This window comes from Planosporangium spinosum, assembly GCF_049999945.1.
GTDB classification, from domain to species: domain Bacteria; phylum Actinomycetota; class Actinomycetes; order Mycobacteriales; family Micromonosporaceae; genus Planosporangium; species Planosporangium spinosum.
Genome location: NZ_JBLYUB010000002.1, coordinates 1 through 55,824, shown reverse-complemented (window position 1 = coordinate 55,824; position 55,824 = coordinate 1). Strand labels below are relative to the sequence as shown.

55 protein-coding genes and 1 rRNA gene (1 of these 56 only partly in view) are annotated in these 55,824 nt (G+C 72.9%); 26 read left to right on the top strand and 30 right to left on the bottom strand.

Going from position 1 to position 55,824, the window contains the following annotated elements; genetic code table 11:
* From ACNTMW_RS03070 to ACNTMW_RS03060, 3 genes are all read left to right on the top strand, one after another.
* Positions 1-743, top strand: partial view of a ferredoxin gene (locus ACNTMW_RS03070; RefSeq protein ID WP_426631785.1) — the 3' portion only. It extends 106 nt beyond the left edge of the window; the window shows 743 of its 849 coding nt (coding positions 107-849); the start codon falls outside the window, past its left edge; its stop codon occupies positions 741-743.
* Between the two features lie 3 nt (positions 744-746).
* Positions 747-2,042: an NAD(P)/FAD-dependent oxidoreductase gene (locus tag ACNTMW_RS03065; protein ID WP_426631784.1), complete on the top strand. Its 1,296-nt coding sequence runs from the start codon at positions 747-749 to the stop codon at positions 2,040-2,042.
* Between the two features lie 285 nt (positions 2,043-2,327).
* Positions 2,328-2,672 (top strand): STAS domain-containing protein, encoded by a 345-nt coding sequence (locus ACNTMW_RS03060; protein WP_426631783.1) that lies wholly within the window; start codon positions 2,328-2,330, stop codon positions 2,670-2,672.
* A 161-nt stretch (positions 2,673-2,833) separates the two neighbouring features.
* Here the strand turns inward: ACNTMW_RS03060 and ACNTMW_RS03055 are convergent, their stop codons facing one another.
* From ACNTMW_RS03055 to ACNTMW_RS03040, 4 genes are all read right to left on the bottom strand, one after another.
* Entirely contained in the window at positions 2,834-3,784 is a 951-nt protein-coding gene (locus ACNTMW_RS03055; RefSeq protein ID WP_426631782.1) for a ferredoxin, read from the bottom strand.
* A 127-nt stretch (positions 3,785-3,911) separates the two neighbouring features.
* Complete coding sequence (locus ACNTMW_RS03050) at positions 3,912-4,568, bottom strand: class I SAM-dependent methyltransferase family protein (RefSeq protein ID WP_426631781.1); 657 nt, start codon at positions 4,566-4,568, stop codon at positions 3,912-3,914.
* A gap of 154 nt (positions 4,569-4,722) precedes the next feature.
* Positions 4,723-6,300, bottom strand: a complete 1,578-nt coding sequence (locus tag ACNTMW_RS03045) for a glycerol-3-phosphate dehydrogenase/oxidase (RefSeq protein WP_426631780.1) — start codon at positions 6,298-6,300, stop codon at positions 4,723-4,725.
* A complete protein-coding gene (locus tag ACNTMW_RS03040; protein WP_426631779.1) occupies positions 6,297-6,911 on the bottom strand; it encodes a TetR/AcrR family transcriptional regulator in 615 nt (204 codons plus the stop codon). The genes ACNTMW_RS03045 and ACNTMW_RS03040 overlap by 4 nt, the downstream gene beginning before the upstream one ends.
* 17 nt (positions 6,912-6,928) lie before the next feature.
* Here ACNTMW_RS03040 and ACNTMW_RS03035 point away from each other — a divergent pair, with 17 nt between their 5' ends.
* Complete coding sequence (locus ACNTMW_RS03035) at positions 6,929-8,494, top strand: FAD-binding oxidoreductase (protein WP_426631778.1); 1,566 nt, start codon at positions 6,929-6,931, stop codon at positions 8,492-8,494.
* A 442-nt stretch (positions 8,495-8,936) separates the two neighbouring features.
* Here ACNTMW_RS03035 and ACNTMW_RS03030 read toward each other — a convergent pair whose 3' ends face one another.
* The 3 genes from ACNTMW_RS03030 to ACNTMW_RS03020 all read right to left on the bottom strand — a co-directional run bounded on the left by ACNTMW_RS03030 (position 8,937) and on the right by ACNTMW_RS03020 (position 12,835).
* Positions 8,937-10,187: a hypothetical protein gene (locus ACNTMW_RS03030; protein WP_426631777.1), complete on the bottom strand. Its 1,251-nt coding sequence runs from the start codon at positions 10,185-10,187 to the stop codon at positions 8,937-8,939.
* 100 nt (positions 10,188-10,287) lie between these two features.
* Positions 10,288-11,748, bottom strand: a complete 1,461-nt coding sequence (locus ACNTMW_RS03025; RefSeq protein WP_426631776.1) for a glycoside hydrolase family 28 protein — start codon at positions 11,746-11,748, stop codon at positions 10,288-10,290.
* A 214-nt stretch (positions 11,749-11,962) separates the two neighbouring features.
* Positions 11,963-12,835, bottom strand: coding sequence for a DUF4253 domain-containing protein (locus ACNTMW_RS03020; protein WP_426631775.1), 873 nt, complete (start codon positions 12,833-12,835; stop codon positions 11,963-11,965).
* Between the two features lie 249 nt (positions 12,836-13,084).
* Here ACNTMW_RS03020 and ACNTMW_RS03015 point away from each other — a divergent pair, with 249 nt between their 5' ends.
* A complete protein-coding gene (locus ACNTMW_RS03015) occupies positions 13,085-14,017 on the top strand; it encodes an NAD-dependent epimerase/dehydratase family protein (RefSeq protein ID WP_426631774.1) in 933 nt (310 codons plus the stop codon).
* Positions 13,996-14,499 (top strand): GNAT family N-acetyltransferase, encoded by a 504-nt coding sequence (locus ACNTMW_RS03010; protein WP_426631773.1) that lies wholly within the window; start codon positions 13,996-13,998, stop codon positions 14,497-14,499. Before ACNTMW_RS03015 ends, ACNTMW_RS03010 begins: the two co-directional genes overlap by 22 nt.
* A gap of 154 nt (positions 14,500-14,653) precedes the next feature.
* Here the strand turns inward: ACNTMW_RS03010 and ACNTMW_RS03005 are convergent, their stop codons facing one another.
* Positions 14,654-15,130 carry a GNAT family N-acetyltransferase gene (locus ACNTMW_RS03005; protein ID WP_426631772.1) on the bottom strand — a complete coding sequence of 159 codons (477 nt, stop codon included), beginning with the start codon at positions 15,128-15,130 and terminating at the stop codon, positions 14,654-14,656.
* Positions 15,131-15,285: 155 nt separating this feature from the next.
* Here ACNTMW_RS03005 and ACNTMW_RS03000 point away from each other — a divergent pair, with 155 nt between their 5' ends.
* Complete coding sequence (locus ACNTMW_RS03000; protein WP_426631771.1) at positions 15,286-16,494, top strand: RNA-guided endonuclease InsQ/TnpB family protein; 1,209 nt, start codon at positions 15,286-15,288, stop codon at positions 16,492-16,494.
* 130 nt (positions 16,495-16,624) lie between these two features.
* Entirely contained in the window at positions 16,625-17,341 is a 717-nt protein-coding gene (locus tag ACNTMW_RS02995; RefSeq protein ID WP_426631770.1) for an alpha/beta fold hydrolase, read from the top strand.
* 55 nt (positions 17,342-17,396) lie between these two features.
* Here ACNTMW_RS02995 and ACNTMW_RS02990 read toward each other — a convergent pair whose 3' ends face one another.
* The 3 genes from ACNTMW_RS02990 to ACNTMW_RS02980 all read right to left on the bottom strand — a co-directional run bounded on the left by ACNTMW_RS02990 (position 17,397) and on the right by ACNTMW_RS02980 (position 20,600).
* Positions 17,397-18,422: a serine hydrolase domain-containing protein gene (locus ACNTMW_RS02990; protein WP_426631769.1), complete on the bottom strand. Its 1,026-nt coding sequence runs from the start codon at positions 18,420-18,422 to the stop codon at positions 17,397-17,399.
* Between the two features lie 45 nt (positions 18,423-18,467).
* Entirely contained in the window at positions 18,468-19,403 is a 936-nt protein-coding gene (locus ACNTMW_RS02985) for an MBL fold metallo-hydrolase (RefSeq protein WP_426631768.1), read from the bottom strand.
* 123 nt (positions 19,404-19,526) lie between these two features.
* Positions 19,527-20,600, bottom strand: a complete 1,074-nt coding sequence (locus tag ACNTMW_RS02980; protein ID WP_426631767.1) for a hypothetical protein — start codon at positions 20,598-20,600, stop codon at positions 19,527-19,529.
* 86 nt (positions 20,601-20,686) lie between these two features.
* On the opposite strand from ACNTMW_RS02980, the gene ACNTMW_RS02975 reads away from it, so the two are divergent.
* Entirely contained in the window at positions 20,687-21,352 is a 666-nt protein-coding gene (locus ACNTMW_RS02975) for a TetR/AcrR family transcriptional regulator (protein WP_426631766.1), read from the top strand.
* A gap of 78 nt (positions 21,353-21,430) precedes the next feature.
* Here the strand turns inward: ACNTMW_RS02975 and ACNTMW_RS02970 are convergent, their stop codons facing one another.
* On the bottom strand, positions 21,431-21,808 hold the full coding sequence (locus ACNTMW_RS02970) for a DUF2203 domain-containing protein (protein ID WP_426631765.1): 378 nt from the start codon (positions 21,806-21,808) through the stop codon (positions 21,431-21,433).
* Positions 21,809-21,924: 116 nt separating this feature from the next.
* Here ACNTMW_RS02970 and cynS point away from each other — a divergent pair, with 116 nt between their 5' ends.
* Both cynS and ACNTMW_RS02960 read left to right on the top strand, forming a co-directional pair.
* The gene (gene cynS / locus ACNTMW_RS02965; protein ID WP_426631764.1) at positions 21,925-22,374 is read left to right on the top strand and encodes a cyanase; all 450 of its coding nucleotides are present in this window, start codon (positions 21,925-21,927) and stop codon (positions 22,372-22,374) included.
* A 65-nt stretch (positions 22,375-22,439) separates the two neighbouring features.
* Positions 22,440-22,703: a hypothetical protein gene (locus ACNTMW_RS02960; protein ID WP_426631763.1), complete on the top strand. Its 264-nt coding sequence runs from the start codon at positions 22,440-22,442 to the stop codon at positions 22,701-22,703.
* Between the two features lie 96 nt (positions 22,704-22,799).
* On the opposite strand, the gene ACNTMW_RS02955 is transcribed toward ACNTMW_RS02960, so the two are convergent.
* The gene (locus ACNTMW_RS02955) at positions 22,800-23,714 is read right to left on the bottom strand and encodes an alpha/beta hydrolase (RefSeq protein ID WP_426631762.1); all 915 of its coding nucleotides are present in this window, start codon (positions 23,712-23,714) and stop codon (positions 22,800-22,802) included.
* A 190-nt stretch (positions 23,715-23,904) separates the two neighbouring features.
* Between ACNTMW_RS02955 and ACNTMW_RS02950 the strand changes: the two genes are divergently transcribed.
* The 7 genes from ACNTMW_RS02950 (at position 23,905) to ACNTMW_RS02920 (ending at position 29,755) form a co-directional block, all read left to right on the top strand.
* Entirely contained in the window at positions 23,905-24,975 is a 1,071-nt protein-coding gene (locus tag ACNTMW_RS02950) for a GGDEF domain-containing protein (protein ID WP_426631761.1), read from the top strand.
* Between the two features lie 96 nt (positions 24,976-25,071).
* Positions 25,072-26,241 carry a hypothetical protein gene (locus ACNTMW_RS02945; RefSeq protein ID WP_426631760.1) on the top strand — a complete coding sequence of 390 codons (1,170 nt, stop codon included), beginning with the start codon at positions 25,072-25,074 and terminating at the stop codon, positions 26,239-26,241.
* Positions 26,242-26,259: 18 nt separating this feature from the next.
* Complete coding sequence (locus ACNTMW_RS02940) at positions 26,260-26,721, top strand: SRPBCC family protein (protein ID WP_426631759.1); 462 nt, start codon at positions 26,260-26,262, stop codon at positions 26,719-26,721.
* Positions 26,722-26,882: 161 nt separating this feature from the next.
* On the top strand, positions 26,883-27,851 hold the full coding sequence (locus ACNTMW_RS02935) for an ABC transporter ATP-binding protein (RefSeq protein ID WP_426631758.1): 969 nt from the start codon (positions 26,883-26,885) through the stop codon (positions 27,849-27,851).
* Between the two features lie 32 nt (positions 27,852-27,883).
* Positions 27,884-28,741 (top strand): ABC transporter permease, encoded by an 858-nt coding sequence (locus ACNTMW_RS02930; RefSeq protein WP_426632130.1) that lies wholly within the window; start codon positions 27,884-27,886, stop codon positions 28,739-28,741.
* A gap of 12 nt (positions 28,742-28,753) precedes the next feature.
* On the top strand, positions 28,754-29,008 hold the full coding sequence (locus ACNTMW_RS02925) for a helix-turn-helix transcriptional regulator (protein ID WP_426631757.1): 255 nt from the start codon (positions 28,754-28,756) through the stop codon (positions 29,006-29,008).
* 54 nt (positions 29,009-29,062) lie between these two features.
* Positions 29,063-29,755: a GntR family transcriptional regulator gene (locus ACNTMW_RS02920; protein ID WP_426631756.1), complete on the top strand. Its 693-nt coding sequence runs from the start codon at positions 29,063-29,065 to the stop codon at positions 29,753-29,755.
* On the opposite strand, the gene ACNTMW_RS02915 is transcribed toward ACNTMW_RS02920, so the two are convergent.
* Together ACNTMW_RS02915 and ACNTMW_RS02910 are read right to left on the bottom strand one after the other, a co-directional pair.
* Positions 29,730-30,389: a response regulator transcription factor gene (locus ACNTMW_RS02915; protein WP_426631755.1), complete on the bottom strand. Its 660-nt coding sequence runs from the start codon at positions 30,387-30,389 to the stop codon at positions 29,730-29,732. The two genes, ACNTMW_RS02920 and ACNTMW_RS02915, sit on opposite strands and share 26 nt — an antisense overlap.
* Complete coding sequence (locus ACNTMW_RS02910; RefSeq protein WP_426631754.1) at positions 30,377-31,693, bottom strand: sensor histidine kinase; 1,317 nt, start codon at positions 31,691-31,693, stop codon at positions 30,377-30,379. The genes ACNTMW_RS02915 and ACNTMW_RS02910 overlap by 13 nt, the downstream gene beginning before the upstream one ends.
* Positions 31,694-31,827: 134 nt before the next feature.
* Here ACNTMW_RS02910 and ACNTMW_RS02905 point away from each other — a divergent pair, with 134 nt between their 5' ends.
* Both ACNTMW_RS02905 and ACNTMW_RS02900 read left to right on the top strand, forming a co-directional pair.
* Positions 31,828-32,541, top strand: coding sequence for a DUF998 domain-containing protein (locus ACNTMW_RS02905; RefSeq protein WP_426631753.1), 714 nt, complete (start codon positions 31,828-31,830; stop codon positions 32,539-32,541).
* 56 nt (positions 32,542-32,597) lie between these two features.
* Positions 32,598-33,026: a YciI family protein gene (locus tag ACNTMW_RS02900; protein ID WP_426631752.1), complete on the top strand. Its 429-nt coding sequence runs from the start codon at positions 32,598-32,600 to the stop codon at positions 33,024-33,026.
* A 39-nt stretch (positions 33,027-33,065) separates the two neighbouring features.
* Here the strand turns inward: ACNTMW_RS02900 and ACNTMW_RS02895 are convergent, their stop codons facing one another.
* The 13 genes from ACNTMW_RS02895 to ACNTMW_RS02835 all read right to left on the bottom strand — a co-directional run bounded on the left by ACNTMW_RS02895 (position 33,066) and on the right by ACNTMW_RS02835 (position 49,045).
* On the bottom strand, positions 33,066-34,331 hold the full coding sequence (locus tag ACNTMW_RS02895; protein ID WP_426631751.1) for an MFS transporter: 1,266 nt from the start codon (positions 34,329-34,331) through the stop codon (positions 33,066-33,068).
* Between the two features lie 45 nt (positions 34,332-34,376).
* Complete coding sequence (locus tag ACNTMW_RS02890) at positions 34,377-35,291, bottom strand: NAD-dependent epimerase/dehydratase family protein (protein ID WP_426631750.1); 915 nt, start codon at positions 35,289-35,291, stop codon at positions 34,377-34,379.
* Positions 35,276-36,367, bottom strand: a complete 1,092-nt coding sequence (locus ACNTMW_RS02885; protein ID WP_426631749.1) for a cytochrome P450 — start codon at positions 36,365-36,367, stop codon at positions 35,276-35,278. The genes ACNTMW_RS02890 and ACNTMW_RS02885 overlap by 16 nt, the downstream gene beginning before the upstream one ends.
* Positions 36,364-37,998 carry a YhjD/YihY/BrkB family envelope integrity protein gene (locus ACNTMW_RS02880; RefSeq protein ID WP_426631748.1) on the bottom strand — a complete coding sequence of 545 codons (1,635 nt, stop codon included), beginning with the start codon at positions 37,996-37,998 and terminating at the stop codon, positions 36,364-36,366. Before ACNTMW_RS02880 ends, ACNTMW_RS02885 begins: the two co-directional genes overlap by 4 nt.
* Complete coding sequence (locus ACNTMW_RS02875) at positions 37,991-39,451, bottom strand: class I adenylate-forming enzyme family protein (RefSeq protein WP_426631747.1); 1,461 nt, start codon at positions 39,449-39,451, stop codon at positions 37,991-37,993. Before ACNTMW_RS02875 ends, ACNTMW_RS02880 begins: the two co-directional genes overlap by 8 nt.
* 22 nt (positions 39,452-39,473) lie before the next feature.
* Positions 39,474-40,211 (bottom strand): glycosyltransferase family A protein, encoded by a 738-nt coding sequence (locus tag ACNTMW_RS02870; protein WP_426631746.1) that lies wholly within the window; start codon positions 40,209-40,211, stop codon positions 39,474-39,476.
* Positions 40,208-41,227, bottom strand: a complete 1,020-nt coding sequence (locus tag ACNTMW_RS02865; protein WP_426631745.1) for a 3-oxoacyl-ACP synthase III family protein — start codon at positions 41,225-41,227, stop codon at positions 40,208-40,210. Before ACNTMW_RS02865 ends, ACNTMW_RS02870 begins: the two co-directional genes overlap by 4 nt.
* Positions 41,228-41,411: 184 nt before the next feature.
* Complete coding sequence (locus ACNTMW_RS02860) at positions 41,412-42,860, bottom strand: NAD-dependent succinate-semialdehyde dehydrogenase (RefSeq protein ID WP_426631744.1); 1,449 nt, start codon at positions 42,858-42,860, stop codon at positions 41,412-41,414.
* A complete protein-coding gene (gene gabT, locus ACNTMW_RS02855) occupies positions 42,857-44,194 on the bottom strand; it encodes a 4-aminobutyrate--2-oxoglutarate transaminase (protein ID WP_426631743.1) in 1,338 nt (445 codons plus the stop codon). Before gabT ends, ACNTMW_RS02860 begins: the two co-directional genes overlap by 4 nt.
* A gap of 47 nt (positions 44,195-44,241) precedes the next feature.
* Entirely contained in the window at positions 44,242-45,672 is a 1,431-nt protein-coding gene (locus tag ACNTMW_RS02850) for a gamma-aminobutyraldehyde dehydrogenase (protein WP_426631742.1), read from the bottom strand.
* On the bottom strand, positions 45,669-46,784 hold the full coding sequence (locus tag ACNTMW_RS02845; RefSeq protein WP_426631741.1) for an alcohol dehydrogenase catalytic domain-containing protein: 1,116 nt from the start codon (positions 46,782-46,784) through the stop codon (positions 45,669-45,671). Before ACNTMW_RS02845 ends, ACNTMW_RS02850 begins: the two co-directional genes overlap by 4 nt.
* Positions 46,781-48,268 carry a purine-cytosine permease family protein gene (locus ACNTMW_RS02840; RefSeq protein ID WP_426631740.1) on the bottom strand — a complete coding sequence of 496 codons (1,488 nt, stop codon included), beginning with the start codon at positions 48,266-48,268 and terminating at the stop codon, positions 46,781-46,783. The genes ACNTMW_RS02845 and ACNTMW_RS02840 overlap by 4 nt, the downstream gene beginning before the upstream one ends.
* Before the next feature lie 189 nt (positions 48,269-48,457).
* Positions 48,458-49,045, bottom strand: coding sequence for a helix-turn-helix domain-containing protein (locus ACNTMW_RS02835; RefSeq protein ID WP_426631739.1), 588 nt, complete (start codon positions 49,043-49,045; stop codon positions 48,458-48,460).
* Between the two features lie 168 nt (positions 49,046-49,213).
* Here ACNTMW_RS02835 and ACNTMW_RS02830 point away from each other — a divergent pair, with 168 nt between their 5' ends.
* Genes ACNTMW_RS02830 through speB form a run of 3 tightly spaced genes read left to right on the top strand, consistent with a single transcriptional unit; the run spans position 49,214 to position 51,484 of the window.
* The gene (locus ACNTMW_RS02830; RefSeq protein WP_426631738.1) at positions 49,214-49,630 is read left to right on the top strand and encodes a YybH family protein; all 417 of its coding nucleotides are present in this window, start codon (positions 49,214-49,216) and stop codon (positions 49,628-49,630) included.
* Between the two features lie 4 nt (positions 49,631-49,634).
* Positions 49,635-50,510, top strand: a complete 876-nt coding sequence (locus ACNTMW_RS02825) for a nitrilase-related carbon-nitrogen hydrolase (RefSeq protein ID WP_426631737.1) — start codon at positions 49,635-49,637, stop codon at positions 50,508-50,510.
* Positions 50,507-51,484, top strand: coding sequence for an agmatinase (gene speB / locus ACNTMW_RS02820; RefSeq protein ID WP_426631736.1), 978 nt, complete (start codon positions 50,507-50,509; stop codon positions 51,482-51,484). The genes ACNTMW_RS02825 and speB overlap by 4 nt, the downstream gene beginning before the upstream one ends.
* Positions 51,485-51,628: 144 nt before the next feature.
* Here the strand turns inward: speB and ACNTMW_RS02815 are convergent, their stop codons facing one another.
* Positions 51,629-51,808: a PspC domain-containing protein gene (locus tag ACNTMW_RS02815; RefSeq protein ID WP_426631735.1), complete on the bottom strand. Its 180-nt coding sequence runs from the start codon at positions 51,806-51,808 to the stop codon at positions 51,629-51,631.
* A 422-nt stretch (positions 51,809-52,230) separates the two neighbouring features.
* Here ACNTMW_RS02815 and ACNTMW_RS02810 point away from each other — a divergent pair, with 422 nt between their 5' ends.
* Both ACNTMW_RS02810 and ACNTMW_RS02805 read left to right on the top strand, forming a co-directional pair.
* The gene (locus ACNTMW_RS02810) at positions 52,231-52,875 is read left to right on the top strand and encodes a DUF998 domain-containing protein (RefSeq protein WP_426631734.1); all 645 of its coding nucleotides are present in this window, start codon (positions 52,231-52,233) and stop codon (positions 52,873-52,875) included.
* Positions 52,876-53,018: 143 nt separating this feature from the next.
* Positions 53,019-54,365: an FUSC family protein gene (locus ACNTMW_RS02805; RefSeq protein ID WP_426631733.1), complete on the top strand. Its 1,347-nt coding sequence runs from the start codon at positions 53,019-53,021 to the stop codon at positions 54,363-54,365.
* A gap of 105 nt (positions 54,366-54,470) precedes the next feature.
* Here ACNTMW_RS02805 and ACNTMW_RS02800 read toward each other — a convergent pair whose 3' ends face one another.
* On the bottom strand, positions 54,471-54,668 hold the full coding sequence (locus ACNTMW_RS02800; protein ID WP_426631732.1) for a hypothetical protein: 198 nt from the start codon (positions 54,666-54,668) through the stop codon (positions 54,471-54,473).
* A gap of 1,091 nt (positions 54,669-55,759) precedes the next feature.
* On the opposite strand from ACNTMW_RS02800, the gene ACNTMW_RS02795 reads away from it, so the two are divergent.
* A 16S ribosomal RNA gene (locus ACNTMW_RS02795) occupies positions 55,760-55,824 on the top strand; the annotation flags it as partial.

Here is a 55,824-nt window from a genome sequence, read left to right as displayed (position 1 = left end):
ACCTGTACGCCACGCACATGACCCTGGCGTTGATCGCCATGACGCTCGGCTGGGGCCACGCGTTCATCCAGTTGGCGAACCCGATCGGCACCGTGCACCTGATCGACGAGTTCGTGCCGTTCGCCAACGGCCGGGACCCGATCGGTATCGGCGTCGGCGTGATCGCGACGGAGATCATGACCGCGCTGCTGATCTCCATCCCGTTGCAGAAGAAGCTGGGCTACAGCCGGTGGCGCGCCCTGCACTCGCTGGCGTACGCGTCGTTCACCCTGCTGGCCGGGCACGTCCTGCTGTCCGGATCGCACGTCGGCCCGCTGTTCGTCAAGGTCCCCGTCCTGCTGATGTGGCTGAGCACGGTGGTGCTGTGGCTGGGGGTGTCCAATTGGGCGCTCAAGCAGAAGCGCGAGGTGACCGACCGGGCCATCAACCGGCTGCGGGGCCAGACCGCCGAGGTCGCCGTCGACGCCGCCAAGTGCGCCCGGTTCGGGTTCTGTGAACAGGAGGCGCCAGCGATCTTCGAACTCCGCGCCGACGGCCGGCTGGGCTACAAGTCGACGATCCCGCCGGAGGACATCGAGGCGGTGTCCCGGGCGGTCAAGGTCTGCCCGGCGCGGGCTATCCGGATGAACCGGGCCGGGTCCCGGGTGTACATGCCGAAGAACGAAATCGTGGAGACGTCCGGCGAGCGGCCGCAGGAGACGCTGGCCAACGTGACCGGGCTTCACCGCCGTGGAGGTAAGTGACGCATGCGTCGCGCAAGGCAATCGATGGCGTACGGCTGGTCGGACCGCATCCTGGTCATTGGCGGTGGGCCGGCAGGGATGGCGGCCACCGAGGAGCTGCGCCGGCAGGGCTTCAGCGGCAACATCACGCTGCTGTGCGACGAGCCGGACGCCCCGTACGACCGGCCGGCGTGCTCCAAGAGCCTGCTGACCGGGCACGCCCGGCCGCAGGACGTGCGGATGCCGATCGACGGCGAGCTCGAGGTGCAGTGGATGCACGGGCGCCGGGCCGTCGAGGTGGACATGCGCCGCCGGTCGGTACTGACCCAGACCGACGAGGAGTTCGCGTTCGACGGTCTGGTGATCGCGAGCGGTAGCTACGCCTCACTGCCCAAGGGCTGGCCCGACGGCCCCGGCATGCACGTCCTGCACACCGTCGACGAAGCCTGGCAGCTGCGCCAGGACCTGCGACACGCCGAGCGGGTCGCGATCGTCGGCGGCGGTATCACCGGCTGCGAGACCGCCTGCGCGGTGCGCGAGTTGGCACGCGAGGCCGTACTCATCGACCCGAAGCCGTACGTGATGGGCCGCGCCGTCGGGGAGCCGATCGGATACCTGATCGCGGAGGAGCACCGCCGCGCCGGCGTCGAGATGCGCCTGGGGCGCCGGGTTAAGGAGGTGGAGCGGCTGCGCGGACGCTGGCGGCTCAGCCTCGACGACGGCTCGCAGGTCACCGCCGACGTCGTGGTCGCGACGCTCGGGGAGAAGCCCGACACCGACTTCCTCGAAGGTACCGGCATCGACACCTCCCGGGGCATTCTCTGCGACGAGACCCTGCGCGTCGTCGGTGCCGAGGGTGTCGTCGCCGCGGGCGCCGCGGTGCGCTGGCCCAACCTCCTCTACAGCGCCGAGCCGATGATGGTCGGGCAGTGGATCGCCGCCGTCGAGATGGGGCACGCCGCCGCACGGGCGCTGCTCGCCGGCGACCGCGAGGTACCCCCGGTCGGCATCGTGCCGCGGTACTGGACGCTGCAGAACGGCCTGCGCGTCATGGTCGCCGGGGACTTCAAGCCGACCGACCACATCGTGATGACCGAGATGCGCCCGGGCCGCAAGGACACCGCCCGGGCCGGGGTCATGGCCAGCTACTACCGCGACGACGAGCTGGTCGGACTGATCGCGGTGAACGCCGCCCGCGCGTTCACCGAGACCACCCGGGCCATGCTCATCGACACCCCGGTCCGGGTCCAGCCGCAGCCGCAGAGCGAGACGGAGCGCACCGGTACCCGGTCGCAGCGCCGCCTGGCAGCGGTCAGCTGACCCGGGGGCGCCGCCAACCGGCGGCGACGGGCTGAACACACAGACGACAGGCGCCGCGGACCATGCAGGTTCGCGGCGCCTGTCGGTACCGGTTTCCGGTTCGCGGCGCCTGTCGGTACCGGTTTCCGGTTCGCGGCGCCGATCGGTACCGGTCTCCGGTCCGCCTGTCGGCGACACGTCGGCCGTCCGGCTTGTGACCGGGCGACGAAAAGCGAGCGGTCGGGGCACAATCGATGGAAGCGTGGCTGAGCGCCGCCCGCGTCACCGGCTGGAAGGCTGACCATCATGACGTTCACGCACCGGATCGGCGCGGAGGGACCCGAACTCGTCATCGCCCTGTACGGGGAGATGGATCTGCGGGTGTCAGAGGCCTTCGAGGCGACGGTGCACCGGATCCTCGCCGAGCGCCGGCCGCGCGTACTCCAGCTCGACCTGGCCGGCCTGGACTTCCTCGACTCCACCGGGGTCAGTGTGATCGTCCGGCTGTGGCGGCTGTCCCGCCGAGAACACTGCTCGCTGCGGCTGGTCAACTCCAACGGGATGGTGCGTCACGTTCTGGAGGTCACGGGCGCGCTCACCCTGGTGGGGGAGGTGCCGTCCGCGGAGGCGGCGCCGGGCGTGACCTCGTGACCACTCCCATTCCCCCATGATCGTGGAGGATCCTCCGTGCAGGGCCGCGGAGAATCCTCCACGATCATGGGGAAGTGCGGCTGACCGGGCCAGGGGGCGGGTGACCCGGCCAGCCGCGGTCTTCTGACCGGCGGTGGCCTTCCAGCCGGCCGCACGTCCGGTCAGCGGCGGACCGGACGCCGGGTGGCGTCGTCAACCGGCGGCTGCGGCAGGACCGGCTTCGAACCCGGCAGCTTGATCTTGATCGCGCGGGCCGGGCAGACCTTCACCGCCATGATCGCCGCGTCTACGTGCTCGGCTGGCACCGACGGCTTGTAGTCGATCCGGTCCCCGACGAGCTTGAAGACCTCCGGTGCTTCCTGCTCGCAGAAGGCGAAGCGCATGCACTTACCTGGGTTGACCTCGACCTCGGCCTTGTCCGGACGGGTCACGCCGGGGAACGGGCGGCGCGGCTTGGCGGCCGCGCGGGACAGTTCCTCGTCGTCGAGGTCGTCGGCGGTGCGCAGCCGCCGGGCCTTGCGCGGCGGCTGGACCTCCTCCGGCTCCGGCAGCAGGTCGTCGTCGCGGAGCCGGCGGTCCTCACGTGGCAGGTCGTCGTCGCGGAGCCGGCGGGGCTCGCGTGGCAGGTCGTCGTCGCGGAGCCGGCGGTCGTCGGCGATGCGGCCGTTGTCGCGGGGGAGGTCGTCGTCGAGCCGGTCGTCGTCGCGCAGTCGGCGGGGGCCGCGGGTGAGATCCTCGCGGGGCAGGTCGTCGTCGCGGGGCAGGTCGTCGTCGCGCAGTCGGCGGGGCTCGCGTGGCGGGTCGTCGTCGCGTAGCCGGGCGGCACGGCGGGGCCGTTCGTCGTCGTTCCAGCGCACGTCGTCGTCCCAGCGTGCGGGGCGAGCGTCTTCGCGTGGGCCGGCCGTGCGCCGTGCCGGACGACGGTCGTAGTCGTCGTCGTAGCGGTCGTCGTACCCGTCGTCGTAACGGTCATCGTCCCAGTCCGGTCGGTCCGCCTGGTTGCGGCGCCACAGCTTCCAGCCGATGACGGCCAGCCACAGGACGACGGTGATGAGCGTCAGCGAGACGATCGGGTCTGACAGCACGGTGGGATCGGCCTCCCGTCTGGACATGCGCGGTACGCGGGCGCAGCGGCCACGGCCGGGCGGCCGGATCCACGCTGGACAAAGGTACGTCGGCGGGGTCGGCGCCGAGAAGGTACTTAAGACGGACTTACGGCGGTTTTCATCGGCTGCCCGTTCACCGGGGTTCGCGGGGGACGAACGTGAACATCCGGGCGCCCGACTCCAGTGGCCGGGGATGATCGGTGAACCGGTGCACCCCCACGCCGAAACCCTCGTCCGGACCCGACAGCCACTCCCGCGCGAAGCCGTGTTCGGCGAACCAGTCACAGAGGCGCGGTACGAGGTCCGGCGGCCGGCGGTGCCGGGTCCAGATCACGGTGCCGCCGGTGGCACAGAGTTGGCTGGCGTACCCGACGGTCGCCCGGATGTCCGCGTCGCTGATGTTGCCGAAGATTCCGCACATCAGCACCAGGTCCGCGGGCACCGCGTCGGCGTACTGGTCGGTGAGGGACGCGTCACCCACCCGGATCTCGACCGACCGGAGTCCGGCCGCCTCGGCGGTCCGCCGGGCGATCGCGGCGTTGCGCGGATCGAGTTCGACCAGTAGCGCGGTCACGTCGTCGCGGCGGGGATGGCCGGCCAGGACGTCGAGGAGGTCACGGCCCTGACCGGCGCACAGACTGACCACCCGCAGCGGGCCGGGCGGGCTGGTGTCCAGGGCCTCGGCGATGCGGGCACGGACCGCGGCGAGCCGGCGCGCCAGGGTGGAGCCGGGTGTGTCGTAGCCGTCGTGCCAGCCGTACCAGTCCCGTTTCCCGGTTGCCTCGGTCACGACGGCAGCCTAGTACGGCGGTGTGACAACCACGGCCTCCTCAGACCTTTCCGTACGGTCTGACCGGCGGCCACAGGGTTCGCCGGCGCGTACCCCGCTTCCACCGGAGTACCGGTCATCGGCGGTCGCCGTGAAACGGTGCCAGGAACCCTGGTCAGCACGTCGGACGCCGGCCGGGCGGCTCCACCCCGTCGTTCCCGGCGGCGAGCAGCGCGCGGACGACCGGCAGCGCGCGCTCCCGGTCGGCGGGTACGAGCCCGATCCGGGTCCGGCGGTCGAGCAGGTCATCGGAGTCGAGGGCGCCCTCGTGGCGCACCGCCCACAGCAGTTCCGCGCCGGTCACCGGTACGCCGTCGGCGATCGGCCGCAGCAACGCCGGATCGGCGTCGGCGAGGGCGGCGACCGCGCCGGCCTCGGCGCCGTACCGGGCCACCAGCAGGGACCGTACACCGGCCGGCAGCGCGTCGCCGGCCGGTACACCGGTCGCCGTACCGGCGCCGACCAACGGCAGGTGCGCGGTCCGGCAGGGCCCGGCCCGCAACCGGCCCACGGCCACCGCGGCGTCGACGGCGTCGCGTGCCATCCGCCGGTACGTGGTCAGCTTCCCGCCCACCACCGTGACCAGGCCGTCGGGCGAGACGCGTACGGTGTGCCGGCGGGACAGGTCGGCGGTGCGCGTGGCCGGACCGGCCAGCAACGGGCGCAGCCCGGCGAAGGCGCCGATGACGTCGTCGGGGCCGACCGGGCTGTCCAGGGCCGTGCCGAGGACGTCGAGCAGGAACTCGACGTCGGCGGGCGGGGGTTCGGGCACGTCCGGAACTCCGCCGGTGATCGGTTCGTCGGTGAGCCCGACGTACACCCGGCCGTCGGGCTGGGGCAGGACCAGCGCGAACCGGCTGCGGGCGCCCGGGATCGGTACGGTCAGCGCCGCGGCCGGGTGGCCGAGCCGGTGCGCGGGAAGGACAAGGTGGGTACCGCGGGAGGGGCGCAGCGTCACCGAGGGGTCGAGCTGGTCGGCCCACACGCCGGTCGCGTTGACCACGGTCCGGGCCCGGATCGTGAAGCGCCGGCCGGTGCGGGTGTCGACCGCGTCGACCGTGCCGGGCAGGGGGCGCAGGATCCGGCAGCGGGTGAGGATGGTGGCACCGTGGCCGGCCGCGGTGCGGGCCAGCGCGACGACGAGCCGCGCGTCGTCGACGAGCTGGCCGTCCCAGTGCAGCAGGCCGCCGCGCAGGTCGCGGGTGCGTACGGCGGGGAACAGCCGCCGTGTCTCGGCGCCGCTGATGCGCCGGCTCGGCGGCAGGGCGGCCCGGGGCGTACCGGCGGCGGCGCGCAGCGCGTCACCGGCGGCCAGGCCGAGCCGGGTGAGGGCCGCGTCGGCGCGGCCGAGTTCGCCGGTCAGCGGCAGCACGATGGGCAGTGGCCGGACCAGGTGCGGTGCGGTCCGTTCGAGCAGGATGCCGCGTTCGACCGCGCTCTCGTAGGCCAGCCCCACCGCGCCCGAGGCCAGGTAGCGCAGGCCACCGTGGACCAGCTTGGAACTCCACCGGGACGTGCCGTACGCCAGGTCGTGCGCGTCGACCGCGGCGACCGACAGGCCGCGGCTGGCGGCGTCGAGCGCCACCCCGGCTCCGGTCACGCCGAGACCGATCACGAGAACGTCCACCGGGTGCCCGTCGGCCAGTTCAGCCAGCTCACGGGCGCGGCGCCGGGCCGACAGCGAGGTGTTCACGGTGCCAGGTACCGGTCGAGGAGCAGGTGGAGCTGACCGTCGAGGTCGGTCTCGTCGTACCCGTCGGTCATCGTCTGTGCCGAGAGCACGAAGCCCTGTGCCGTGAGGAGCATGCCGCGGGCGAGCAGTCCGGGGTCGCCGGGCCGGATCGAGCCGTCGGCGGTTCCGTGGCCGATCGCGGCGGTCAGCATCTCGAGCATCTGGTCCTGGCTGCGCCCGCGCCGGTCGACCAGGTAGGGCAGGAGGATCTCGGGATCGAGCTCGACGATGCGGCGGAACACGGGGTGGTGCCGCAGCGTGCCGGCGGCCGCGACGAACGCGGCGACGAGCGGCTGCCGCGCGGTGCCGCCAACCGGCTCGGCGCTCCCGGCCTCGGCGGCGGCGAGCGCGGCGCGGGTGATCGCCCCCCATTCCCGGGTCATCAGGTCGGCGACCAGCGCGGTCATGTCCGGCCAGCGCCGGTAGATCGTCATGCGCGACACGCCGGCGCGGCGGGCGACGTCGGTGAGAGTGGTGCGGCGCAGGCCGACGGCCAGGATCACCGCCCGTGCCGCGTCGAGCAGGGTGTCCTCCTCGGTGCGGCTTGCCGCGTTGTTACGACTGGACGTCATGTGTCACAGTGTAACCTATGGATGGATCGAATGCGGTGTACCGCTGGGGCGATCCGGGCCGCGCGGTCACGTTGCCCGACGGCGTCCGGGCCCTACTGGCGTCGGTGCTGGGGGTGCGCGCGCCGCGCCCACCGGTACCGGTCGTCACGCCGCCGCCGAGCCGGCTGCCTGACGCGGCCCGGGCGGCGCTCGACGCGGTCTGCGGCCGGGTGCGTACCGACGACGCGGTTCGCGTCGGCCACGCCGCCGGGATGTCCACCGTGGACCTGCTGCGGCTGCGGGCCGGTGACGCGGCGGACGCCCCCGACGCGGTGGTGGAGCCGGCCGACCACGACGAGGTCGTCGCCGTGCTGAGGGCCTGTGCGGCCAACCGGATCGCCGTCGTCGTGTACGGAGGCGGTACGTCGGTGGTGGGTGGCCTGCGGGCGCGCCGGGAGGGGTACGCCGGTCTGGTCGCCGTCGACCTGCGGCGGCTCGACCGGCTCGTCGCCGTCGACCCGGTCTCCCGGACCGCCACCTTCGACGCCGGGGTACGGGCGCCACGCGCGGAGGAGCTGCTCGCCGCGCACGGCTTCACGCTCGGGCACTTCCCGCAGTCGTACGAGTACGCGACGATCGGCGGGTTCGCGGCCACCCGGTCGAGCGGGCAGGCGTCGGCCGGCTACGGCCGCTTCGACCAGATGGTCGTGGCCTTGAGGGTCGCCACCGCCGGCGGCACACTGCACCTGGGCCGGGCCCCGCACGCCGCGGCCGGCCCGGACCTGCGCCAGCTCTTCCTGGGCTCGGAGGGTGCCTTCGGCGTCATCACCGAGGTGACCGTGCAGGTCCGGCCGGTCCCGCCGGTCCGGCGGTACCTGGGCTGGCGGCTGCCGGACTTCGCCGCCGCGGGTGACGCGATGCGCATCCTGGCCCAGGACGGCCCGCTGCCCGCCGTGCTCCGCTGCTCCGACGAGGCCGAGACGGCGATCGGTGCGGCCGCCGCGGGTGGCGAGGGGCCCGGCGGGTGTCTCATGATCACCGGCCTTGAAGGTGCGGCCGGCCGGGTCGCCGCGACCGAGTCCGCGCTCGCCGACCGGCTGGCCGAGCTGGGTGGGCAGCCGTTGGGAGCCGGTCCCGGGCGGGCCTGGTCGGGTGACCGGTTCGGCGCGCCGTACCTGCGCGACGCGCTGCTCGACGCCGGCGCCCTGGTCGAGACGGTGGAGACGGCGACGTTCTGGAGCGCGCTGCCCGCCACCTACGCGGCGGTACGGGACGCGCTCACCGCCGCGCTCGCCGACCAGGGCACGCCGCCGCTGGTCATGTGCCACATCTCGCACGTGTACCCGAGCGGGGCGTCGCTGTACTTCACGGTCGTCGCCGCGCAGTCGGGCGACCCGGTGGCGCAGTGGACGGCCGCGAAGGCGGCGGCCGGCGCCGCCATCGCGGCAGCGGGGGCCACGATCAGCCACCACCACGGGATCGGCCGCGACCATCTGCCGTGGTACGGCGAGGAGATCGGCCCGTGGGCGACGGCGGCGCTGCGCGGCGTCAAGCGCGTGCTCGATCCGGAGCACATCCTCAACCCGGGCATCCTGCTCGACTGACGGCGTTCATCGCTCATGGCAGGTGTCGCCGGCTCCCTCCGTCACGTCGGCACCTGAGCAGGCACTGATGAAGACCGCCTGAAACCTGGCATAAGAAACCCTTAGGTCCGCGCCGCGCGCTGGAGCGACCGGGGCGGATCTGCTTCAGTGTGGTCACGGAGCGCTTCTGCCAACTATCGCGTTCCGGAACCAACCGGGCGGCTATCGGCGACCGCCCTCGCCGGTACGCCCCCGGTGCCTGTCGGCAGCGGGCGTTGGTGGTCGACGCCCGCCGCACCAGCGGTGAGTGCGGCAGGCGCCGCCCGGCGTGGATCCCGTTCACGCCCGGTACCGGCGCTGCTCCCCGCAGTCGCCTGACCGCGCAGGCACGCCCCTGCCCCGGGGAACCGGGCGCGCACGCGACCGAAGGTGACTCGGGTCCTTCGGCCGCGTGCGCGCCCCGTCAGCGTCCCTGCCGGACCTCGACCGGGATGCCGAGAGCCCGCAGCCGCGGTGCCACCTCGGTCATCATCACCGTCATGTCGTCGACGACCGCGTCGTTGTCGTGGTTGAAGAAGTCGAACCAGAGCATGAGCCGGTCGTGCGGGTCGAACCGGTCGGCGATCTGTTCGGCCACGTCGGCGGGGTTGCCGACGAGGGCGTTGTCGGCGGCGTCGGCGACCTTCGCCGGGTCGACGGTGCCGGTCATCGCCCGCCAGTACGCCTCCAGCGTCGCGCGCGCCCGCTCCCGGGCCTCGGCGCGCTGCCGCTCGGGCACGAGCCCCGGCCGGCCGTCGACGAACACGAACGTGGTGCGGGGCAGGTACTCGCGCCGCCACGGGCCGCCGGCCGGATGGTACGCCGCGCGCATCCGCTCGTGCGTGCGCTCGATGACCTCGGCCGGCGTGATGCTCAGGTTGAACACCCGCACCGGAGCGAACCGATTGAGGTGCGCCTGGAGGTCCGGGTCGTGCGAGCCGAGGACGAGCTGTAGCAGCTCCCGGCGCGGCTGCGTCGGCACGATCCGGGTGACCTCGAACTCCCAACGGCGCGGCACGGTCAGCGCGTCGGCGCCGGGAACGCCGGCCACGTCGCGTACCCGGTCCCACTGATCCGGCTGCCGGAAGTGCTCCGGGCGCAGTACGAACTCCGGCACGTCGGCGCTGCTGAGTTCCTCGCCGGCGAGCAGGCGGACGAAGACCTCCGCCGCCTCCCACATGACCGCGTTCTTGACCTGTGGCCACGCGAGCCGCTCCCACTCCGTACGGGGGCCGACGCCGGTGAGCTGGTTGACGTAGTCGAAGCGGCCGGCGGCGAATCCGATGTGGAGGGCGCGTCGCTCCGCCGGGTCGAGCCCGTGCCAGCTCAGCGCCGTGGCGACCCGCTCGGCGGCGGCGAGCGGCCCACCGTTGCAGATGATGTTCATGATCGCCGAGCCGACGTCGAGCTGGCGGGTCCGCGCGAACACCCGGGGGGCGAGCTGGCAGATGTCGGCGTTGAGGCCGATCTCGCCCTCCCAGTGCGGCAGCACGGGCCGGTGGTGCCGCTTCTGGGACTCGATGCTGTAGTGGCTCTCGGCCACCCACACCGTGCCGTACCCGAGCGCGTCGGCCGCCTCGCACTGGACGAGAAAGTTGCGCAGCAGGGTGGCTTCGGGCGGGAGGACTCCCCGTGCCGGGGTCGGCGCGATGCTGCAGAAGAGGTCGAACTGCACGGTCGGCTCCTCGAGCGGCGAGGCAACCATGATAGTGGTCGCTTCGCGGCCGCGTGGCCCCGTCGCGTCGGGGTGGGCGTCACCTCGGACGGCGCGGGCGTCAGGCCGCCGGTGCCGGCGACGGGAGCGGAGCGCCGTTCTCCACCACGTTGTCGAAGACCAGATGGTCGACGTACTCGACGACGTCGGGCGCGGTGGTCGTACCGAAGTTGACGTCGCGGAGCGTGACCCGGTCGATGTGGTCGTCGGCGTACCCGCGGAGGTTGAGCCCCTGGGCGGCCGACTCGACGATCAGGTTGCTGACGTTGAGGTCGCTGACCACCGGGTTGAACCCGTGGCCGGGGCCCTCCTCGTAGTAGAAGTTGACGTCGATGACCGCCTTGCCGACCACGCCGACCACGATGTCGCGGGCGTGGAAGCCGGTGATGAACCCGCCGCGTACCGAGTTGGTCTTGAAGCGCAGGGCGATGTCGAGGTTCGGGCTGGACATGTGGCAGTTGCGCACGAACACGTTGCGGATGCCGCCGGACATCTCGCTGCCGAGCGTCACGCCGCCGTGGCCGTCGCGCATCTGGCAGTTCTCGATCAGCAGGTCCTCGCTCGGTACGTTCACCCGCCGGCCGTCGGCGTTGCGTCCGGACTTGATCGCGATGCAGTCGTCGCCGGTGTCGAACGTGCAGCCCCGGATGACCACCAACCGGCAACTCTCCGGGTCGCACCCGTCGTTGTTGGGGCCGTGGGAGTTGACCGTGACGTCCTGGACCAGGACGTTCTCGCACAGCGTCGGGTGGATCTCCCACATTGGAGAGTTGACGATGGTGACGCCCTCGACGAGGACGTTCCGGCAGCGGTACGGCTGGATGAACGACGACCGCAGGTAGCCGCCGTCGCCGAAGACCCGCTGCTCCACCGGTACGCCCTGCTCGGCCATCGCGAGCAGGCGGGCCCGCGCGTCGTTCTGGTTCGGGTCGCCGGGCTTCCAGCCGTAGGCGGCGTTGCCCTTCCACGGCCACCAGTGCTGGTTGTCGGCCTGCCCGTCGAGGATGCCGGTGCCGGTGACGGCGATGTTCTCCTGGTCGAGCGCGTAGACCAGCGGGGAGTAGTTGTACAGTTCGACGCCCTCGAAGCGGGTGAGCACCGCCGGAAGGTAGCGGCCCGGGTCGGTGCTGAAGCGCAGTCGGGCCTTGTCGGTGAGGTGCAGGTCGACGTGGCTGAGCAGGTGTATCGGGCCGGTCAGGAAGTCGCCGGTGGGTACGAGCACGTGCCCACCGCCGGCGTCGTGGCAGGTCCGGACCGCGCGCCGGATGGCCTCCGTGCAGTCGGTGACCCCGTCGCCGACCGCGCCGAACCGGGTGATGTCGAAGTACCGGTTGGGAAAGTACGGCCGGCGCACCCGCGCCTTGATGTATCCCGCCCGTAGCCAGGCGTGGTCGGGCGTGGCCGGCGGGTGGCCCGGACCGGCCGGTGACGCCTGGGCGTCCAGCTCGGCGGCCAGTTGGGTCGCCGTGATGCCGGCGCCGACCGTACCGGTGAGCCTCAGGAAGTCCCGCCGTGAGCGCACCGCGATCACCTTTCGCGCTGGATACGGCGCCGGGGTGGCGCACGAGTGCGTCCCGGATCCTACGGAAGCGCTTCCATGAATTCAACTTTAGCGATGTCTTGCGGTTCCGCGGATCTGGTCGAGGACGGTCAGTGCGTGGGTCGTGCTGCCGGCGGTCCCCGGGCTGCTGCGGGTACGCCGCGTCGAGGTCGGTTGACCGGGGAGGAACCGGCGGTCAGTCCCACCAGAAGTACCACCGGTGGGTGGGTACCTGGTGCTGCGCGACGCGGTGCGGCTCTCCGACGAACTGGTCGAGGTCGTCGCAGTACGCGAACTGCTCGACCGCCACCCGGGCGACGTCATGCGGGTCGGTCGGAGGCGTGGCGACGACCAGCCCGAGCGCCACGACCCCCAGGTAGCGGACGTCCGCCCCGAAGCGCTGCTGCCAGCTCCGCAGTACCCCGACGTGGTCGGTGACGGTGAGCCGGTCGTGCTCCTTCGACGCGTACCAGTCGTTGACGTGCGGGGCGCCCAGCAGGGCCGGTAGTTCGTAGCCGGCGCGGGCGGGCACCAGGCACAACCAGTCCGGATCGGCGCTGGTGCCGGCGATCTCACCGTACGGGCGCCACGGCGCCGACGGCGGATCGGAGGTGAGCAGCGTCAGCGTCCGGTCGACGTCGAACAGGCCCAGCCGGTACGCGGTCAGCTCCCCGTCCGGCGGCTCGTACCGTGAAGCCCCGGCGCGGTGGGCGGCGATCAGCTCGTCGACCACCTCGGACGGTGGTACGGCGAGGGCGCTGCTCAACCGCTGCGGAGCGCCGGGCGCCCCGGCGCTCCGCAACGCCCACTGCTCGGGGCTTTCCTTGCTGAAGAACGGCCACAATCCGGTACGGGGATGCTGAGCGCGCATCATTTCCCAGGTTCGTGGCTGAGCGGCGTCGACGCGGGCGCCGAACACCGGCACCCCGTCCACGGTGGCGGCCGTGGTCAGGCTGGCCGGGGCCAGTCCGACCGAGACCAGCAGGTCGCGGGCACGTGCCGTGATGGCGCGGCCGGCGGCGCCGAGGACAGCGGCTTGCTTCCGGGTGTTGTCGGGAACGGCAGACATGGCACGACGGTAGGTGACACGGCCCCGGTAACCGCAACGTAACCACGTACGCTAGGCCGGTGGCCAGGACCGATGTGCCGTTACCGCCGTTCGGTCCGGTCTGTCCGATGAGCGCGTTCCGGCCTGTCCGATGAGCGCGTTCCCGATCCAGATAGGCGGCACGTGGACCGCGATGATCACGTTGTGCCGTGCGGGTGGCCCGCGGTGGTTCGGCGTCCTGCCGCGTCACCCGCGTCCGATCAGCGCGAAGTGCTGGTCACCGGCGGGCTTGGATTCCTGGGCCGCGCCGTCACCCTCGATCTCCTCGCCGCCGGCCACCGGGTCACGGTCCTCACCCGGGGGCGCCCGGACGCCGTGCCGGCCGGGGGCTCCACCGCCATCGACGGCGACCTCCGCGACCCGGCCCGCATCCGTGACATCGTCGCCGAGGGCGGCTTCGACGCGGTCGTCCACCTCGCCGCGCTCATCCAGCCCCGGGAGTCGTTCGCCGATCCGCTCACGTACTACGACGTCAACGTCGCCGGTACGCTCAATCTGCTGCGGGCGCTCGACGAGGCCCGGACCTCGGTCCCCGCGCCACGGCTGGTGTTCGCCTCGACGTACCTCGTCTACGGCACCGGGCGCGTCGGCACGCTGAGCGAGGACATGCCGCCCCGTCCGGAGAGCCCGTACGCCGCGTCGAAGATCTGCGCCGAGCAGGTGATCGCCGCGTACGCCGCCACCGGCGCGATCGGCGCGGTGACGTTGCGGTGCTTCAACGTCGCCGGTGCGGTGGACGGGATCGCCGACACCGATTCCACCCGCATCATCCCGAACGTCTTCCGCGCGCTCACCGGGGAGCAGCCGTACGTCACGCTGAACGGCGACGGTACGACGGTCCGCGACTTCGTCCACGTCCTGGACGTGGCGGAGGCGGTGCGGTCGGCGTTGACCACCGTGACGGCGGGGGAGTACCGCGTCTACAACGTCGGCAGCGGCGCCGGTACCAGCATGGCGGAGATCGTGGCGGCGGCCGAGGCGGTGACGGGTCGTCGCGTCGAGGTCCGGAAGGCACCCGCGCGGCCGGAGCCGCCGGTGCTCACGGCCGACACCAACCGCATACGGGCGGATCTCGGCTGGCGGCCGGGCCGGTCGTCCCTCCAGCAGATCATGGGCGACGTGTGGAGCGTGTGGCCGCACTGAACCCCGAGTCCGCAGGAATCGCGCGCCGACTACTACCGCCACCACCAGGGTCGCCGATCCGGCCGGTCGGGGTCACGGCCTACTGGGATCCGCGGTTGTGGCCGGGCAGGGACGAGCTGTGCGCGATCGAGGTCGGATTCATGTGGCTCGCGACGTCGGCCCAAGGTACGGGGCTGAATGTCGAGTCCAAGTTCCTGCTGTTCCGTCATGCGTTCGACGTGTGGGGTGTGGCCCGGGTCGATCTGAAGACGGACGCGCGGAACAGCCACTCGCGTGCGGCGATCGAGGGTCTCGGCGCGCGGTGTGAAGGCGTGCTGCGAAACTGGTCGCAGTCCTGGGTACCTGGAGAGGACGGCCGGCTCCGTTACTCCGCGATGTACTCGATCATCGCCACGGAGTGGCCGGACTGCCGGGTCAGGCTGGAGGAGCGGTTGGCCTCCATATGGGAGAGCCATGGGGTGGGCGCGGGACTGTCCCCGTGACGCCGCGACGACCACCGTCCCGGCGGTCGTCGTCTGTCTGGTCATTGACGGGATGCGCGTCATCGACGGGATGCGCCCGGAGAGCCAACGGCACGGCGGTCATTATCAGGACCCGCCCGGTCGATTTGCGCCCATATTCGGCAGTCGCGAGCGGTCAGACGAGGTCGCGGTGGTAGTAGAACATCGGCTCGGCCGCTCCCGGCTCGGTGTTGGTGAAGCCGTGCGCCTCGTAGAAGCGGCGGGCGTCGGTGTCCTCGCCGTCGACGTTGATCTCCAGTGTCTCGGCGCCACGCTCCCGGGCCAGGCGACATGCGGCTTCCAGCATGGCGTGCCCGAACCGCTGTCCACGCAGGTCCGGCCGCACGTAGAGCTCGTCCAGAGCCGCGACCGGGCCCTCGTACCAGACGTTGGACCGGAACGACATGACTGCGACGCCGACGGCCGGCTCACCGGCGAGCAGGGCCACGAGGTGGTCTCCGGCGAGCAGCCGCCGGAGACGTACCGTGAGCACCGCCGGCCCCGGTGACGGCCAGTCGAACTCGCGGTTGAAGGCGTCCAGCAGGTCGGCCACGACGGCCGCGTCGGCGACCGTCGCCCGCCGTACCGGATGGTCGTGTTCAGGGGTGGTCATCAGGTTCCTTCCGTGGATACTCCGGCCTTCAGGCCGGATAGGAAACGCCCACTCCTGCGGAGCAGGGCAGGGAAAGCCGATCCGCCGCCAGGGCGGATCGGCGTCCACCCGCGTGGGGCCGCGAGGGTCATCGTTGGCTTGCTAGGTTGTGGGCCATGGCCAGGACGGTGAAGCGGGCGTTCAGGTTCCGCTTCTACCCGACCGACGCGCAGGCCGCGGAGCTGGCGCGTACGTTCGGCTGCGTCCGCAAGGTCTACAACCTGGCCCTGGCCGCCCGCACCGAGGCATGGACGCGGCGGCGGGAGCGGGTCAACTACCACGCCACCTCGGCGATGCTGACCGCGTGGAAGAAGACCGAGGAACTGGCGTTCCTGGGCGACGTCTCCGCCGTCCCTCTGCAGCAGACGCTGCGCCACCTTCAGGTGGCGTTTGCGAACTTCTTCGCCGGCCGGGCTCGGTATCCTCGGTTCAAGTCGAGGAAGAAGTCGCGCCGCTCGGCGGAGTACACCACCAGCGCGTTCCGCTTCCGCGACGGCACGCTCACCCTGGCCAAGATGGCCGAACCCCTGGCGATCGTGTGGTCGCGTCCGCTGCCCGAGGGTGCGACCCCGTCCACGGTGACCGTGTCGCAGGACGCGGCCGGGCGCTGGTTCGTGTCGCTGAGGTGCGAGGACACCGTCGCGTCGGCCCCGGCCACCACGGCGGCGGTCGGTATCGACGCCGGCCTGGACAGGCTGCTGACCCTGTCGTCCGGGGAGAAGATCGCCAACCCGCGGCACGAACGCGCCGACCGGGCCCGACTCGCCCGCGCCCAGCGGGAGCTGGCCCGCAAGGACAAGGGCTCGGCCAACCGGGCCAAGGCCCGGCGCACGGTCGCCCGGATCCACGCCCGGATCACCGACCGGCGCCGCGACCTGCTGCACAAGCTGACCACTCGACTCGTGCGTGACAACCAAACGCTCGTGATCGAGGACCTGACCGTGCGCAACATGGTCAAAAACCACCGCCTCGCCCGCGCCATCAGCGACGCGGCCTGGCGACAGTTCCGCGAGTTGCTGGAGTACAAGGCCGACTGGTACGGCCGCACCCTGGTCGTGATCGACCGGTGGTACCCGTCCAGCAAGCTCTGCTCCGCCTGCGGAGCACTCGCGGAGACGATGCCGCTGGGCGTGCGGGAATGGACGTGCCCATGCGGCACCGTCCACGATCGCGACGTCAACGCGGCCCGCAACATCCTGGCCGCCGGGCTGGCGGTGACGGCCTGGGGAGCCGGTGTAAGACCTCAACGGGAGTCCTCCCGGACGGGGCGGTCGGCGGTGAAGCAGGAAAACCCGAGGGCGACCACGGGAATCCCCGCTCCTTAGGGCGGGGAGGATGTCAAGGACCGCACTCTAGGCCGAGCCATTCGCCATCGACGACCGGTTTGCGAACGCCTCGACACCGCGTGATCCGGTCACGGCCCGCCACTCGCCTGCGGGTACTACTGCGCGCGGCATGCCGACGGTCCGAGTCGACGACATCACCATGTACTACGAGATCCACGGAGCGGGGGCGCCGCTCGTCCTGATCGGCGGCCTGGGCGCGGACCTCACTCTGCTCACCCCGATCACCGACGAGTTGGCCCGGCACCGTCGGGTGATCGTGTTCGACAACCGTGGAGCCGGACGTACCGACCAACCGGACCGCCCGTATTCGATCGAGTTGATGACCCGGGACACGGTAGGTCTGATGGATGCCCTGTCCATTGATCGGGCGGACATCCTCGGGATCTCCATGGGTGGGCGGATCGCGCTGGAACTCACCCTCACCCACCCCTCCCGAGTGCGCAGGCTTGTCCTGGTCAGCACCTCCGCGGCGGGCCGGGGGAAGGTACACATGTCCTGGCCAATGCGCCTGATGTGGCTGTTGCAGTGGATCCCCGGGATGCACGGCAGGTACCCGCAGCCCGGGTACGCGCATCGCCGCCAGCGCGAAGCGGCCGTCCGGTACGACGCCACGGCGCGACTGGACCAGATCAACGTCCCCACGCTGATCCTGCACGGGCGGCGCGACAGGTCTCTCCCCCTGTCCATGGCCGAACAGCTGCACAACGGCATCGCCGGCTCGCGGCTACAGGTGTTCCGAGGCGGACACATGTTCTGCTCCCTGACCGAGCGGCACGTCTTCCTCACGCGGGTCGACGAGTTCCTGACCGGGACGACCAGGAACTGATCGACGCCGAGGAGCCGCTGCGGCTGCTCCAGGCCCTCCTCGATGCCGCGGGCGGTCAGGCCGAGAGGGCGGCCTGAACGAAGGGCGCGTCGGTGGTGAGCGGGTCGTGTGCGTCGAGGCCGTTCTGCCAGAGCACGATGCACCGGCCCGCCGTGGTGCGCATCGCGACCGTCGAGTAGCCCGGCATGCCGCCGGGGTGGCCGTACGCGACCGGGCCGTTGCCGAAGTCGTACCGCACGATGCCCAGTCCCCGTGACCGGTGCTCGTCGACGACCTCCTCGCAGTCGATCATTCGGGCGAGGTCGTCGGCGGCCAGCAGGGTACCGCCGAGCAGCCCGTCCAGGAAGGCGGTGAGGTCCCCGGCGGTCGCCACGATCGCCCCGGCGGTCCAGGACTCGGACGGTGAGATCGTCGTGCACTCCACGTAGGGCGAGGTGGCGCCGTCCCGCAGGTACCCGGTCGCGTGCGGGCCGCGCAGGTACGGATCCACGGTGGGGAACGTGGTGTCGTGGAGGCCCAGCGGCTTGACGATCCGTTGCCACAGTTGCGCCTCCACCCGCTGCCCGGTCGCCTTCTCGACGATCATTCCGAGCAGCACGTAGTCGGTGTTGCTGTACCGGAACCCGGTGTCCGGGGCGAGGCGGTCGGGGCTCGTCAACGCCGCGGCGACGAGCTGTTCGGGCGACCAGTAGCGGTCCAGCGCCCGCAGGTCCCGTGGGTCACCGAAGACCGCATCCACGTAGTCCGGCAGGCCGGAGCGCATGCGCAGCAGCATCTCCACGGTGATGGCCGCGCCGTCGGGTACGGCGTCGGGGAGCCAGCGCTGTACCGGGTCGGCCAGCGAGACAGCGCCCTCGGCGACCAGTTGGAGCACGACCGTGGCCAGGTAGACCTTGGTCACGCTACCCACCCGGAAGCGGTCCCGAGCCTCGATCGGCCGGGGACGCCGGAGGTCGGCCACGCCGACCGACCCCTCGAACACCACCCGACCGCCCTCGGTGATCAGACCGAAGAGCCCTGGACCGTGGTCCTGTCCGGTACGGGCGAGGGCCTCCCGGAGGGCCGCGCCATCCACTGCCATCCCGGCAATCTAGCGGACGTGATCAATGCACGTCCGGTCGCGCGCCTACGCCAGGCAGCGGATCGGGCCGCCGTGGAAGGCGACCATCTCACCCCACACCGTGGCCAGGTCCAGCGTCGCGCCGACCGGCTGGCCGTCGAGTTCGCGGTACGCCCGGTGCAGGTTGCCGATCAGCCGTTCCCGCTCCTGCCAGCCGTCGAACCGGCTCGCCCCGGCCCGGCGGGCCGCCTCCAGCGGGCCCAGTCCGGCCGCGTGCCCGTCCCGGGCGAGCCGGTCGACGTACGCGGCGTACCCGTCGAGGTCGTCGAGTAGCCGGACCACCTCGTCACCGCGGCAGACCGGCCCGTGGCCGGGCACCAGGATCTCGGGTTGCAGGGCACGTACCGCGGCGAGGGCCTTCGGGTAGCCGGACACGCTTCCTTCGGCGAGGAACGGCTGCCCGCCGGCGAACGCGATGTCCCCGGCGAACAGGATCCGCTGCTCGGGTAGCCAGACCACGACGTCGCTGCGGGTGTGCGCCGGTCCGACGTGGTGCAGTTCGACGGTCCGCCCACCCAGGTGCAGGGTCATCGAGGTGGTGAACGTGACGTCGGGCGGGCGCAGCTCGATGCGGCCGTAGTCCGGGCCGGCGAACAGGTGCGCGGCGAGCAGGCCGGCGGTGAGGACGTCCTCGCGGCAGGTGACGTGCCCGATGATCGGGGTCTGCGCGGGCATCAGCCAGTTGCCGAAGGTGTGGTCGCCGTGGTGGTGGGTGTTCACCAGCGCCCGCGGGGTGGCGGTGCTGACCCGCGCGACGTGGGAGAGCAGGGCCCGGTTGCGGGCTTCGGTGGAGGTGGTGTCGACGAGGACGAGGTCGCCATCGTCACCGGTCACGATCCCGGTGTTGTTGAGCATCCAGGACCCGTCGGGCTGGACGTAGGCGTAGACGCCGGTGGCGAGCTCGACCAGTTCGGGTGCGGCCACCCGGGGCTCGGCGGGCATCGGTTGTCCTCTCGGTCGCGGGCGGGCCCGTCCCGGCGGCCGGTGCAGCGGCCCCGGCTCGGCGCACCCCCTGAGATTCTGCCCGCCGACGCATCCCGGCGTCAGGCCCTTCCGGTGCGGTCCTCAGTCGGTTACGGCCCGCCCCTGCCGCCGGTGGCGCAGCACCGAGGCGGCCAGCGCGACGGCGGTACCGACCACCGCGTAGACCGTGATCACCGCGACCGGCCGGGTGATGTCGTGGCCGCCGAAGTAGACCACCCGGCGTACCGCCTCGGTGCCCGCTCCGTTGGGCAGGCCCGAGCTGATCACCCGCCAGAACGTCGGCAGCATGGCCGGCTGGTACGCGCCGCCGGCGCTGGGGTTGCCGAGGACGACGAACAGCAGGACGGTCAGGCCGATCCCGATGACGCCGAACAGGGACTGGAACGCCATCGTGACGGTGGCCGCCGCCAGGACCAGGAGCGTGCCGATGCCCCACAGGGCGAGCAGGTGTCCGTCGAGCGCGCCGAGCACCGGGCCGACGATCACGGCGCCGCCCAGGCCGGACACCACCGCGTACGGGACCACGGCGGCCAGCCGGATCACGGCCCGGTGCAGGTTCGCCGGCCGGGCGCCCTTGGCCACACCGAGCAGGGCGGCGACCAGGTACCCGCCCACGATCCAGCCGATGACCAGATAGAACCCGGTCAGGCCACGCCCGTCGCCGGTCTGAAGGGGTACCACGTCGGTGACCGTGACGGTGCGGTGCTGGCCGGCGTCGACCGCGGTGACGACCTGTTCGACGGCGCCGGCGATTGACGTGCCGGCGCCGGTCGCGACCAGCAGCGTGTCCGTGCTACCACGGGGGTCGACGACCAACGCGGCCGCCGTCGTGCCCTCCTGGATCCGGCGGCGGGCGGTGTCGGCGTCGGACACGGCGACCGCGTGGACCGGTTGGCCGTCGATGGCGTTGAGCCGGTCGACCGTCGTGCCGGTGACCTGGGCGGGCGCCACGACCGCGAGGTCGATGCGGTGCGGCTTCGGGTGATGGAAGGCCCCGACGTACGACAGGATGAAGCCCAGTTGCAGCAGCAGGACGCCGACGACGATCCCCACGGTGCGCAGCGGTACCGCGTCCCGCAGTTCGTCGACGAACCGCGGGGCGGCTGCCGGCTCGCTCGGTGCCTCGTGTCGGCCGTGGTGGTGATCCAGGGTCATCGTTGCTCCATCCGCGCTGGTGAGCTGCCTCAACCCACGATACGATTATGTATCGAATACAAAAACGTATCGAGATGGAGATCACGATGACGGTCAGTGGAACATCCGGTGACCACGAGTCCCGTCCGGCGCGGGTGACCCGCCGCCGCGCCGAGACCCGGCAGCGGCTGCTCGACGCGGCCTTCGAGGTCTTCGCCGCGCGCGGCTTCGGCCGCGCCACGGTCGAGGAGGTGTGCGAGGCGGCCGGCTACAGCCGGGGCGCCTTCTACTCCAACTTCGACACCATGGACGAGCTGTTCTTCGCGCTGTACGAGCAGCGCACCGCCGCGGTGGTAGCCGTGATCGAACAGACCCTCGGCGATCCGGGAATGGCCACCGGCGCGGGGGACCTGGCCGGGGCGGTCGACCGGATCCTCGCCACCCTGGGCGCCGACAGCCGGTGGTACGCGGTGAACGCCGAGTTCACCGCGCACGCGCTGCGCCACCCCGAGGTCGCCGCCGCGCTGGCCCGGCACCGCCGCGCGGTCCGCGAGGCGCTGGTACCGATCCTGACCGCCGCGGCGGCGGGCCTGGACCTGCCACCCGCCGCCGCCACGCCGGACCTGCTGGCGCGCACCATCGTCGCCGTCCACGACGGTTCGCTCGCGCAGGTCCTCATCGAGCCCGACGCGGCCGACCTGCGCACCTGGCAGCGTGACCTGTTGCTGGGTGCGGTCCTCGGCGACCCGTCCCAGGTCCGACCGGGGGCCTAGCCGCGGAGCGCGGCCATGCGGGGTGGCGCGCCGCGGGAGTGGCCGCCCGCCGACGGCCCGCTCCCGGCCACCCGTCGGTCAGGTCACCGGGTCGGCCGGCAGTCGGCGTCGCCCGGCGATCCCGAGGTCCGGCCGGTGGTACCAGGCCAGCTCCGCATCACCCTCCAGCCAGCACAGCAGGACCGGCTCGCCGTCGAGGTCGGCCGGGAAGTCGACCAGCAACGGCGCCAGTCCCTTCAGCTCCGCGCCGGTCTGCTGCACCGCCGTCATCAGCTCGTCGAGCCGCGCCTCGGCGGCCTTCCATTCCGGCAGGCCGCCCAGCCGGGTCGGTGGGCCGCCGACGGCCAGCGCCGCGGCCAGCTCGGCGGCGTCGGCGCGCACGGCGACCAGCTCGTCGAGTACCGGCCGCAGCCGGGCCAGCTCCTGCCGCGCCTCGGCCAGCGTGAACAACCCCATGGCGACAGCCTGCCACTGGCGCGGTCGCGGTCGGCGGGCGGTGGGTTTCAACCGTCCGTCACCGGTCAGGTCGGGTGCGGGCGCCGGAGAGAGCGGTAGTTGGACGGGAGGTCGTCATGACACGGGACGAGGTCACGCGGGCCGTGGTCGCCGCCAGGCTGGAACGGGGGCTGGCCTGGCAGGCGCTCGCGGGCGCGATCGGCAAGCCGGTGGTGTGGACGGTGGCGGCGCTGCTCGGCCAGCACCCTCTCGATCCGGCGGACGCCGAGATCATCGTGACGACGCTGGGGCTGCCGGCGCAGGCCGTACCGGTGCTGACGGCGGTACCGATGCGCGGTGCGCTGCCGACGGCCGTGCCGACCGACCCCACGATCTACCGCCTGTACGAGGTGCTCCAGGTCTACGGACCCGCCCTCAAGGAGATCATCCACGAGCGGTTCGGCGACGGCATCATGAGTGCGATCAACTTCGGCGTCTCGGTCGACCGGCGCGAGGATCCGGCCGGCGACCGCGTCGTGATCACATTGGACGGCAAGTTCCTGCGGTACGAGTGGCCGTCGCGGTGACCGGGGGTGCCCCGCCACGCATTGGTGTGTACCGCTCGGTCGGCGGGGTGCGGCATGATGAGCCGGTGACGAAATGGGAGTACGCGCGACTGGAGTACAAGGCGACCGGGGAGTTCGGCACCGACCGGTTCATGGACTGGGACGCCATCTTCCACTACCCGGGCGGCGCCCAGCGATGGGGCACCGACGAGCGCTTCGACGACCTGCGCCATCTCAACCGGGCCGGCGCCGCCGGCTGGCAGGCGTACGATCGCGCGGCGCTGATGGTCGGTCAGCCGCTGCGCCTGCACGCGGTCACCTACTCGCTGCGGCGGCCGGTGGCGGAGTAGCGTCCGGACGGCCCCGCCGCGGCGGGGTACGCGGACGCCGGCGCCATCCCGACCGCGCCGGTCAGCCTGTTCCGTCAGCGGGACTTCGCTGCGCAGCTAGTGGGAGCCCACATAGCCGTTGAGCCATGCCTTGATGTCATCAAGGGCTGCCTGCGCCATGGGGGTCGGGTGAGCGGTGAAGCCGTGAGGCGAGCCGGGGTAGCAGCGGAGATCGACTTCGACTCCGGCCGCTGACAGCCGCGCGGCCATGGCCAGGTTGTCCTGGAGCAGGATGTCGGCATCTCCGACAACGATGAGGACAGGAGGCAGGTCCGCAAGGTCGGCGTAGATCGGGGACAGGTCGGGATGCGTGCGGTCGGACGCGGCCCCGGCGTAGGCATCGAGGAAATACTCGTCGGCGATCAGGCGGCCCGCGGGTGTCTGTGCGCTCAGGTCGTAGGTTCCGAACTGCAGCACGGCGGCATCGACTGCGGAGATCCCCCGATCGCGCAGGCGGAGAAGCGTGGTGACCGCGAGCGTCGCGCCGGCCGAGAAGCCCACGATGGCGAGCTTGGTTGCGCCGAACCGGGCCGCTGCCTTGTCGGCGAGCCAGACAGCCGCGGTTTCGCAGTCCTCGGGTGCGGCCGGCCACGGGTGCTCAGGGGCCAGCCGGTAGTCCACGCTCGCGATCGCAATGCCGAGCGCGTCCGCAAGCTCCCGGTTGCGGATGTCGCTGGAAGCGGCCGATCCCAGGTAGAAGCCGCCGCCGTGGATCTCGAGGAGGACGCCCGTTGCTGGCCTGCCCACAGGGGCGTGGATCCGCAGCGGGACGCTACGGCCGTCGACGCTGACGAGCTCCTCCACGGCCGGCGGTTGCGACGGGGCGGCCTCGATGAGATCGGCTCGGACAGCGCGAAGCTCCTCCCAGCTGCTGGGGCCACGCCCGGCCGGGCGATTCGCGTAGAAGGCGCGGGAACCTTCGACAAGAGGCAGCAGGCGCGGGTCGATCAGCTGGGTGAGTCCGAGTTTCATCCAGACGGACATTACGAGCAGGGCGAGGGTGGACCGTACCGGGGAGCTGGCGGCACCGACCGTGTGACCGGGCCGACGCGGTCGATACCTCAGGTCGGGGGCCCGGCCGTCGATGGTGGAGCGTCGACCGCCCGTAGGACGGCCGTCGGAGTGGTGACGTTGCTGGCCGGGCAGGGAGGACGTGGGGGCGGTGAACGGGTCGGGCGACGGGCTGGACCGGGCCGAGCGACGGAGGACGCTCGCCGCGGCGACCGCGGACGCGATCGTCCCGTGCGCGTTCGGCCTGTCGGTGCTGTTCGCCTTCGGCGCCGTCATCTGGCTGGGCTACGCGGCGCTGCCCTGGGCCTCCGTCGACGCGTCGGTGAACGCCGTGGCGAGTCTGCTGTTCCTGGGCCTCGCGGTGTGGTGCCGCCGGAACCCGATGCCCGAGCGTTGGGCGCACCCGGTCGCCGCCGGCAGCTACGTCGTCGTCCTCGGGATCGCCGCGCTGCCGCTGCTCCAGCAGCGCCGTGCCCTCGACACCGTGAACATCATCCTGGCGGTGATCGGCGCGGGCGTGTTCATCCGGTCCCTGCCGTGGCTGCTCGTCCTGGTCCTGGGGTCGGCCGCGGGGTGGGTCGCGGTGGCCGTGCAGGCACCCGCCAGCGCCGGCTTCGCCGACTTCGGGTACGGGATGCTGATGGCCTGCGTCACCTCCGTGGTGGTCAACGTCGTCCTCCGGCGCACCACCCTGCGCCTGGAGGCGGCACGCGCCGAGCTGCGCCGGCTGGCCGACCTGGACCCGGTGACCGAGCTGTACAACCGGCGCGGCTTTCTCGCCGTCGCCGAGCGCCTGCGCGACCGGGCCGACCGTACCGGCCGGCCGCTCGTCGTGCTGTGCGTGGACGTCGACCGCATGAAACTCATCAACGACCGGTTCGGCCACGCCGCCGGGGACGCCGCGATCCGCGAGACGGCTGCGCTGCTGCGCCAGGCCCTGCGCCACGGCGACCCGATCGGGCGGATGGGCGGCGACGAGTTCAGCGCGGTCCTGCCCGACCTCGACGACCCCGCGCCCGTCGTGGCCCGGCTGCGCGAACTGCTCCGGCGGGCCGGCCGTACCCGGACCGGCGGCCACGACCTGACGCTCAGCATCGGATTCGTCGGCTACGACCCGCGCCGACCCTGCTCGCTCGACGAGCTGCTGCACCGGGCGGACCTCGCGATGTACGCCGAGAAGTCCGTCCACCGCGACCACGGCAGCCGGCCCCTCTTGCCCTGATCCAGTAGGAAACGCCGGGTGGTAGCCCTCCTCTTCCTTCATGATCATGGCGCGACACCGGTACCCGCCGCGGGCGGGGTACTAGTGTCGGGGCCCATGGTGACCCGTCGATACCGCCCGCCGTGGCGCACGCCCGGTGCGCCACGGCGCCCGGTCGGAACCCCGCGCCGGTCCATGGTCGCCACGCCGCGCCGGCGCCTGGTCGCCGGGCTGGTCGCGGCGGCCGTCGCGGTGGCCGCCGCCACGGTGGTGGGCGTGGTCGCCGGGGGGACCGGCGCGGACCGGCACGTCGCGCGCTTCGCCACGCCGGCGCCGTCGGACCAACCGAACAGCTCGGCCCTGGCCGTACCGGCGTCGCCGTCGGTGACCCCGCCCGCGCGCGACGGCCTGCTCATCGGCATCGGCGACGAGGCCGACCGGGCGAGCGGGTTCGCGCTGACCCGGCAGGCCCCGGTGCGGATGCTCACCAGCTGGTACAACCGGCCGGAGGATCTCGGCGACTTCATGGCGGGCTGGCGCACCACCTGGGTGCCGAGGCTGTACGCACAGGGGTACGCGCTGCACCTGGTGGTGTGGTCGGGTGACGCCGAGGGGCCGGTGAGCACGAAGTACGGGGCGGCTTGCGGGCGGCGGTACCCGCTGTCGACCGGGTTCCTCGACGACATCCGCCGGGTCGCGCAGGTCTTCGCCGGTCCGCGGACCGGGCCGCCGCTGTACGTCACGCTGTTCACCGAGTTCTCCACGTACCCCTGTGTGGACAACGAGTGGTCCGGTGACCCGCGGGCGACCGCCTACTACCTGGCGCTGAAGGACCAGTACCGCGCGGCATACGACATCTTCCACCGGGTGGCCGCGAACGCGCGGGTCTCCCTGGGGTTCGGCGGCTGGCTGGCGACCTACGACTACCCCGCCAAGGGTGGTGGTCGTAGCCTGCTCAACCACTTCACCGACCTGATGGCGGCGTCGGACTTCCAGAGTTTCCAGGCGATGGACGACAACGGTGGCAACCCCGACCAGATCCGCGCCATGACGAAGATCCTCGGCCGGTACGGGCCGGTCATGGTGGCGCACTACAAGCCGGACAACGGTAGCCGCGCGATGTTCGCCGCCGAGGTGCGGCAGATCTTCACCGACGCGTACCTGCGCGACGTCATCCGCGACGGCCTGTTCGCGATGAGTTTCATGACCAACGACGACCTGGCCGCCGACCCGACGACGTTCCGGTTCGTCAGGGACGCCGTGGCCCGGTACGGCCGGGACCACTGACCCGGGGGAGGCCACCGGATGGTCATCGGCACCACCCACCTGGAGATCACCGCGACCGTCCCGGGGCCGGCGGCGGCGGTACGGGACTGGTTCTGCGACATCACCAACCTGACCCACGTGCATCCGCTCGTCGTCGGCGTGCGGCGGCAGCGGCAGACCGTCGAGAGTGGCACCACGGTCACCGACTACCTGGTGACCGACCGGATGGCGGTCGCCGGCCGGCGGGTACGGTTCACGTACCGGGTGCGGGTGTCGGCACCCGCGCAGGGTCCGGTGCGCATGTTGGCCCGCCAGTTCCCGATGATCCGGCTGGACAACGAGCTGTCGTTCACGCCCGCCGACGGCGGCACCCTGATCCGCGAGCGGTTGACCGTGCACGCCCCCCGGCCGCTGCTGCGCTTCGTCGCCGCTGAGGCCGAGCGGGCGCACCGCCGGATGTACACCGCCATGGGCGGCCTGTTCGGGTCCGACCCGGCCTGAGGGCCGACCCGGCTGGGCGTGGACCCGGCCGGAGGGGGCGACCCGGGCCGTGGGCCGGTTCTGACGGACAACCGACACCCATCCGGCCGTCGGACGACTGGCCCGCATGTAGCACACCTGCTATCTTCTGGCATACCTGTTGTACGGGGAGGTACAGGTCTATGACAACGGTGGGGGAGTTGCCGGCACCGGCCAGGGGCGCTCGACCGGCGGACGAGGATCTCGTGCTCGACGTGCGGGACCTGAGGATGAGGTACGGGGCGACCGACGTCCTGACCGGGGTGACGTTCACGGCGCGGCGCGGCGAGGTAGTGGCGCTGCTCGGGCCCAACGGCGCTGGTAAGACCACGACGATCGAGATTCTCGAGGGCTTCCGGATGCGGTCGGCCGGCGACGTCGCCGTGCTCGGCGTGGACCCGGGGCGCGGCGGCGAGCGGTGGCGCGCCCGGCTCGGCGTGGTGCTGCAGTCCTGGCGTGACCATGGCAAGTGGCGGGTCCGGGAACTGCTGGCGCACCTTGGTTCCTACTACGCCGCCCACTCCACCTACGGCATCCGCCGCCCCTGGGACGTCGACGAGCTGGTCGCCGAGGTGGGGCTGACCGCGCACGCCGACCGGAGGGTCGCCCAGCTCTCCGGCGGGCAGCGGCGCCGGCTCGACGTCGCGATCGGCATCGTGGGCCGACCGGAGTTGTTGTTCCTCGACGAGCCCACGGTCGGGTTCGACCCGGCGGCCCGGCGCGAGTTCCACGACCTGGTGCACCGGCTGGCCGACGACGACACCACGATCCTGCTCACCACCCACGACCTCGACGAGGCGGAGAAGCTGGCGGACCGGATCCTGGTGCTGGCCGGCGGGCGGGTCATCGCCGACGGCTCCGCCGACGAGCTGTCCCGGCGGGTCGCGGCCGAGGCCGAGGTCCGCTGGACCTGCGACGGCGGGCGGTTCGTGCACTCCACCACCGACGCCACCCGGTTCGTGCGGGAGCTGTTCCGGCAGTACGGCGATGCCATCGGTGACCTGGAGGTGCGCCGAGCCAGCCTGGAGGACACCTACATGGCCCTGGTGCGCGATTTCGAGTCCGGTCGCGGCGACTCCGCGATCCACGCCTTCACGGAGGTCGCCCGATGAGCACGACGAACCCGGCGGGTACGAAGCACCCGATGGGCACGAACCCGAAGGTCGCGGCGGTCCGGGCCGGGCTGGCGCGCGGCTGGATCGAGCTGCGTCACACCTTCACCAACACCGAGAGCCTGTGGGGCTACCTGTTCCCCACGGCGATCCTCCTGACGGTCATGTTCTTCATGCGCGACAAGACCGTTCCGGGCACCAGCTTCTCGCTCGGTACGCGCACCCTGCCCAGCGCGCTCGGCATGGGTATCGCGTTCAGCGGCCTGGTCACCCTGGCGCAGCAGCTCACCGTCGAGCGCGAGGACGGCACCCTGCTGCGGGCGAAGGCGGTCCCCGACGGGATGCTCGGATACCTCATCGGCAAGGTCACGGTCGTGTCCGGCATGAGCCTGGTGAGCATCGTGCTGCAACTGGTCCCGGGTGCGCTCCTGCTGGACGGCCTCGCGCTGGACCGGCCCGGCGCGTGGCTGACCCTGGCCTGGGTGCTGCCGCTGGGGCTGGTGGCCACCATGCCGATCGGCGCGATCGTCGGGTCGTTCATCTCCAACCCCCGCAACCTGGGGCTGGTCATGCTGCCGGTGATGGGGCTCGTCGCGATCTCCGGTATCTTCTACCCGATCACCAGCCTGCCGGGATGGTTGCAGGGGATCGGGCAGGTGTTCCCGATGTACTGGTTGGGATTGGGGATGCGGTCGGCGCTGCTGCCTGACGCGATGGCCGCGGCCGAGCTCGGCCACTCCTGGCGGCACCTGGAGACCCTGGGCGTCCTGGGGATCTGGGCCGTGTTCGGGATGGTCGTCGCGCCCGTGGTGCTGCGCCGGATGGCGCGCCGGGAGTCCGGGTCCAGTGTGGCCGCCCGCCGCGAGAAGGCGCTGCAGCGGGTGACGTGAGAGGCGGACGCGATGAGTGACGTCATCTACAACCGCATCGCCATGCTGCGCGCGGAGCGGGGCATCTCCCGGCGGCAGCTCGCCGAGGCGCTCGGCGTGCATTACCAGACCGTGGGCTACCTGGAGCGCGGCGAGTTCAGCCCGAGCCTGCACCTCGCGCTGCGGATCGCCGCGTACTTCGAGGTGCCGGTGGAGGTGGTGTTCTCGGTCGAGCCGTTCCCGCGGCTCGGCGGCGCTTCGCCGGCCGGCGCCGAAAAAACGGCGTGAACATCGTGGGATGCGGATATGTCGACGCGGTGTCGGTATGGCACGGTGATGGGCATGACGCTGCCGCACGAGACCCTGTCGGAGAAGGTCAAGCAGGCGATCCTCGAACGGGTGATCGACGGCACGTACCCACCGGGCACCCGGCTGGTGGAGCTGCACCTCGCCCGGGAGTTCGGGGTGAGCCAGGGGCCGGTACGGGAGGCGCTGCGCGAACTGGTCGCCACCCGCCTGGTGGAGACCACGCCGCGGCGGGGCACCTTCGTGCGGGTGGCGAGCCAGGAGGACCTCGCCGAGGTGTACCTGGTGCGGATGGCCCTGGAGGAGACCGCCGGCCGGTACGCGGTGGAGGCGCTGCACGCCGACCGGTCACCGCTGTGGCAGGCGCTGGCGCGGATGCGCGCGGCCGCCGACCAGGGCGACGTGCGGGGGTTCGTCCGGGGCAGCGTGGCCTTCCACCGGGCGGTTGTCGTCGCGACCGGCAACCGGCTGCTGCTGGAGATCTGGGACAGTCTGCTGCTGGAGGTACGGACGACCGCCACGGTGGTGCGCGGCCACGTCGACCTGCACGCCGCGGCCGAGTCGCACGTGCCGATCGTGGCTGCGTTCGAGCGCGGTGACGGCGAGGCGTGCGCCCGGCTGCTCGGTGACCATCAGCAGCAGTACCTGAAGCTGCCGCAGGACGAGACGCCCGGGATAGTGGGTGCCGCGTGCGGCGCGGACCTCAGCCGGTCGCGCGCAGGTAGGTGAGCACCGCCAGTACCCGGCGGTTGACGTCGTCGGTCGGTGGCAGGCCCAGCTTGGCCAGGATGTTGCCGATGTGCTTGCCGACCGCCGCCTCGGTGATGAACAGCCGCTGCGCGATCGCGGCGTTCGAGTGCCCCTGCGCCACCAGCGCGAGCACCTCCCGCTCGCGGCCGGACAGGGCCGCCAGCGGGTCCCGGGGCCGGTGCAGCAGCCGCCGGACGACCTCGGGGTCGATCACGGTCCCGCCGCCGACCACGGAGCGCAGTGCCGCGACGAAGTCCTCGATGTCGACGACCCGGTCCTTGAGCAGGTAGCCGACCCGTCGACCGGCACCGGAGTCAAGCAGCGCCGAGGCGTACCCGGCCTGCACGTACTGGCTGAGCACGACGACGGCCAGGTGCGGATCGTCGTCGCGCAGCGCTACCGCGGCCCGCAGGCCCTCGTCGGAGAAGCCGGGTGGCATGCGGATGTCGGTCACGACCAGATCGGGCCGGTGCGCGGCGACGGCGTCCCGCAGGGCTGGTGCGTCGCCGACCGCGGCGACGACGTCGAACCCGAACCGGGAGAGTACGCCGGTGAGCCCCTCACGCAGCAGCACGCCGTCCTCGGCGAGGACGACCCGGGTCACCGGTCGCACGGCAGCTCCACCCGCACGAGCGTAGGGCCACCGGCCGGACTCGACAGCAGCAGCCTGCCGTCGAGGGCGGCGACCCGGTCGGCGAGTCCGGTCAGCCCGGTGCCGCGCGCGGGATCGGCGCCGCCGTGCCCGTCGTCGCGGATCTCCATGATCAGGTGATTCCCCACCCGGCTGATGATCACGTCGGCGCAGCCGGCGCCGCTGTGCTTCGCGACGTTGGCCAGCGCCTCGGAGGCGACGAAGTACGCCGCGCTCTCCACCCGCTCGGACGGCCGCCCGGACCACTGCGGCGCCACCGTGACGGTCACCGGGATCGGTGACTGTGCGGCGAGTTCCCGCACCGCGTCCGGCAGGCCCAGCTCGGCGAGGCTCTGCGGGCGGATGCCGTGCACGAGGCCGCGCAGCACCACCATGAGCTCCTTGGCCTGCTCGTGCGCCGTGGCCAGCGACCGCGCGGCGGACGAGTCGTCGGGCACGTCCAGCCGGGCCAGCCCGAGCTGCAGGGTGAGGCTGGTCAGCCGGTGCTGGACGCCGTCGTGCAGGTCGCGCTCGATGCGGCGGCGTTCGGCCTCGTACCCGTCCACGAGCCTGGTCCGGGACCGGGCGACCTCCCGCACGGCGGTGTCGTCGCCCCCGCCCAGCAGCGCCCGCGCGACGGCGGCCTGTCCGGCCGCGAGCAGCCCGATCAGGTAGGGCGTCAGGACGACGAGGAGGACGAGACCGGCCGCCGCGTACGGCACGGCCTGCCGGCCGCTGGTGACCGTGGCGAAGCCCACCGTGATCGGCTCCGCGCCGCCTGCCAGCCACGGGCTCAGGACCAGGCCCAGCTCCGCGATGACCAGTAGCGCGACCGCGCCGTACGCCGCCGGCACGACGGTGCCGACGACGACCGTGTACGCCACCTCCCGCCAGGTGGCGGCCTCGGTGAAGCGGGTGCGCAGCCGGTCCACCACGCCGCCGGTCACCGGCCGGTGCGCCGTCCGCACCGGCCGCCGGTCCACCAGGCCCAGCCGACGGCGTTCGGCCGCGGCCAGCGGCACCGCCAGCAGCGGCCCGAACATACCGGCGAGCACGCCGGTCACGAGCATGAGGGCGACGTTGACGGCGGTCAGCGGGCGATCCTCGCGCACCCTGTCCACGGCCGCCAGCCACGGCAGCGCGACGACCGCCCACCCGAACCCGAGGAAGGCCGCGACGGGGGCGGTCGTGGCCGTGTACGCCAGTGACCGCCACGGCCAGGACGAGATCAGGAAGCCGCGCCGGGACAGCGCCGCCAGCACGTGCCGGGGATGATCGTTCGACATGCGGTGACCGTATCCGCGCGCGGGTGGCCGGCCCCAGCCGTCTGACCCGAGCTTGCGGGGTATGCCCAGCCCTACCCCGGTACACCGGGTACGGGTCGTGCGCACCCGGCCCGGGCGGTGATGTCCTCGCCGGCATGAGACCCTCCCGCGCCGCCCGGACCGGCGCCCTCTGCTGGATCGCGGCCACCCCGCTGTTCCTGGCCGCCAACGTGGTCACCGGCCTCGCCTGGCGCCACCCGCGCTTCAGCTGGGCCACCCACAACATCAGCGATCTCGGCAACGTGACCTGCGGGATCTGGGACACGACCCGCCCCCGGTACGTCTGCTCGCCCTGGCACCCCGCGATGAATGCGGCCATCCTGCTCACCGCCGTACTCCTGGCCGCCGGCACCGTCCTGACCTGGCGCGCGGCCGGTCGCGGGCCGGCCGTCCGCGCGGCCCAGTGCCTGCTGCTGCTCGCCGCCGGCGGGTACGCCCTGGCGGGTGCGTTCCCCGCCGACGTGCACGAGAACCTGCACGTCCTCGGCGCCCTGCTCATCATGGGGCTGGGCAACGTCGGGCTGCTGGTCGCCGGCTGCGCGCCCGGCCGGACGGCGCTCGGCCGTCTGCGCCCGTTCACCCTGGCCGCCGCGCTGACCGCGGCCGGCGGTACGGCGTTGTTCTTCACGCAGCGGGGGCTCGGCATCGGCGTGGGCGGCATGGAGCGGGTCGCGGTGTTTCCCCTGCCGTTATGGGCGTGCTGTGCCGGTCTTGCCCTGCTCGCCGGTACCCGTCCGACCGGGCGGCCGTCGTACCCGAAAAAATTTGGTACGTCGTGTCGATCGGGCGGTCGGCCGCTCGACGCGTAGGTGAAGGTACGCTCGGGCGCCCGCCCGGCGGCCCGGTGAGACCGAAGGAGACCGCGATGCGATTCATGATCCTCGTCAAGGCCGACCAGAACAGCGAGAACGGCGTCATGCCCAGCGAGGAGATGCTGGCCGCCATGCAGAAGTACAACGAGGAGCTGGTGAAGGCCGGCATCATGCTGGCTGGCGAGGGACTGCACCCGAGTTCCAAGGGGGCCAGGGTGAGGTTCGCCAACGGGAAGACGACCGTGATCGACGGGCCGTTCGCCGAGGCCAAGGAGCTCATCGCCGGATTCTGGCTGTGGCAGGTCAACTCGAAGGAGGAGGCCATCGAGTGGGTCCGGCGTTGCCCGTCGCCCATGGTGGGCGAGTCCGAGATCGAGATCCGGCAGGTGTTCGACGCCGACGACTTCGGCGAGGCGTTCACCCCGGAGCTGCGGGAGAACGACGCGCGGCTGCGTGCTCAAGCGGCCCAGCAGCAGAAGTAGCCGGGCGTACCAGGGCCGCCGGTCGGGCGCGGCAGCCGGTCAGGACGCGGCCGGTTGCCGGCCCGGCGCCCCGGGCAGCGGTCGGGTCCGGACCAGCGCGAGGGCGAGCAGCCCGCCGAACGCCGTCAGCACCACCGTCATCGCGGTCACGCCGGCCCAGCCGCCGCCCGTCCAGGCCCGGCCGGCCAGGGCGCCGAACACCGACGAGCCCAGGTAGTAGGCGAGCAGGTACAGCGCCGAGGCCTGACCGGTACCGCCACCGCCGACCTGGGCCCGCGCGGCGACCCAGCCGCTGGCCACGCCGTGCGCGGCGAAGAAGCCGAACGTCATCACCGCCAGGCCGGTGACGACGAGCGGCAGCGGCCCGGCGAGGGTGAGCAGGATGCCGGCCGCCATGACCGCGACCGCGGCCGGGACGACCGGGCGTTGTCCGAACCGGTCGGCCAGCCGCCCGGCGAGCGCGGAGGCGAGCGAGCCGAGCGCGTACACGAGGAAGACCAGGCCGGCCACGGCGGCGCTGAGCCGGTACGGGGCGGCCGCCAGTCGGAACCCGAGGGCGTTGAAGACCGCGACGAACGCGCCCATCAGGGTCGCCGCGACGCCGTTGAGTGCCAGCAGGACGGGATCGGTGAGCAGCCGGCCGGCCTGCCGGACCAGCCGGCCGGGCCGGGCCGGCGCGGCGATGAAGTTGAGCGACGGCGGCAGCAGGGCGAACACGGTGACCGCGCAGGCGAGGGCGAGCAGCGCGACGCCGCCGACCGCGGCCCGCCACCCCAGCAGGTCGGCCAGGCCCCCGGCGACGAGTCGGCCGAGCATGCCCCCGATGGCGGTGCCGGCGACGTACAGGCCGGTGGCCCGGGCATGCGCCGCCCGGTGCACCTCCTCGCGCAGGTAGGCCATCGCGACCGCGGGCAGTCCGGCCAGCGCCAGGCCCTGCACGGTACGCAGCGCGAGCAGCGCCGGCCAGGTGGGCGCGACGGCGCAGGCCAGCCCGACGAGAGCGGTGGCGCCGAGCGAGAGCCGGATGAACCGGACCCGGCCGTACGCGTCGGAGAGCGGGCCGACCAGGATCATTCCGATCCCGAGGGCGAGCGTCGTCACCGACACGCTCAGCGCCGCCTGCGCGGGTGTCAGCCCGAACGCGGTCCCGAGCAGCGGCAGGACCGGCTGGGTGCAGTACAGCGAGGAGAAGGTCGCGATCCCGGCGGCGAACAGCGCCAGGGACAGCCGCCGGTATCCCGGGTCGCCGAGGCGGTGACCGTCATGTCGGTCGACGATCGGGGCGGCTGTCCGGGTCGTTTGCATATGACAAACATCCCTCAGCGGACGTTTCGCGCGAAATGAGGTGGATCACCCCCGGGTCCGGCCCTGGCGCAGCCGGGCGAGGAACCCGTCCAGATCGTGCCGCGGCCGCCAGCCACGCGCTGCCGCCCGGGCGGTGTCCAGGACCACGCCGTGGGCGAGCTGGTCGACCGCGTACCGGGTCAGGGTCGGCGGCTTCCGGCGTACCCGGCCGGCGAGCCGGGCCGCCGACGCCGCCACGTAGGCCAGCGGAACCGGTACGTGCACCAGCCGGGCCGGCGTGCCGAGGGCGTCCAGCACCCGGCCGATCGCCTCGTCGCGCCGGTAGGCGTGCGGATCGGTGATGTTGTACGCGCCGGCCGGCCAGTCCAGCGCCGCCAGGCACGCGTCGGCGAGGTTGTCCACGGCGGTGAGGCTCAGCGTGGTGTCCGGGCCGGGCAGGGCGGCCACCCCGGCGCGGACCGCCCGGTGCAGCCGGGGCAGCAGGTGCGGGTCGCCCGGCCCGTACACCGCCCGGGGGCGCAGGACGACCGCCCCGGCGGCGAGCGCGAGGGCGTCGGCGGCGGCCTTGGTCTGCCCGTACGCGCCGGCCTGGCCGGTGGCCGGGTGCTCCTCGGTGAGCGGCCGGTCGTACCGGCCAGGCCCGTACACGCTGGCGCTGCTGACGTACACCACCGGCCGGCCGGCCGCCGCCAGCAGCCGGGCGGTCCCGTCGACGTTGACCCGCCGGTAGGTCGCCTCCACCGCGGCGCCCGGCGGCGGGTCGCCGACCGCGGCGGCCAGGTGCACCACGGCGTCCGCGCCGGCCAGGTCGGGCACGTCGCGGGCGGCGTCCCAGGGCACGTGCCGGCCGACCGGACCGGGCCGCCGGCTCAGGCACACCACGTCGTGGCCGGCCGCGACGGCGGCCCGGGCCACCGCGGCGCCGCAGAAGCCGCTCGCCCCCGTCACCGCGAGCCGCACGCCGCACCTCCCGCGGTGGCCGCCACCTCGAGGCCGGCCCAGCCGGGCAGCGCGGCGCGCCGGTCGACCCGCGCCCGCCGCACGGCCGGCCGGTACGGTGCGAACGCCGCGAGGGCGTCGACGAGCTGGGTGCGCGCCAGCCGGGCACCCGGGCAGGCGTGCGGGCCGGCCCCGAAGACCAGCTGAGTGGTCGCGGCCGGCTGCGGCGCGGACACGTCCGGGTCGCGGTCGTGGGCGTGCACGGCGTGCCGGGTCACCAGGACCAGCCGGTCGCCGGCCCGGACCGGCCGGCTGCCCACCATGTCGTCGGCGGCCGCGACGCGGGGCAGCAGCGGCGTCGGGGCCAGCACCCGCAGCAGCTCGTCGGTGAGCACCGCGGCCGTGGCCGGGTCGGCGGCGGCCGGCCACAGCCCGTCGTCGGCGCACCAGGCGACCGCGCGGGGCAGCGCCGCGACGGTCGTGTTCACCGCCGCGACCGCGACCATCGCGGTCCGCTCGTCGCCGACCAGCGCCAGCAGGTCGGCGACCGCCGCCCGGGCGGCTGCGGCGTGCCGGCGTGCGCGAGGGCCGGGCAGGTGGGCACGGGCCGCCGTCCCGGCCGCGGTACGCGCGGCGGCGGCCAGCTCGCGCGGTGCGACGTCGAGGTCGAGCAGCGCGGCCGCGACCGTACCGGACAGCTCCAGCGCCACGTCGACCACGTCGACCCGCGCGCCGGTGGCCAGCGGCGCCAGCCGGCGCATGAGAACCTCCTGCCACCGCGGCCGCAGCCGCTCCACACCGGCCACCCCGAGCGCGTCGGCCAGGTCGCGCCGGGCCCCGCGGTGGTCGGCACCGGCCTGGTCGAACAGGACCCCGGCGCCGCCGCTGACCTCACGGGCGATGCCGCCGGTGGTGCCGGCGGCCGTGCGGTCCAGCGGCAGCCGGGTCAGCGCCTCCCGGAACGGGTCGGCGGCGTGCACCAGCACCGTCCGTCCGATCCGGACGGTCGGTGCCCGGCGGGTCAGGTTCAGCAGCGTGAACAGCACCGGATGGCTGCGGGTGTAGACCGCCCGGTCACGGCGGCGGGCCACGGTCACGCGCCCACCGCCCGGACGTGGACCGCGGCCTCGTCGGCGGGGCGGTAGCGGCGGTCCCAGTACCACATCAGGGTCCGGCGCGGACCCCATGCGCGCAGCCGGCGCAGGCTGTTGTAGACCACGAGCTGCTCGGCGCGCACGATCCGGTCGCTGTGCCGGCGGGCCCGGTTGAGTAGTTCCACGTCCTCGGAGCCGGCGTACAGCGGGGTGTGGCTGGCGCCGCCGCAGCGGGTGTACAGGTCGGCGGTCAGGGCCAGGTTGTGGCCGTGGCACAGCACGTACGGGGTGCGGAACTCGGGCCGGCGGTGCGCCGGGCGCAGCCGGCCGTACCAGGCAGCCATCCGCACGGCGGCCGGGAACAGGTACCGCTCGGCCGGGTTGGGCCGCTCGTCGGGGCGCGGGACGCTGCGCCCGCACGCCATCTCCGCGCCGCCGGCCAGCACCGCCCTGGCCCGGGCCACCCAGTCGGGCGCGGGCAGACAGTCGGCGTCGGTACGGGCCAGCAGCACCGCGCCGTGCGCGATGGCGTACCGGAAGCCGGTGTCGGCGGCGGCACCGGGCCCGCGGCCGGCCTCGTCGAGCACCGTCACCGGGAACGGCGCGCCTGCCGCGAACCGGCGTACCACGTCGGCGGTGCCGTCGGTGGAGCCGTCGTCGACGACCACGAGCGAGAAGTCCGGATCGGTCTGCGCGGCGAGCGCGTCGAGCGTGGCGCCGATCCCGGACGCCTCGTTGTACGCCGGGACGACCACCCACAGTGGACCGATCGACGCGGTGGCGGATGCCGGCCCGGGTGCGGCGTCGGCGGTGGAGGCCCACGCGGCGGCCCGCAGCACGATCCGGCAGGCCATGTTGCACCAGACCAGGACGCCGACGACCGCGCCGGCCGACCGGTACAGCGTGGCGTGCAGGGCCCCGGCGGCGGCGAAGTACGGCCCGGCCGCGACGGTCAGCAGGTGCAGCGCCACCGCGGCGACGGCCGCCGCGCGCAGCGCCGCCGGCCAGGTGGGGCGGCCCTCGCCCCGCCAGGAGCAGCGCACCATCGCGGCGGCGAGCAACCCGGCGAGCACCGGCAGGCTGAGCAGGACCCCCCAGCGGCTGCCGCCGGCGGCGAGCGCGGTGGCCACGGTCGCGGCGGCCATCGCGGCGAGCAGGCCGACGCCCAGCAGCGCGTCGCGGATGCCGTCACGGACCGGGTTGCCGCTGCCGGCGGGCTGGCCGCACATGGCGCGTACCCCCGTGCGCAGCGCGCGGATGAGCCGCAGGGAACCCCACAGCAGGGCGCCGACGAGGACGACCCGCAGCGCGACCGGCCCGGGCTGGATGCTGTCGACGGCGGCGGCGACGTGCTGGGGCAGTACCACGCCGGCCGCGCGGTGCAGCAGGGTGGCGATGGTGCGGCTGCTCACGCCGAGCCCGCCGAGTACCAGCGTGGCCAGCGCGACGAACGGCGCCGCGCTGATGAGCAGCGCGTAGGTCAGCGCACCGGCGAGGGCGTCACCGTTGGCGCCCGTGTAGCGGCGGTGCGCCACCATGACCCGCGCGGTCGCGATCCGGCGGAGCGGCCGGATGCGCCGGAGGGGACGCCGGGCCGGGTCATCGACGGCCGCGCTCGGCCCCGGCTCACCCACGGCCGGACCCCGCCAGCAGCCGGGTGGCGAGCGCCGAAGCGGCGGCCCGGTCCGGCTTGCGGGACCGGCCGGCCACCGGTACCCGGGCCAGCAGCACCGCGTCCGGCCGGGCGGCACCCATCCGGGCCAGCGGCCCGGCCAGCGCGGCCCGCACGGCACGCTCGTCGGCGCCCGGCTGCGGCTCGACCAGCGCGACGAGGCGCTCGTCGCCGTCGTCGGCCGGCACGCCGACCAGCAGCGCCAGGTTGACGCCCGGTACGTGCAGCGCCGGCTCGTACAGCCCGGGGTAGATGTTCTCGGCGCGGCGCAGGATCATGTCCTTGTACCGGCCGGCGAGCACGATCCGCCCGTGCACGTCGAGCCGGCCCACATCGCCGGTCGCCACCTTTTCCAGCGGATCCTCGCCGAGGTACCGGTGCGCCGCCGCTCGCCCGGCCAGCAGCAGTTGGCCGGTGTCGTCCAGGGACGCGGTGACGCCCGGCAGCGGCGCGCCGACCAGATCGCCGTCGCCGTCGAAGGCGGCCTTCTCGTCCGCCTCCACCGCGGCGGCGGGGAACAGTTCGGTCAGCGCGTACACGCCGTACGCGGCCGCCGCGCCGGTGCGGCGGACCCGCCCGAGCAGCGCCGCGCTGACCGGAGCCGATCCACTGTAGACGGCACCGGAGAAGCGGGCGCCGGCGTCGAGCGCGGCGCGTAGCTGCGGTGGGGTCAGGTAGGTCGCCTGTGGCCGCAGCCGGTCCAGTTGGGCGGCCAGCCGGCGGGGCGCGCGGGCCGGCAGCGCCACCGGCGCGCCGCTGGCCAGCGACGGCACCAGGACGAAGAACGTACCGCCCAGCACGACCTCGCCCGGCCGGGGTGCGACCAGGGCGGCGACCGCCGCCATGCCGGCGCTCACGCCGGCGCGGCTGTGTACCACCGCGCGCGGCCGGGTGGTGGTGCCGGAGGTGAACACGATGACCGCGTCACCGTCGGCGTCGGAGCGGTCGGGCACACCCACGGCGCTGCCCGGCGCCAGCGCCGGCGCGCAGCCGGGCAGCCGGCGGCCCACCGTCGCCACCGGGCCGAGCCGGTCGAGCGCCGGCAGGGCGAGGCCGGCCCGGCCGGCCAGCCGCTGCGCCCAGCCGGCCACCGCCTGCGCGGCGGCGTCGGCGACCACGAGCGCCGGCCGGGCGAGCGCCAACCGGGCGGTCAGCACGTCCGGGCCGGCCGACGGGTCGAGCACCGCGACCCGCAGCCCCAGCCGGTACGCGGCGAGCATCAGGGCCAGCGCCCGCGGGCCCGGCCGTACCGCGACACCGAGGGTGTCGCCGGCGGCCAGCCCGCGGTGGTGCAGCGCGGCGGCGTAGCCGGTGGCCAGGTCGGCCAGGTCGCCGCGGCGGAGGCCCCGCCGGCCGAGGACGGCCGGCCGATCGGGGTGACTGCGGCGCAGCGCCGTCTCCAGTCCGTCCAGCATCAGCGCTCCGTTCCTTCCGCCGTCATCGCGGGTCCGGGGTGAGGTCGCCGCTGCCGCCGTCGAGGTACCAGCGCGCGGTGCCCACCAGCCCGTACGCCCGCAGCCGACGGGTGGAGTTCTCCACCACCATGGCCCGGCTGCGGCTGATGGACGCGGTGGTGCGCCGGACCCGGTTGAGGAACGTGCGGTCGGTCGGCGACGGCCGGCGCGGCATCCCGCCGCAGCGGGAGTACAGCTCGGCGGTGATGGCCATGTTGTTGCCGGCGTGCATCCGGTACGGCGCCAGGTAGTCGCCGCGGTGCGCCGGGCGCAGCCGACCGAACGTGGCGGCCACGGCGACCGCCACCGCGAACCCGGCCCGCGCGAGGGGGCCGTTCTCGTCGCGGCGGGCGGTGATCCGCCCGCACACCATGCCGGCGCCGTCGTCCAGGGCCGCCCGCGCGGCCGCCACCCAACCGGGGCGCGGCAGGCAGTCGGCGTCGGTACGGGCCAGCAGCGTCGCGCCCCGCGCGATGGCGTACCGGAAGCCGGTGTCCACCGCGCAGCCGACCCCCTTCTCCGGCTCCACCAGCAGTTCCACCGGCATCGGCGCGTGCGGCGCGAACGCCCGTACCACGTCGGCGGTGCCGTCGTGCGAGTTGTTGTCCACCACCAGCAGCGTGAAGTCCACATCGGACTGAGCGGCGAGCGCGTCCAGGGTGGCGCGGATGCGCCGGGCCTCGTTGTAGGCGGGCACGATCACCCACAGCCGCCCGCTCACGACCGCTCCCACGCCATCGTCATCACGCTGATCCCGCCGCCGAGCCCGACGAACAGCACCCGGTCACCGGCGGCGAGGGCCGGCCACGCCCGGTCGAGCTGCACGCCGAGGGTGGCGCTGGCCATGTTCCCGTGGTCGGCGACGGTGACCTCGAGCAGGTCCCGTGGCACCCCGGTGACCTCGACGAACCGGTCCAGGTACGGCAGCGTCACCTGGTGCACCAGCACCCGCGCGTAGTCGTCCCATTCCAGGCCGGTGCGGTAGCGCACGCCGTCCAGGATCGAGGTGCCGAGCTTCTCGAAGACCCCGCGCAGCTCGCGGCCGTCGCCGGTGAAGTACGTGTACTCGTCGCCGCGCGGGTGCCGGGAGCCACCGCCGGGGATCCCGCCGACGGTCCAGTGCGCGGAGCGGGTGTCGGTGTCGACGTCGAGGATGCCGCCCCGGTCGACCGCCTCGACCACCACCGCCGCGCCGGCGTCGCCGAACGTGAACCCGGCGAACGCCTCGCGGGCCTGGGCGAGGGAGTCCAGCCGGGGACGCATGGAGCGGGTCGGTGTCTCGCCGGTGACGACCAGCGCCCGGCGCGCCCGGCCGGCCAGGATGAACGTACGGGCGGCGTCGATACCGTTGAGGAAGCTGTTGCAGGCGTTGGTGACGTCCAACGCGTGCGCCCGCGAACCCAGCTCGGCCTGCACGATGTGCGCCGTGGCCGGCTCCACCATGTCCCGGGTGGCCGAGGCGAACAGCAGCAGGTCGACGTCGAGCGGGTCGAGGCCGGCGGCCGCGAGGGCCCGCCGGGCGGCGTGCACCGCCAGGGTGGAGGCGTACTCGTCGGGGCCGGCCACGTGCCGGTGGGTGATGCCGCTCACCGTCTCGAACAGCCGTCCCGGCAGCCGCAGCCCGCTCGCCCGTTCGACGTCGGCCTGCAGCTCGGCGGTGGTGAGCACCCGTTCCGGCAGGTACGAGCCGGTGGCGGTGATACCCACCCGGAGGGATGGCGTGGTGGTGTCGGTCATGCGTCCAGCTTCCGGGAGGGTGGGCGGTGCGGGCCTGAGTACGGCGGCCCGGATGGTCCGGTCACCGTACTCAGAGGCGCAGCGTACTGATCACCATCCGGATCGGTCCGCCATGGCCCGAAAGGAGGGAAACCGTCCTACCCCTGTCGGGTGGACGGTCCCCCTTCCTACCGCGGTGTCGGGTTCACCACTCGGTGGCGACGTACGTCGTCTCCAGGTACTCCTCGATGCCCTCGTAGCCGCCCTCCCGGCCGAGGCCGGACTGCTTCACGCCGCCGAACGGCGCGGCCGGGTCGGAGATCAGGCCGCGGTTGAGCCCGACCATGCCGACCTCGAGCCGCTCGCTGACCCGCAGGCCGCGGGCCAGGTCGCGGGTGTACACGTACCCGGACAGCCCCATGTCGGTGGCGTTGGCCAGCCGTACCGCCTCGTCGTCGTCGGCGACTGCGATGATCGCGGCGACCGGGCCGAAGATCTCCTCGCGCCCCGCCGGGGCGTCGACCGGCACGTCGGTGAGCACCGTGGCCGGGTAGAAGAAGCCCGGCCCCTCGGGGCGGGTACCGCCGAGCAGGATCTTCGCGCCGGCCGCGACCGACTCGTCGACCTTGCTGGCGATACCGTCGCGCTGCTTGGCGTTGACGATCGGGCCGAGCTGGGTGTCCTCGGCGGTGCCCGGACCCATCCGCAGCGCGCCCATCGCGGCGGCCAGCTTCTCGGCGAACGCGCCCGCGACGTCGGCGTGCACGAAGAACCGGTTGGCCGCGGTGCAGGCCTGGCCGCCGTTGCGCATCTTGGCCAGCATGGCGCCCTCGACCGCCGCGTCCAGGTCGGCGTCGTCGAGGACGATGAACGGCGCGTTGCCGCCCAGCTCCATCGACGAGTTGACGATCCGGTCGGCGGTCTGCTTGAGCAGGATCCGGCCGACCCCGGTCGAGCCGGTGAACGACAGCTTGCGGACCCGGTCGTCCGCGAGGGCCCACTCCACCAGCTCACCGGGCCGGTCGGTGGTCAGCACGTTGACCACGCCGTCGGGTACCCCGGCCTCGGCCAGCATCGCGGCGAGCGCGAGCGCGGTCAGCGGGGTGTCCTCGGCCGGCTTGAGCAGCACGGTGCAACCGGCCGCCAGCGCCGGGGCGATCTTGCGGGTGGCCATCGCGGCGGGGAAGTTCCACGGCGTCAGCAGCAGCGCCACCCCGACCGGCTTCTTGAAGGTCAGGATCCGGTTGGCCCCCGACGGCGCGGTCCGCAGCTCACCGCCGATCCGCACCGCCTCCTCGGAGAACCAGCGGAAGAACTCCGCGGCGTAGCTGACCTCGCCGCGGGCGTCGGACAACGACTTGCCCATCTCCAGCGACATCAGGTACGCGAGGTCCTCGCGCCGGGCGGTCATCAGCGCGAACATGCGGCGCAGCGTCTCGGCCCGCTCCCGCGGCGCGGTGGCGGCCCAGCCGGGCGCCGCCGCCGACGCGGCCTCGACCGCGCGGGCCACGTCGCCCCGGCCGGCGCGCGGCACCCGGGCGATCTCGGCCCCGGTCGACGGGTCCAGGACGGCGAAATCGCCCTGCTCGCCACCGGTCCAGGCGCCGCCGACGAACATCCGGGTGGGCGTGTCGGCGGGTAGTGCGGCGCTCATGCGTTCGCCGCCAGGGCCGCCTCGAGGATGTCGAGGCCCTCGGTCAGCAGGTCGTCGCCGATGACCAGCGGCGGCAGGAAGCGCAGCACGTTGCCGAAGGTACCGGCGGTGAGCGTCACCAGACCCTCGCGGTGGCAGGCGGCCGAGACCCGGCCGGTGAGCGCGGCGTTGGGCTCCGTCGAGCCGCCGCCCTCCACCAGTTCGATCGCGATCATCGCGCCGCGGCCGCGGACGTCGCCGATGACGTCGTACTTGGCGGCCATCTCGCGCAGCCGGGGCACCATGATGGACTCGATCCGCTTCGCGGCGGCGTTGAGATCGTCGGCGCGCATCGTCTCGATGGCGGCGAGCGCGGCCGCGGCGGCGACCGGGTTGCCGCCGTACGTGCCGCCCAGGCCGCCGGCGTGCACGGCGTCCATCATCTCGGCGCGACCGGTGACCGCCGACAGCGGCAGGCCGCCGGCGATGCCCTTGGCCGTCGTGACCAGGTCGGGAACCACACCCTCGTGGCTGATGGCGAACCACTCGCCGGTGCGGCAGAAGCCGGACTGGATCTCGTCGGCGATGAACACGATGCCGTTCTCGCGGCACCAGTCGGCCACCATGCGCAGGAAGCCCGGCGCGGGGACGATGAAGCCGCCCTCGCCCTGGATCGGCTCGACGATGACGGCCGCCACGTTGGACTCACCGACCTGGGCGTGCGCCTGCGCGACAAAGGCGGCGAACGCCTCCTCGGCGCAGTTGTCCGGGCCGGTCGGCCAGCGGTACGGGTACGCCATCGGCATCCGGTAGATGTCACTGGCGAACGGCCCGAACCCGTGCTTGTACGGCATGGACTTCGCCGTCAGCGCCATGGTGAGGTTGGTGCGCCCGTGGTAGGCGTGGTCGAAGGCGATGACGGCGCTGCGGCCGGTGGCGTGGCGCGCGATCTTGATCGCGTTCTCCACCGCCTCGGAGCCGGAGTTGAACAGCGCCGAGCGCTTCTCGTGGTCGCCCGGGGTCAGCTCGTTGAGCGCCTCGCAGACCGCCAGGTACTCCTCGTACGGGGTGACCATGAAGCAGGTGTGGGTGAAGTCGGCGACCTGCGCGCGGACCGCGTCGACCACCCGGGGCGCGGCGTTGCCGACGGAGGTGACCGCGATACCCGAACCGAAGTCGATCAGCTGGTTGCCGTCGACGTCGACGAGGATGCCGCCGCCGGCACGCTCGATGTAGACCGGCAGGGTGATTCCCACGCCGGCCGATACCGCGGCGGCCTTGCGGGCGTGCAGTTCGACCGAGCGCGGACCGGGGATCTCCGTGCGCAGCAGGCGGGCTTGCGGGATGGTGCTCACTTTTTCTCTCCAGAGTGGATTTGTCGGGGGATGGAGGGTCGGAGAGGTCAGAAGTCGAGGTTGTGCATGACGTGCTTGATCCTGGTGTAGTCCTCCAGGCCGTACATCGAAAGGTCCTTGCCGTACCCGGAGTGCTTGAAGCCGCCGTGCGGCATCTCGGCCACGATGGCCATGTGGGTGTTGACCCACACGCAGCCGAAGTCCAGCCGGCGCACCACCCGCATGGCCCGCCCGTGGTCGCGGGTCCAGACGCTGGAGGCCAGGCCGTACTCGACGTCGTTGGCGAGAGCGACCGCCTCGTCCTCGTCGCTGAACTGCTGCACGGTGATGACCGGGCCGAACACCTCGGTCTTGCTGAGTTCGTCGCCCTGGCGCAGGCCGGCCACGACGGTGGGCTGCCAGAAGTAGCCCCGCTCGCCCTGGCGGGCGCCGCCGGCGAGCACGGTGGCGTGGTCGGGCACGCGCGAGACGAGGCCGCTGACGTGCGCGAGCTGGTTGGCGTTGTTCACCGGGCCGTAGAACGCGTCGGTGTCCGACGGCGGACCGGTACGCAGGCCTCGCGCCTGGGCGGCGAGCGCCTGCGCGAACTCATCGGCGACCTTCGCGCTGACCAGCACCCGGGTCGCCGCGGTGCAGTCCTGGCCGGCGTTGAAGTAGCCGGCGCCCGCGATGCCCTCGGCCGCCGCCTCGACGTCGACGTCGTCGAAGACGATCACCGGAGCCTTGCCGCCGAGTTCCAGGTGCGCGCGCTTCAGGTCCGCGGCCGCGGCGGCCGCGACCTCGTACCCGGCCCGGGTCGAGCCGGTGATCGACACCATCGCCGGTGTCCGGTGCGACACGACCGCCCGGCCGGTGTCGCGGTCGCCACAGACGACGTTGAGCACGCCCGGCGGGAAGAACTCGGCGGCGATCTCGGCCAGCAGCGCACTGGTGACCGGCGTGGTGTCGCTGGGCTTGAGCACGACCGTGTTGCCCGCGGCCACCGCAGGGGCGAACTTCCACACCGCCATCATCAGCGGGTAGTTCCACGGCGCGACCTGCCCGACCACCCCGACCGGCTCCCGGCGCACGTAGGACGTGTGGCCGGCGAGGTACTCGCCGGCGCTCCTGCCCTCGAGCAGCCGCGCGGCGCCGGCGAAGAACCGGATCTGGTCGACCGACGGGGCCAGCTCCTCGTCCGCGGTCAGCGCGAGCGGCTTGCCGGTGTTCTCGCTCTCGGCGGCGACCAGCTCCGCGCCGCGCGCCTCCACCGCGTCGGCGAAGCGCAGCAGCGCCCGCTGCCGCTCGGCCGGCGTGGTGTCGCGCCAGGTCTCGAACGCCCGGGCGGCCGAGGCGTAGGCCCGGTCGACGTCCTCGGCGCCCGACTGCGGGGCGGTGCCGAACACCTCTCCGGTGGACGGGTCGATCAGGTCCATGGTGCGGCCGTCGGCGGCGTCCACCAGCGTGCCGTCGATGACGTTCTGTACCCGGCGGGTCATGACACTCCTTGGGCGGTGAGGTCGAGGATCGTGCGCAGCCCGACGGTGTTCCGCAGGTCGCCGAAGGCGGCGTCGAGGTCGTCGAGGGTACGGGTGGCGCCGATCAGGGCGTCCAGTGGCAGCCGGCCGGTCCGGTACAGCCGCGCGATGCGCGGGAAGTCGACTCCCGGCACGCTGCTGCCGTAGTTGCAGCCGAGGATGCGCTTACCGGCGTCGGCCAGGTCGAACGGGTCGATGCCGGCGGTCACTCCCTCGGCCGGCATGCCGACCAGGACGGCCTGACCGCCCCGCCCGACGAGTGACGGTAGCGCGGCGATCGTCTCGGCCCGGCCGATGGCCTCGAAGGCGTGGTCGGCGCCACCGTCGGTGACGGCGGCCACGTGGGCGGCCAGGTCGGGGTCGTCGCCGCGCAGCACGTGGGTGGCGCCGAGCGTCCGGGCGTGCGCGAGCCGCTCGTCGGACAGGTCGACCGCCACGATCGGGTCGGCCCCGACCATGGCGAGCCCGAGCAGGATGGACTGGCCGACACCGCCGCAGCCGACGACCACCGCGCTGTCGCCGGAGCGCACCTGCGCCGTGTTGAGCACCGCGCCGACGCCGGTCGTGACCGCGCAGCCGATCAGCGCGGCGACGCCGGCCGGTACGTCGGCGGGCACCGCCACGGCGGCGGCCTCCGGCACGACGGTCGCCTCGGCGAAGGTACCCAGCCCGAGGAAGGCGTGCACGGCCGCGCCGGTCGCGTCCCGCAGCGAGGTCCGGCCGTCGGGCAGCTCGTGGCTGGTGGACCGGGTGCCGCTGCACAGCCAGGTGCGCCCCTGCCGGCAGTGCCGGCAGACGCCGCACTGCGCGTACCAGGACAGCGCGACGTGGTCGCCGGGGCGCAGCGTACGGACGTCCGGCCCGACCGCCTCGACGATCCCGGCGCCCTCGTGGCCCAGCACCATCGGCAGGGGAGCGGACCACTCGCCGTTCGCGACGTGCAGGTCGGAGTGGCAGACGCCGCTGGCGGTCAGCCGGACCCGGACCAGGTCCCCGCTGGGCTCGACGAGTTCCAGCGGGGACGCCACGGTCGGCGCGCCGGCCTGTGTCAGTACCCGGGCCTGGATGCTCACGCGGTCACTTCGCCGGCGTGCAGGGCCTCGTCCAGCGCCCGGTCACTGGCGGCCTCGGCGCGCTGCTCGGCCGCGAGGTCGAGCGAGCGGGTGAGCAGGACGTAGGCGACCCCCGTCACGGCCAGGCCGACCAGCCAGGCGATGTCGACCTCGCCCATCGCCTCGGCGACCGGGCCGACGAACTTCCAGCCGCCGAGGTCGGGCAGCACCATGAACGGGATCTCGGCCACGAAGCCGATCGCGTAGGCGGTCAGACCCCGCCAGTTCCACGTGCCGTACAGGCCGCGCACCTTGAACAGCTCGGTGATCGCGTAGTGCCCGCGGCGGACGACGAAGAAGTCCATCAGGTTGGCGGCCGTCCACGGCACCAGCAGGTACAGCATCAGCGTGAGAGCGGTGAATACCGTGCCGACCGCGCCCGCGCCGTTCTTGCTGATCGCCAGGCCGATGGCGAACCAGACGACTGCGAAGACCAGGACGGTGATCACCCGGGCGGTCTGGGTCGGCTTGATCGGCTTGACCGAGTCGACCGCGGTGAGCACGGTCAGCATGCCGCCGTAGGCGTTCATGCCCATCGTGGCGGCCAGCGCCAGCGCCGACAGCAGCGCCACGGCCTGGCCCAGGTGCGGGATCACGTTGTTGCCGGCGGTCTGCAGACCGGTCAAGGGGTCGTCGGCGCCCAGCCGGATCGCCAGCCACCCGCCGAGGATGATCAGCCAGATCGCCGAACCGGAGGCGCCGAAGAACACGGACGCGATGACGGAACGGGGCTTGGTCGACGAGGGCAGGTACCGGGAGTAGTCCGACACGTAGGGCGCGTAGGTGATGTTGTACGCGGCCGCTGCAGCGAGCTGGGCCATGAAGGCCACCCAGCTGAACCCGTACTGGGCCTCGCTGGGGTGGCCGCCGCCGTGGCCGGTCATGATGCCGATCGTCACGATGGTCATCAGCGGCACCGACACGTAGAGCAGGGCGCGGAAGGCCTTGTGCACCCAGTCGTGCCCGAAGACCGCCAGCAGCACGGCGCCGATCGTGACGACGACGGCGACGAGATTGGCGTTCCAGCCGAACGCGCTGTTCAGGCCTACGCCGAGGAGCACCTGGTCGGTGACGTTGAACGCCAGGTAGGTGAAGAAGGTGGCGAACAGCGGGATGAGCACGCCACGGTAGCCGAACTGGGCGCGCGACTGGATCATCTGAGGCAGCCCGAGCGTCGGTCCCTGCGAGGCGTGGAACGCCATGAACAGGGAGCCGATGACGATGCCGAGCGTGCCGGCGAGCGCGGTCCAGCCCAGGGACAGGCCCATGGCGGGGCCGATGAAGCCGATCGGGATCGAGAAGTACTGGAAGTTGCCGAGGAACCACAGCGGGGCCTGGTGCCACAGGCGGCCGTGGCGCTCCTCGTCGGGTACCCAGTCGATCGAGCGGACCTCGATGAGTGGTGCGGCGACGGGCGCCGGCGGGGACGACAACTCTGATGCCACCGGGCAACTCCTGGAGGTGACGGGGGTACGGCAGACCCGACGGAAAGTTGCCTCATGCTGAACCGAATTTGTCTGTGAGTCAACTGTTGCTGCCCGGAAGTCAACCGGGTCGTCGCTGTCGGCGCCCGTTCGGTCGATGAGGTGGGGGAGTGTGTGGCTCTTCGGGCCGCTATGCGGAGGTGTCCGCGGTCATGCGGAGGTGTCCCAGGCCGCGGGCGCGATCACCCAGATCACCTCCGCGCTCCGGCTGTGGTCCGGATTGACCCAGCTGTGCGGCTCCCGCCCGGAGAACGTGATGGTGTCGCCGGCGCCGAGCCGCTGGGTGTCGTTGCTGAACGACACCTCGATGGTGCCCGTGAGGACGTGCAGGACCTCCAGGTCACAGTTGAGGGTGTACAGGTCCGGGCCGCCGGTGCCGCCGGGCTCCACCACCGACCGGATCAACTGCAGTCGGGCCTGCCCGCGCGGCGTCAGCAGCCGCTCGTCGGCTCCGGCCCCGGTCAGGTGGATGCGCGGCGCGTCGTCCCGGCGGACGACATCGGTCTGCGGCGCGTCGAACAGCGTCCCGATCGGAAGGGACAGCACCTCACAAACGGTTACCAATGTTGCTACGCTGGGCGAAGTTTCGTCGCGCTCGATGCGGCTGATGAAGCCCTTCGTCACCTCGGCGGCGGCGGCGACCTGGTCGATGGTCAGCCCTTGGCGCTGGCGGGCGGCGCGCAGTCGCGCGCCGATCCGCAACCGACCGTTGCTGGGGGCTACCGGGACGGGTCTCACCGCATCGACCTTCCGTTGCGCGCGAAGCCTCCGGGTAGGAGGCGGGAAACCATTGGACCAGAACCCGGTGTCCGGAGTGGCATTCGTTTACTCACTTGCAACTTAGGTTGTCCACATGGCAACATCCTCAGGCGTTGGCGGACGGATCGTCGGTGCTTGGAGGATGTCGTGCGGAGTACGGGTGATGAGGTGCTCGGCGCGGCCCGCGCCCTGGTGGCCGCGTTCGGCGCGCACGACGTGGCCGGCTACTTCGCCAGCTTCGCCGACGACGCCAGCTTCGTGTTCCACAACACCGACGAGGTGATCACCTCCCGGGCCCGGTACGAGCAGATCTGGCGCTCCTGGGAGGCGGACGGCTTCCGCGTCCTCGGTTGCCGCTCGCTCGACCAGCGGGTACAGGTACTCGGCGCCGACACCGCCGTCTTCACCCACCGCGTACGCACCCGGCTCGCCGGGGAGCCGGACGAGCTGCGCGAGCGCGAGACCATCGTGTTCCGGCGCGACGCCTCCGGCGGCTGGCTCGCGGTCCACGAACACCTGTCGCCCGACCCGTCGCACGACCCGTCGCACGACGCGGAGCGGTGAACCGGTGACGTCGGTCCGGGTCGCCTGCTGCCAGGTCCACCTCGCCGTCGGTGACGTCGACGGCAACCGCGCCCGGGTACGCGACGCCGTCGAAGCCGCAGCCGCGGCGGGCGCCCGCGTTGTCGTCGTACCGGAGTTGGCCAACAGCGGGTACGTGTTCAGCGACGCCGCCGAGGCGCGGTCGCTGGCCGAGCCGGCCGACGGGCCGACCGTCACCGGCTGGGCCGGGCTGGCCCACCGGCTTGACCTGGTGCTCGTCGGCGGCTTCTGCGAAGTCGATCCGGGCGGGCGGCTGCGCAACTCGGCCGTCCTGGTCGACCCGACCGGCGTGCGGGCGCTGTACCGCAAGGCGCACCTGTGGGACCGCGAGAAGCTCGTGTTCACCCCGGGCGACCAGCCACCCCCCGTTGTCGACACCCGCCACGGCCGGATCGCCGTCATGGTCTGCTACGACCTGGAGTTCCCCGAGTGGGTCCGGCTGCCCGCCCTGCGCGGCGCGCAGCTGCTGTGCGCTCCGGTCAACTGGCCGCGGCTGCCGCGCCCCGCCGGCGAACGCCCGAGCGAGATCGTGCGGGTCCAGGCGGCGGCCGCGACCAACCGGATGTACGTCGCGGTCGCCGACCGGGCCGGCGACGAGCGCGGCGTCGGCTGGGTGGGCGGCACGGTCATCGTCGATCCGGACGGTTGGCCGCTGCGCGACCTGGTCGGAGAACGGGCGGGCACCGTGGCCGCCGACCTCGACCTCGACCAGGCCCGGGACAAGCGCATCAGCGACCACAACGACGTGCACGCCGATCGGCGGCCGGAGCTGTACGCGCCGGTGACACACCGCGCCGACGAACACCGTTTCCACCCCCATCAGCAAGAGGAAGCCCCGTGAGTGACACCCCTCCCCGCGTCGTCTCCGGTACGCGCGTCGGCCCGGTCGACGCGAGCGTCATGCCGCGCTTCGCCGGCCCCGCCACGTTCGCCCGCCTGCCCCGCATCGACGAGGTGACCGACGTGGACGTCGCCGTGGTCGGCGTCCCGTTCGACACCGGGGTGAGCTACCGGCCCGGTGCCCGCTTCGGCCCGTCCCACGTCCGCGAGTCGTCCCGGCTGCTGCGCCCGTACAACCCGGCGCTCGACGTCGAGCCGTTCGGTCGCCAGCAGGTCGTCGACGCCGGCGACATCGCGGTCAACCCGTACTCCATCGATGAGGCGGTCACCGCCATCGAGCGCGGCGCGAACCACCTGTTGGAGCGGTCGAACCGGCTGCTCACCATCGGTGGCGACCACACCATCGCGCTGCCGCTGCTGCGCGCGATGGCCCGCAGGCACGGCCCGGTCGCCGTGGTGCACTTCGACGCCCACCTCGACACCTGGGACACCTACTTCGGCGCCGAGTACACCCACGGCACCCCGTTCCGGCGGGCGTCCGAGGAAGGGCTGCTGGACCCGACCGGCTGCCTGCACGTCGGCATCCGCGGCCCGCTGTACTCGTCGAAGGACCTGACCGACGACGTCGAGGTCGGGTTCCAGATCGTGCACGCACGGGAGATGGAGGACATCGGTACCCGCGGCGTGGTCGAACGCATCGCCGAGCGCGTCGGCGACCGGCCCGTCTACGTGTCGGTCGACATCGACGTCCTCGACCCGGCCTTCGCGCCCGGCACCGGTACGCCCGAGTCGGGCGGCCTGCTCAGCCGGGAACTGCTCGCCATTCTCCGCTCGTTCGCCGGCCGCAACCTGGTCGGCGCCGACGTGGTCGAGGTCGCGCCGGCGTACGACCACGCCGAGATCACCGGCATCGCCGCCTCGCACGTCGCGTACGAGCTGCTGTCGGCGATGGCGCTCGGGGGCGGTGCTCGGTAACCCGAGACCGGCCGACGTGAGGGGCCGTTGCCGGACACGTCCGGCAACGGCCTCTCGTCTGCTCGGCGGCCCCTCGTCTGCTCGGCGGTCCCTCGTCTGCTCGGCGGTCCCTTGTCTGCTCGGCACGACCACGGTCCGGCGGGACTACTCGGACGGCATCATGATCCATAGCGCGAGGTAGACCAGGAACTGCGGACCGGGCAGCAGGCAGGACAGGATGAACAGCAGCCGGACCACGGTCGGCGACATACCGAACCGGCGGGCGAGGCCGGCGCAGACGCCGGCGATCCACCGACCGCTGGCAGGTCGGGTCAACTGGGCCATGTCATGCCCCCTTCGTCGGGTTCGGGGCTGTTCGTCGCCCCGACATCCTCGACGGTACGGGACCTGCTCAAGGACTTCCCGCAGCGTGGGCGCGACCGTCCCCGGCCGGGGCCGTTCGACCTGCCGGCTACCGTCCATCCATCCCCTCACCGCACTGGTCAGATCCGGTTCGGTGCACACGTCCACCAGCGCGGCGAGCCGGTGGCGCTGAGCGCTGTCCTCGGCGATGGGGATGCCGCCCACCGCATCCGCTTTGGGCGCGACGTGTGACGATTGGCAGAACCACGAGGCCGGAGGAGGTCCGCAACCGGCGCCGGACGACGAGACGCGGGCGGCCAATACCGCGGCGGGCGGTCGAGCGGGCCGGCTCCGGACGGGTACCGGTCGGCGGCCGTGTACCGTGCCGCGCGGACACTGGAGTGGTGAGAACGGGGCGGGAGAGCCGGCCGGCCGTCGAGCGGATGGCGGCCGGGAGCGCCGCCCTGCTCATGGTCGCCGGCGCCGCGGGGCTGGCCGTCGCCACCGGCGGCTACGCGCGCGTGGCCGGGTACGTGAGTGAGTCGGGTGTGACCGGGGCACCCCGGGCCGGGCTGTACCGGTGGAGCGTGATCTGCGTCGGGTGCGCCGTCGCGCTGTTGGCGGTGGTGCTGCGCGGCTCATCCCGCCCGGCCGCGACGCTGCTGGCCGGAGCCGCGCCGTGTGCGATCGTCTCCAGCGTGGTCCGGTGCACCCGCGGCTGCCCGCTGCCACCGTACGAGGCGCCCACCGCGGCCGACCTCGTCCACGCCGGTGCCAGCATCGCCGGATTGCTGCTGCTCGGCGGCGCGATGCTGGTACTCGCCCGACCCGGCGTGGACGGCCCGGTACGGCGGGTCGGGCGGGGCGGCCTGACGGTTGCCGTACCGCTGCTCGCGGCCGCCGGAATGTCGATGGCCGTCGCCGGCCGGGGCGCCGCGACCGGTGTCCTGGAGCGGGTGGCGCTGGCCGCTGCGCTCGGCTGGCTCGTCGCCGTTGCCGTAGCCCGTGCGCTGCCTCGTCGCCGGCTCACAGCCGGTACGTCGACGTAGGCGCTCGGTACGTCGACGTAGGCACGCAGCGCGAAGTAGGCGCGTAGCGCGCACCGTGGTTACGGCGGTGGTTACGGCGGTCGCTGTTCGGGGACAAAACAGTACGTCGATGTCGGCTCTTACCCGGGACCACGATGCGCCTGTTGTCGCGACTGACGCCCCGTCCTCGGCGCCGCCTGCCCGTCGCCCTCCGGCGGTACGGGCGGGTCCCGGGGTTGCGGACGGCGAAGACGACGCTGGCCGCCGTCCTGGCGTACGTCGTCGCCGACGCCGTCGGCACGAGCGCCCAGCCGGTGCTCGCGTCGCTGACCGCGCTGCTGGTCGTCCAGTTGACCATGTACGACACGGTCGCCCACGGGGTGCAGCGCGTCGCCAGCGTGCTCGCCGGTGTACTGGTCGCGCTCGGCGTCGCCACGTTCGCCGGGCTGACCTGGTGGAGCCTGGGTGCGGTCGTGGCGGTGTCGCTGGTCGTCGGGTTGCTGCTACGGCTGGGGCCGCACCTGCTGGAGGTACCGATCAGCGCGATGCTCGTCCTCGCCGTCGGCGGTGCCGAGGAGGTGGCCGTGGAGCGGGTGTACGAGACGCTCGTCGGCGCCGCGGTCGGGGTCCTCGTCAACCTCGTGATCGTGCCTCCGCTCCACGTCCGGCCGGCCGGTGCGGCGATCGGCCACCTGGCCGACCGGATGGCGCGGCTCCTGCGCGGACTCGCAGGCGACGTACGCGCGAACTGGTCGCGTGCGGCGGCCGACCACTGGTTGACCGAGGCGCGTGCCCTCGGTGCGGAGGTCGCGCGCGCCGACCGGTCGCTGGAGCGCGCCGAGCAGAGCGCCCGGCTCAACCCGCGTACCGGGACCGTCCGGCAGGTACAGCCGCTGCTGCGTACCGCGCTGACCGGCCTCGAGCACGGCTACGTGTCACTGCGGAACCTGTGCCGTGCGCTGTTCGACCGGACGTACTTCCTGCCGACCGGGCAGGAGGCCCGTGCCTACGACGAGGAGGAACGTACCGCCCTGGCCGATGTCCTGGAGTGCGCCGCCGCTGCCCTGGAGAGCACGGTCCCGCTCGTGGCGGGCACCGCACCGGCCGACGCGGTACGCATGGACGTCGACGCGCACCTCGCCGAACTGCATCGCAGGCGTGACCGGCTGGGGGAGGTACTGGTCGTCGACCCGCGCGCCGACCAGGGCGCCTGGCAACAGCATGGCGCGCTGGTCGCCGCGGTCGACCGGCTGCGCGTCGAGGTGGAGGCCGCCGTCCGGCCGCCGGAGACGTCCTGGCGGCCGGCGCTGGTGACCGACCGGCAACGGCTGGCGTTCCGCCGGGTCGTGGACGCGGCCGCACACGCCGCCGGCGAGCTGCCGCCGTACCGGTCCCGTACGGGTCTCCGCGGGCGGTTACGTACCGGCCGTCGCGGGCGGGACCGGGCCGAGCCGGACGGAGCGACCGGGTCGGACGCCGGGACCGGCGGAGCCGGGCCGGGTACGCCGTAGTGGAAGCCGGGTACGCCGTGGTGGTAGGCAGTACCCGGCCGAGTCGTAATCCGTGCCCGACCCGAGCCGGCCCGTTACCCGTCGCTCGGTCGCTGCTCGTGTCGCTCAGTCGCTACTCGTCGGCGGTGCCTGCGCTACCTGGTGCCCGGTGGCGTCGACCATCCCCGGCGCCATGCTCCCGCCGTGCGCCTGCTGCGCTTCGCGTGTCTCCCGCAGCTCCTCGTCGCTGCGGGGGTCGATCGTCCGGCCCTCGGCCGGATCGACCGCCGTGCTGCTGACGGGACCGTGTTCGCTGCGTTCCATCGTGGCCTCCTGGGGGTACCGGCAGATGTTGCACCGTTTCTCTTACCCGGTGGGGTGCCGGCATACGTCAGGTTGGTCCGGGGGAATGCGGGGCGCGGTGGTCGTGTTGAGCTCCCCTGCCGCCGGCGGTTGCCGTCCGGTACATCGCCATCTCCCTGCACGGAGCAGGGAATGCGACGGCCGGGGAAGGCGTCGGTCGGTGCCGCTCGGGACGCCGTTGGGGGGCGCGAGCGCCGCCATTCTCCGGGAGCCCCGCCGCCGTTCTCCGGGAGCCCCGGGGAATGCCGCGAATGGTCGAGTGGCTGTACCACTCACCGTTGCGTCGGCCGGGTGGGCCGGCCCACGGGACAGGCCGAGCGGGTTCATCCGCCGGCGCGGGCGGGAATGACCTGCTGGCGCCCGGTGTTGAACACGGGGTCTGCTCGTAAGCGCGGGGGCGGGAATGACCCGCCGACGCCCCGGTGTCGACCACCGAGTTCGCCCATACGGGTGGGCCGCCACGCGGTCGGGGTTTCCTGATTTGACGATCGGGATCCGGACCGCGTAATTTTCTCTCTGCCCGCGGGGCCGCTGGAGATCATCTCTGGTGGTGATGCGGGTCCGGGCGGGTGGCGCGGTGCGCCGGCCTTGACCGGTTGCCCGATGGCGGCGGCGGTTTCACCGAATCGATGGACTCGGTTTGGCGCGGGCGCCGGTGTCGGGTAATGTGAACGGCCGGCAGGGAACCGGACGAGGTGCGGGGCCGAGGGGCTTCGCTGCGGACGGCCTGCTGATTCCCTCAGGTGTGCGCCGACGGTGGTCGGTGTGTGTCACTTCGCGGGATCCGGACAGTGGGTGCGATAACCGGCAAGCTGGTTGTTGACGGCACGAACCGGGCCGGGTAGAGTGGAGGAGTTGCCCCGGATGCGGGTCGCCGATGGCGGTGCGGGTCTGGTGTGTGGTTGTTCTTTGAGAACTCAACAGGGTGCTTGTAAAGCCAGTGCCAAAGTTTGTTTGATACCCCGGCCGGCTGTCCCTCTTTTTTGGGGGTGGTTGGTGGGATTCCTTTGGTGACAACATGTTTGTTGCCGGGACATTTTTCTGACAGTTTTTTGTTGGAGAGTTTGATCCTGGCTCAGGACGAACGCTGGCGGCGTGCTTAACACATGCAAGTCGA

Excerpts from the sequence above, each read along its gene's own strand:
- ACNTMW_RS03020 (WP_426631775.1), bottom strand. The coding sequence starts at position 12,835 with ATGTCTGCCGTTCCCGACAACACCCGGAAGCAAGCCGCTGTCCTCGGC.
- ACNTMW_RS02990 (WP_426631769.1), bottom strand. The coding sequence starts at position 18,422 with ATGGCAGTGGATGGCGCGGCCCTCCGGGAGGCCCTCGCCCGTACCGGA.
- ACNTMW_RS02900 (WP_426631752.1), top strand. The coding sequence starts at position 32,598 with ATGCGATTCATGATCCTCGTCAAGGCCGACCAGAACAGCGAGAACGGC.
- ACNTMW_RS02800 (WP_426631732.1), bottom strand. The coding sequence starts at position 54,668 with ATGGAACGCAGCGAACACGGTCCCGTCAGCAGCACGGCGGTCGATCCG.
- ACNTMW_RS03035 (WP_426631778.1), top strand. The coding sequence starts at position 6,929 with ATGGATGGATCGAATGCGGTGTACCGCTGGGGCGATCCGGGCCGCGCG.
- ACNTMW_RS02970 (WP_426631765.1), bottom strand. The coding sequence starts at position 21,808 with ATGGGGTTGTTCACGCTGGCCGAGGCGCGGCAGGAGCTGGCCCGGCTG.
- ACNTMW_RS02905 (WP_426631753.1), top strand. The coding sequence starts at position 31,828 with ATGAGACCCTCCCGCGCCGCCCGGACCGGCGCCCTCTGCTGGATCGCG.
- ACNTMW_RS02940 (WP_426631759.1), top strand. The coding sequence starts at position 26,260 with ATGGTCATCGGCACCACCCACCTGGAGATCACCGCGACCGTCCCGGGG.
- cynS (WP_426631764.1), top strand. The coding sequence starts at position 21,925 with ATGACACGGGACGAGGTCACGCGGGCCGTGGTCGCCGCCAGGCTGGAA.
- ACNTMW_RS03065 (WP_426631784.1), top strand. The coding sequence starts at position 747 with ATGCGTCGCGCAAGGCAATCGATGGCGTACGGCTGGTCGGACCGCATC.
- ACNTMW_RS02910 (WP_426631754.1), bottom strand. The coding sequence starts at position 31,693 with ATGTCGAACGATCATCCCCGGCACGTGCTGGCGGCGCTGTCCCGGCGC.
- ACNTMW_RS02875 (WP_426631747.1), bottom strand. The coding sequence starts at position 39,451 with ATGCTGGACGGACTGGAGACGGCGCTGCGCCGCAGTCACCCCGATCGG.
- ACNTMW_RS02860 (WP_426631744.1), bottom strand. The coding sequence starts at position 42,860 with ATGAGCGCCGCACTACCCGCCGACACGCCCACCCGGATGTTCGTCGGC.
- ACNTMW_RS02985 (WP_426631768.1), bottom strand. The coding sequence starts at position 19,403 with ATGCCCGCCGAGCCCCGGGTGGCCGCACCCGAACTGGTCGAGCTCGCC.
- ACNTMW_RS02850 (WP_426631742.1), bottom strand. The coding sequence starts at position 45,672 with ATGACCCGCCGGGTACAGAACGTCATCGACGGCACGCTGGTGGACGCC.
- ACNTMW_RS02995 (WP_426631770.1), top strand. The coding sequence starts at position 16,625 with ATGCCGACGGTCCGAGTCGACGACATCACCATGTACTACGAGATCCAC.
- ACNTMW_RS02930 (WP_426632130.1), top strand. The coding sequence starts at position 27,884 with ATGGGCACGAACCCGAAGGTCGCGGCGGTCCGGGCCGGGCTGGCGCGC.
- ACNTMW_RS02895 (WP_426631751.1), bottom strand. The coding sequence starts at position 34,331 with ATGCAAACGACCCGGACAGCCGCCCCGATCGTCGACCGACATGACGGT.
- ACNTMW_RS02945 (WP_426631760.1), top strand. The coding sequence starts at position 25,072 with ATGGTGACCCGTCGATACCGCCCGCCGTGGCGCACGCCCGGTGCGCCA.
- ACNTMW_RS03060 (WP_426631783.1), top strand. The coding sequence starts at position 2,328 with ATGACGTTCACGCACCGGATCGGCGCGGAGGGACCCGAACTCGTCATC.
- ACNTMW_RS03005 (WP_426631772.1), bottom strand. The coding sequence starts at position 15,130 with ATGACCACCCCTGAACACGACCATCCGGTACGGCGGGCGACGGTCGCC.
- ACNTMW_RS03055 (WP_426631782.1), bottom strand. The coding sequence starts at position 3,784 with ATGTCCAGACGGGAGGCCGATCCCACCGTGCTGTCAGACCCGATCGTC.
- ACNTMW_RS02865 (WP_426631745.1), bottom strand. The coding sequence starts at position 41,227 with ATGACCGACACCACCACGCCATCCCTCCGGGTGGGTATCACCGCCACC.
- ACNTMW_RS03040 (WP_426631779.1), bottom strand. The coding sequence starts at position 6,911 with ATGACGTCCAGTCGTAACAACGCGGCAAGCCGCACCGAGGAGGACACC.
- ACNTMW_RS02925 (WP_426631757.1), top strand. The coding sequence starts at position 28,754 with ATGAGTGACGTCATCTACAACCGCATCGCCATGCTGCGCGCGGAGCGG.
- ACNTMW_RS02815 (WP_426631735.1), bottom strand. The coding sequence starts at position 51,808 with ATGGCCCAGTTGACCCGACCTGCCAGCGGTCGGTGGATCGCCGGCGTC.
- ACNTMW_RS02955 (WP_426631762.1), bottom strand. The coding sequence starts at position 23,714 with ATGAAACTCGGACTCACCCAGCTGATCGACCCGCGCCTGCTGCCTCTT.
- ACNTMW_RS02980 (WP_426631767.1), bottom strand. The coding sequence starts at position 20,600 with ATGACCCTGGATCACCACCACGGCCGACACGAGGCACCGAGCGAGCCG.
- ACNTMW_RS02920 (WP_426631756.1), top strand. The coding sequence starts at position 29,063 with ATGACGCTGCCGCACGAGACCCTGTCGGAGAAGGTCAAGCAGGCGATC.
- ACNTMW_RS02935 (WP_426631758.1), top strand. The coding sequence starts at position 26,883 with ATGACAACGGTGGGGGAGTTGCCGGCACCGGCCAGGGGCGCTCGACCG.
- ACNTMW_RS02975 (WP_426631766.1), top strand. The coding sequence starts at position 20,687 with ATGACGGTCAGTGGAACATCCGGTGACCACGAGTCCCGTCCGGCGCGG.
- ACNTMW_RS03000 (WP_426631771.1), top strand. The coding sequence starts at position 15,286 with ATGGCCAGGACGGTGAAGCGGGCGTTCAGGTTCCGCTTCTACCCGACC.